The sequence below is a fragment of the Pseudomonas sp. Emmai genome, assembly GCF_055179735.1.
In genome coordinates, this window is the sequence record NZ_CM143685.1 from 3,409,115 (window position 1) to 3,466,785 (window position 57,671).

Here is a 57,671-nt window from a genome sequence, read left to right on the forward strand (position 1 = left end):
CGGCCTGGATGTCTTCCGGGCTGACGAAGTCGCGACCGGCCAGCCACGCGTGAGCGCGGGCGCAACGGTCGAGGGCGATGGAACCGCGCGGGCTGGCGCCATAGGCGATCCACTCGGCCATCTCCGGGTCGAACTTGGCCGGGGTGCGGGTCGCCATGACCAGTTGCACCAGGTATTCCTCCACGGCATCGGCCATGTACAACCCGAGGATTTCCTTGCGCGCGGCGAAGATCGCCTGCTGGCTGACCCGGCGCTCGGGCTTGGTTTCGCCGTTGAGCGCTTCGCCACGGGCCTGTTGCAGGATGCGCCGTTCGACGGCGGCGTCCGGGAAACCGATTTTCACGTGCATCAGGAACCGGTCGAGTTGGGCTTCGGGCAGCGGATAGGTGCCTTCCTGCTCGATCGGGTTTTGCGTGGCCATCACCAGGAACAGCGGCGACAACTCATAAGTGCTGCGCCCGACGCTGACCTGACGCTCGGCCATGGCTTCGAGCAGGGCCGATTGCACCTTGGCCGGGGCGCGGTTGATTTCGTCCGCCAGCACCAGGTTGTGGAAGATCGGGCCTTGCTGGAACACGAAACTGCCGGTTTCCGGGCGATAGATCTCGGTGCCGGTGATGTCGGCGGGCAACAGGTCGGGGGTGAACTGGATGCGATGGAACTGCGCTTCGATGCCTTCGGCGAGCTCTTTGATGGCCTTGGTCTTGGCCAGCCCCGGAGCGCCCTCGACCAGCATGTGGCCGTCGGCGAGCAAGGCGATGAGCAAGCGCTCGATGAGTTTTTCCTGGCCGAGAATCTGCGTTGAAAGAAAGGTTCGCAGCGCAAGCAGCGCTTCACGATGTTCCATCGATGACTGTTCCTGGAAAGGGTGACCGAAGACGTTCGAATAACGCCAGGGCTGGGGGCGTTACTTTAATGCATCGCGGGGGGTGGCGACTAACGGCATTTTGCGCAAAGTACGGGAAATGGTGATCGTTCCCACGCAGAGCGTAGGAACGATCATCCGTGCTGGACCTGTAGGAGCGAGGCTTGCCCGCGAAGGGGCCGGCACAGGCGCCGAAAATCACAGCTCGCTTATATAGGTGCCAGTCCCCTTGAGAATGTTCTGCAAGGTTTCTTCCACTTCCGCCAGGTCACCGGCATCGGTGCTGTGGGTGATTTCCAGCGAATCGTCGCCATTGAGCGCATCTGCGTCCCCGGCCGCGATTTCAATCAGCAGGCGGGTAGGGCTGAGGGTGACTTTCACCCCGTCCAGGGTCGATGGCTCGTCGCCGAGGCTGATGTCCAGCGCGTCCTCGTCCGGGTAGCGGGTCATCAGGAACATGTCGCCCTGGTCGCTGTGGCAGCAGAGCATGGCCATGTTGTCTTCTTCGTCATCGCACGGGTTGACGATCAAGAGGGCGGTGGTCATTTGCATGGGGAATTCCTGGCTCGGGGAGCATGGTGAAGACGAACAAAGCGCGATTCTGCCAGCCGCCGGGAATTTCTGCTCGTCTGAGTGTCAGAAGATGTGTCGTGAACATCCGGGGTGTTGCTGGTCATTTCGGGTACGGATGTGCCGCAAAACCGGGCTTTAACCCCCCGTTTTTCCGTGCGGCTGCTAGTGTTGTTCGATGCACAAGGCGCAAGCTGCGTGCCGATGACCGAATATGTCGCAGCACCGCAAGCAGGCACGTTGTCGCACTCGTTAAGCTGCGCATCGAATGGATACCCGTAAAGGCATTGTGCAATTCATCGTACAGTCGCTTTTGCCGATACCCATTCTTGGAAGGTGAATGTGACCTGAGTGTCTCGTCCAGCTTCACCCACCTGTCTCCCTGTTTCCTCTGCCCGAGAATCAGGAACAGGGTGACGGATCGCCCCGAAAGGGGTTTTGCACGCGACGCTTCCATCAATAACAAGCCCAAGCGGAGTACCACAGATGGCGTTCTTCACCGCAGCCAGCAAAGCCGACTTCCAGCACCAACTGCAAGCGGCACTGGCGCAGCACATCAGTGAACAGGCACTGCCACAAGTGGCGCTGTTTGCTGAACAATTTTTCGGCATCATTTCCCTCGACGAGCTGACCCAGCGTCGGTTGTCCGACCTCGCCGGCTGCACCCTTTCTGCATGGCGCCTGCTTGAGCGCTTTGATCACGCGCAACCACAGGTTCGCGTCTACAACCCCGATTACGAACGCCACGGCTGGCAGTCGACCCACACCGCGGTCGAAGTGCTGCACCACGACCTGCCATTCCTCGTGGACTCGGTGCGTACCGAGCTGAACCGTCGCGGCTATAGCATCCACACCTTGCAAACCACTGTGCTGAGCGTGCGTCGCGGCAGCAAGGGCGAGCTGCTGGAAATCCTGCCGAAGGGCACCCAGGGCGAAGGCATCCTGCAAGAATCGCTGATGTACTTGGAAATCGACCGTTGCGCCAACGCGGCCGAACTGAATGTCCTGAGCAAGGAACTGGAACAGGTTCTCGGCGAAGTCCGCGTTGCGGTCGCCGATTTCGAGCCGATGAAAGTCAAGGTCCAGGAAATCCTCACGGGCCTGGACAACAGCCAGTTCAAGGTTGATCCAGAAGAAAAAGCCGAAATCAAAAGCTTCCTGGAATGGCTGGTGGGCAACCACTTCACCTTCCTGGGCTACGAAGAATTCGTGGTCAGCGACCAGGCCGACGGCGGTCACATCGAGTACGACGAGCAGTCCTTCCTCGGCCTGACCAAACTGCTGCGCACCGGCCTGACCTACGAAGACCTGCGCATCGAAGATTACGCGGTGAACTACCTGCGCGAACCGACCCTGCTGTCGTTCGCCAAGGCTGCACACCCAAGCCGTGTGCACCGTCCGGCATACCCGGACTACGTGTCGATCCGTGAAATCGATGCCGACGGCAAAGTCATCAAGGAATGCCGCTTCATGGGCCTCTACACCTCCTCGGTGTATGGCGAGAGCGTGCGGGTCATCCCGTACATCCGCCGCAAGGTCGAAGAAATCGAACGCCGCTCCGGCTTCCAGGCCAAGGCTCACCTGGGCAAGGAACTGGCGCAGGTGGTCGAAGTGCTGCCCCGCGACGATCTGTTCCAGACTCCGGTGGACGAGCTGTTCAGCACCGTGATGTCGATCGTGCAGATTCAGGAACGCAACAAGATCCGCGTGTTCCTGCGCAAAGACCCGTACGGCCGCTTCTGCTACTGCCTGGCCTATGTGCCGCGTGACATCTACTCCACCGAAGTGCGCCAGAAGATCCAGCAAGTGCTGATGGATCGCCTGAAAGCCTCGGATTGCGAGTTCTGGACCTTCTTCTCCGAGTCCGTACTGGCTCGCGTACAGCTGATTCTGCGGGTTGATCCGAAGAATCGCCTGGATATCGACCCGGTCCTGCTGGAAAAAGAAGTGGTCCAGGCCTGCCGCAGCTGGCAGGACGACTACGCCAGCCTGGTCGTGGAAAACTTCGGCGAAGCCCACGGCACCAACGTGCTGGCCGACTTCCCGAAAGGCTTCCCGGCCGGTTACCGCGAGCGTTTCGCCGCGCATTCGGCCGTGGTCGACATGCAGCACCTGCTGAGCCTGACCGAGAAAAACCCGCTGGTCATGAGCTTCTATCAGCCGCTGGGCCAGGTCTCCGGTCAACGCGAGCTGCATTGCAAGCTGTACCACGCCGATACGCCGCTGGCGCTGTCCGACGTGTTGCCGATCCTGGAAAACCTCGGCCTGCGCGTGCTGGGCGAGTTCCCGTATCGCTTGCGTCACAACAGCGGCCGCGAGTTCTGGATTCACGATTTCGCCTTCACCGCCGCTGACGGCCTGGAACTCGACATCCAGCAACTCAACGACACGCTGCAGGACGCCTTCGTCCACATCGTGCGTGGCGATGCCGAGAACGATGCGTTCAACCGCCTGGTGCTGACCGCCGGCCTGCCATGGCGCGACGTGGCACTGCTGCGTGCCTACGCCCGCTACATGAAGCAGATTCGTCTGGGCTTCGACCTGGGCTACATCGCCAGCACCCTGAACAACCACACCGACATCGCTCGCGAGTTGACCCGGTTGTTCAAGACCCGTTTCTACCTGGCGCGCAAGCTGACCAGCGACGACCTGGAAGACAAGCAGCAACGTCTGGAACAGGCCATCGTCACCGCACTGGACGACGTCCAGGTGCTGAACGAAGACCGCATCCTGCGTCGCTACCTGGACCTGATCAAGGCCACGCTGCGCACCAACTTCTACCAGACCGATGCGCAGGGCCATAACAAGTCCTACTTCAGCTTCAAGTTCAACCCGCACCAGATCCCAGAGCTGCCGAAGCCAGTACCGAAGTTCGAAATCTTCGTCTATTCGCCGCGCGTCGAAGGCGTGCACCTGCGTTTCGGCAACGTCGCTCGTGGCGGTCTGCGCTGGTCCGACCGTGAAGAAGACTACCGCACCGAAGTGCTGGGCCTGGTAAAAGCCCAGCAAGTGAAGAACTCGGTCATCGTGCCGGTTGGCGCCAAGGGCGGCTTCTTGCCGCGTCGCCTGCCATTGGGCGGCGGTCGGGACGAAATCGCGGCCGAGGGCATCGCCTGCTACCGCATCTTCATCTCGGGCCTGTTGGACATCACCGACAACCTGAAAGACGGCGCGCTGGTGCCGCCGGCCAACGTCGTGCGTCATGACGACGATGACCCGTACCTGGTGGTGGCAGCGGACAAGGGCACTGCAACCTTCTCCGACATCGCCAACGGCATCGCCATCGACTACGGCTTCTGGCTGGGTGACGCGTTCGCTTCCGGTGGTTCTGCCGGTTACGACCACAAGAAAATGGGCATCACTGCCAAAGGCGCGTGGGTCGGCGTACAACGCCACTTCCGCGAGCGCGGCATCAATGTCCAGGAAGACAGCATCACGGTAGTCGGCGTCGGCGACATGGCCGGTGACGTGTTCGGTAACGGTTTGTTGATGTCCGACAAGCTGCAACTGGTCGCCGCCTTCAACCACCTGCACATCTTCATCGATCCTAATCCGCAACCGGCCAACAGCTTCGTCGAGCGTCAGCGCTTGTTCGACCTGCCGCGTTCGGCCTGGACCGATTACGACACCAGCATCATGTCCGAAGGCGGCGGGATCTTCTCCCGCAGCGCGAAAAGCATCGCGATTTCCCCGCAGATGAAAGAGCGCTTTGACATTCAGGCTGACAAGCTGACCCCAACCGAACTGCTGAATGCCTTGCTCAAGGCGCCGGTAGACCTGTTGTGGAACGGCGGTATCGGCACCTACGTCAAGGCCAGCAGCGAAAGCCACGCCGATGTCGGCGACAAGGCCAACGATGCACTGCGCGTGAACGGCAACGAACTGCGCTGCAAAGTCGTGGGCGAGGGCGGTAACCTCGGGATGACCCAGCTGGGTCGTGTCGAATTCGGCCTCAATGGCGGCGGCTCCAACACCGACTTCATCGACAACGCCGGTGGCGTGGACTGCTCCGACCACGAAGTGAACATCAAGATCCTGCTGAACGAAGTGGTTCAGGCCGGTGACATGACCGACAAGCAACGCAATCAGTTGCTGGCGAGCATGACCGACGAAGTCGGCAACCTGGTGCTGGGCAACAACTACAAGCAGACCCAGGCCCTGTCCCTGGCGGCCCGCCGTGCCTACGTGCGGATTGCCGAATACAAGCGTCTGATGAACGATCTGGAAGGCCGCGGCAAGCTGGATCGCGCCATCGAGTTCCTGCCGACGGAAGAAGCCATCAACGAGCGCGTTGCGGCAGGCCATGGCCTGACCCGTGCCGAGCTGTCGGTGCTGATTTCCTACAGCAAGATCGACCTCAAAGAAGCACTGCTCAACTCGCAAGTGCCGGACGACGATTACCTGACCCGCGACATGGAAACCGCTTTCCCGCCGAGCCTGGTGAGCAAGTTCTCCGAAGCCATGCGCCGTCACCGTCTGAAGCGCGAAATCGTCAGCACCCAGATCGCCAACGATCTGGTGAACCACATGGGCATCACCTTCGTTCAACGACTCAAAGAGTCGACCGGCATGAGCCCGGCGAACGTGGCCGGTGCCTACGTGATCGTGCGTGACATCTTCCATCTCCCGCACTGGTTCCGTCAGATTGAAGCCCTGGACTACCAGGTTTCCGCCGACGTGCAATTGGAGCTGATGGACGAGCTGATGCGTCTGGGTCGCCGCGCTACACGCTGGTTCCTGCGTGCCCGCCGCAACGAGCAGAACGCTGCCCGTGACGTTGCGCACTTCGGTCCGCACCTGAAGGAGCTGGGTCTCAAGCTCGACGAGCTGCTGAGTGGCGAAATCCACGAAAACTGGCAGACCCGTTACGAGGCGTATGTCGAAGCCGGAGTGCCGGAGTTGCTCGCGCGTATGGTGGCTGGCACTTCGCACCTGTACACCTTGCTGCCGATCATTGAAGCGGCCGACGTGACCGGCCAGAACGCAGCAGACGTCGCGAAGGCTTACTTCGCCGTCGGCAGCGCGCTGGACATCACCTGGTACCTGCAACAGATCAGCGCGCTGCCGGTTGAAAACAACTGGCAAGCCCTGGCCCGTGAAGCGTTCCGCGATGATGTGGACTGGCAGCAACGTGCGATCACCATCTCCGTCCTGCAACAGGGCGACGGCACCCAGGACGTGGAAACACGTCTGGCGCTGTGGATGGAAGAGCACGAAGGCATGATCGAACGCTGGCGCGCCATGCTGGTGGAAATCCGTGCCGCCAGCGGCACGGACTACGCCATGTACGCGGTGGCCAACCGTGAGTTGCTCGACCTGGCGTTGAGCGGTCAGGCGGTAGTGCCTGTCGTTGCTGCACTGGAGCTGGAACCGGCGGCCTGATTCAGTCAGTCGCCGAATAAAAAACCCCGTATCGAGAGATACGGGGTTTTTTTTTTAGCTTCGCGATCACTCAAGCCAGATAGCGAAGTATGGCCGGGGTCACGTTTTCGGGTGGCGACGTCAGACCGGAAATCACGATTCGGTCTTTACGATCAATGGCGAGGGCCTGGGCTAATTGACCCTCTGCGCTAACCCATCCTTCATTCGTGCTGAACGTGAGGTCGGGTGAACCATCTGGCATGAATCGTCCGGTAGCGATGTAGGGTGTGCTGTCAGGGCCTTCAAGCGAGCCGCCGGTAGCGACGATCCGTCCTGCGTGATCAATCGTCCCCGCATGCCAGTTGAATTGTCTGTTTGCATCGGTCGGCACCAGCACTGGGTTGCCATGATTGAAACCCGGATCGACATGGCCTTTTGCATTGAGGCAGACAATCAGTCCCTTGGCTGGAGTGGCAAGCTTCTGGCCAATCCCGACCGCCTTATCCTCGTCCTTCATGGCGAGGGCAACGACATTCGTTTCCAATGGCAAGTCGTCCAGCACAAAAAAACCGTCACGTCCGAAACTCTTGTCGAGTTCCCCATCGATGAAGTAGCGGGCAAACATTGCGAATATTTCGCCATCCACTTCGGCGGTTCCCCCCAATACAACGGTATTTGCGCTGGCTTGAACGATGCGCGTGGTAGTGGATGAGTACTTAGGGTGCCTTGCAGGTCGGTAGTGTCTGCCGTTGTCGAAGCTGTCGTCAGGACGACCGTTCTCCAGTAATCGAATGAGCCAGCCTTGGAAGACCAACAGCATTTTCCCGTCGGCCAGGATCACGGGGGTTTGGGATGAACCATTAGTGGCGAACGGGTCGGCCCCGGACAGGCCGGAGGAACCCTCGGCGGCGTTGGGAACCGGGATGACCGATTTTCCGTACTGACCGAATTCTGTGACGTAATGGCCTGAAGCATTGAAGAGGGCGAGGGCGGGCAGTCTTTGGGGACCGGGTGGGTCGTAAACGCCGGTCAGCAGTATTGTCCCGTTATTAAGAATCGAAACGCCGGTACTTAGGGACAATCCATCTCCCTCTGCGAACACATCGTGAATCACGCCGTTATTGCCGAATTGTCTATCTACGGTGCCGTCCTCCAACAGGCGGCCCAATAGGAAACGCGGGGGGGAGGAGCTGGTGAACAGCACCCTGGAGTCGAGGTCGGTGACTAAACCCGAAATTCTCGACACTGAGGTGGAGGTGTCCGGAATGTGAATCACGACTCTCCCGGCCTCTCCGAAGGAGGGGTCAAGGCGCGCAGCCGATGTTGAATCTGTATGTGCAGTGCTCATGGGCAAACCCTCGGGTTTTTCGGAAGGTATTGGCCATTGCTCGGGTCAATACCCTGAGCTGCGATTACGCGCGAGAGGCGCGGAGCGTGTCTACTGTCAGACTTGACAGTGGACAGTCCCGGCTATTTGTGGCTGATGAACCTTGCGCTTGCCTGGAGGGTTTTGGGGTGATTGGGCGGACCTCTTCGCGGGCAAGCCTCGCTCCTACGGGGGTTAGTGTTGTTCGCAAATAACGGGTTCAACCCAATCCTGTAGGAGCGAGGCTTGCCCGCGAAGAGGCCATTATCTTCAATACAACTTCTGACCCGTTTGACTATCAATCATCGATACATTAGTTGTCGATCTGGTCAATAAATTACTGAGCGACTGGTCAAACTTCTGCAACGCCCGAACTTGCACATCCTGTTGCTGGTTAATATCCGCGACAATCTCTTCGCTGCGTTTAAAGTCCGCCCATACAGGACGCAATGACTTGGCATCATGCCCCTGTGCGGTGCCAATGTAGTTGAACTTCGCATCATAAAAATCCGCACTGACTTCGGCCTTGATATCCGAACTGCGGGAGGTCATCAGTTGGCTGTGGGTATCGACAATGGCCACCACATCCGGCCGGGCGGCCTTGAGGCTTTGCATGTCCGGATAGACCGTCACCGAACCGAACTGGCGCTGTAACAACGCTTTGACCCCCTCCACGGCAAAGTCCGGGTTGGACGTGGCCACGTAGGCGTCGTGTATCGACTGCACCAGCAGGCTCTGGCCAAAACCGGTGCCGGCGTTGGCCTGGTAGTGGCGCAGATAGTCGCGGTTGGCCTGGGTACTTGGGCTGTAGAGGATGCCCAGAGACACATTGCTGCCATTGGCGATATGGGTGGCGCTGGAGCGACCGACCGGCGCGCTGAGCAGCGTGTCCAGCGACGAAACCGCTTTGGGCGCGGTGGGCACCGAGCAACCGGCTAACAGTGCGGCAACAGTCAATGTACTGATAAGCACACGTTTCATGGTGTATCTCCAGTGAAACAACGGAAGTTGAGTGACCGGTAATACCGGCGATGAACTCAGACTAAACCTGTCTTCACTGAATGAAACCGTCCATGAATACACTTATTGACTGATCCATAGTTTTGTTTGCTGTAAACGGTTTGATCTAATTGCCCGGGGTAATAAAAAGGCCCGAATCAACGATTCGGGCCTGTTTATTTATGGCTGATGCAACAGCGATCAGTTTTCCAAGGGGATCAACACTTTCTCATCCGGCGACAACACCATGAACACCAGCAACTTCGCCGGTTTGGTCGCACTGGCATTTTTCGAGATCAAATGCTCGGAACCCGCCGGCTCGTACCAGAACTGGCCCGTCTTGTAGGTGATCGCTTTCTGGCCCTTGACCTGGGAAATGACCTGGCCTTGCAGCACATAAGCCATGGCCGTGCCTTCATGTTTATGGGCGATGGACGATTGGCCGGGTTTGTAGTCGACCTCGATCATCATGGCCTTTTTGCCGGGCACGTTTTGCAGCAGTTCATCTTGCAGCACCGTGACCTTTTCCGACGGGTCGTGGGCGAAGGCCGAGGCGGAAACGGTCAGGGCCAGGGCGGCCAGTACATGCAGAGCTTTCATGGTTGATCACCTGGGGGTGGTTAGTCGTCAGGGATCACAGTAAGCCGCGGGGCGGGGTAACAAAACGGCCAATTTTCGGGAAGGTGAGGGGGCCAATCCTCCCCTGACTGATCGTTCCCATGCTCCGCGTGGGAATACCGCATCGGGCGCTCCGCGTTCGGCTTTGGATGTGACGCGCAGCGTCCCGGGATGCATTCCCACGCAGAGCGTGGGAACGATCATCATCAGGCAGAGGTGTTGTTTTTAAACAATCGGGAAGCTATTGAAATCCACGGCATTCGCCAATCGGCTATCGATCAAACCGATAAAGCCCTGCACTTCGGGGCAGTTGAAATGCGATTGCATGGCCGCTTCCGATTGCCAGCGTGCGCTGACCGTCCAGCGGTTGTCGTCCTCAGGGCAGCGGTCGACCATATAGGAATCGCAACCTGGAAGTTCGCGCAGGGTGTCGACAATCTTTTGCAGTTGCTTGCCCAGTTCTTCCGAGCGGCCCGCAGCCGCCTGCACCTGTACGGTATTGATCACTTCGTTGGACATTGCTCACACTCCTGAATCAGGCCGGACGAATCCTGCTCATTGAGGGATAACGCCCCTGCACAATAGTCCTGCACCGTGGGACCGCCAATAGCCAATCGCCGGATAAACCCACAGACCATTCCTCACGCCACCTGCTGCAAAATGTCGCGCAGACGGTCCAGCGCGGTGTCGATGTCCAGGGTTTCGATCGCACCAAAGCCCATGAGCAGCCCGGCCTGCGGTGCTCGCTGATAGAAAAAGCCCTCAATGGAATACAGACCGATTTCAACCTTTCGGGCCAATTCGATGATCAGCGCAAGGTCGATCGGCACCTTGCACAGCACCACCATGTGAAACCCGGCAACGGTCGGCACGGCCTCGAACCACGGTGAAAGATCGCCCGCCATGCGCGCCAGAATCCGCTCGCGGCGCCCGGCGTAGATGGTGTGGCAGCGCCGGATGTGCTTGAGCAGGCAACCCTCGGCGATGAACTTGGCCAGCGCCCATTGCGGCAACGTCGAGGTGTGTAGGTCGGTCAATTGCTTGGCGCGGATCACCGCTTCGAGAATCGCTGGCGGCAGGATCGTGTAGCCCAGCCGCAGCTCCGGCAGCAGGGTCTTGGAAAAGGTGCCGACGTAAGCAACGATCCCGCGCTCGTCCATGCTTTGCAGCGAATCGGTGGGCCGGCCTTCGTAGCGGAATTCACTGTCGTAATCGTCCTCGATAATGATCGCGCCCAGCGCGTAAGCCCGCTCCAGCAGAGCTTCCCGCCGTGCCTGGCTCATGGGCATGCCCAGCGGGAACTGATGGGACGGCGTGACGTAAATCAGCCGCGTGCCATCGGGAATCAGCTCGACCTGAATCCCCTCGGCGTCCACCGGCACGCCGACCACCGTGGCGCCGTGGCTGCCGAACAACAGGCGCGCCGGCGGATAACCCGGATCTTCCATCGCCACCAGGCTGCCGGCCTGGATCAGCACCCGGGCAATCAGGTCCAGGGCTTGCTGGGCGCCGTTGCACACCACCACGTCTTCGTCCTGGCAATTGACCCCGCGTGAAAAGGCGATGTGCCGGGCAATCGCATTCCTCAGCGCCGGCAGGCCTTCGGGCAGGCTGTAAAAGCCTTTGGCCCCGGCCATCTGCCGCAACGCGTGGGAGGTGCAGCGTCGCCAGTCGTCCTGGGGAAACTGGCCCTTGCTGGTGGCGCCGCCGATAAAGTCGTAACGCAGCGAACCTTCGAGCGTGGGGTGACGCAGAAACACCGGCAAATTGCGCCAGGACTCGATGACCTCGCTGCTGGCCAGTTCCGAATGGCTCTGCTTGCGCTGGATTTTTGCCGGCCGCGCGTTGACGTAAGTGCCTTTGCCGGTCACGCCGGTGAGGAAGTTTTCGTAGGTCAGTTGCGAGTAAGTGTCGGAAATGGTCTTGCGCGAAATCCCCAACTGCTCGGCCAGCAAACGGCTGGGCGGCAACTGCGTGCCGGCGGCCAGGCGCCCGGTTTCGATGGCACTGCGCAGTTGTTGATACAACTGGCCTGCCAGGTCCTTGCGGCCGTTGATGACAACGTGAAGTTCCATACCGGCGGGGCTCCTGGGGCGGTGGGGCGACTGTGGGTCGCGCCAGATTACCCTTATTGCGCCGCCGGATAGAAGTTGCGCAGGCGAAAAGCGCCGGATTGGTCTGCTGCCGGGTGGTCCATGGCTTTTTCGTTGAATTGGAGCTGTAACGCTGCTGCATCAGCGCCTAACGTGGGAATACCCAATTTCGCGCCAAGAGGTCCCGCCATGAACCCCCGCCTGGACTACTACAGCGCGTCGCCCAAAGCGATGAAAGCGATGATTGCCATGGAGGCGCTGACCGGCAACCTGAGCATCGAAGCCGGCTTGCTGCACCTGATCAAAATCCGCGCTTCGCAACTCAACGGCTGCGCGTTCTGTACCGACATGCACTCGGTGGATGCCCGGCGTCTGGGCGAGACGGATCGACGCCTGTATTCGATCGTGGTCTGGCGCGACAGCAACTTCTTCAACCCTCGGGAGCGCGCGGCGTTTGCCTGGACGGAGGCGGTGACGCTGCTTGCTGAAAGTCACGTGCCGGACGATGTCTATGCGTTGGCGCGGGAGCAGTTCAGCGAAGGCGAACTGGTGGATCTGACCCTCGCCGTGACCACCATCAATAGCTGGAATCGGCTGGCCGTAAGCTTCCGCCAAACCCCCAGCGACTGATCAAGCGAAACCTGGGCTAGGGAGCTTTTGTGGCGAGGGGGCTTGCCCCCGTTGGGTCGCGAAGCGGCCCCCTGCATTTTTCCAGTGAAACGGTGCAAGCAGGTTTTGCGACTGCTTCGCAGCCGAACGGGGCAAGCCCCCTCGCCACAAAAGCGCTATAAAGCCACTTGGCCACAGGGTGGTGTTACCTGCCAATCATCAGCGGCGAACCCGCACCAGTCGCCGCCGGCCGCTGCGGTTTCACCGACGTCCCAAACGTATTGCCCATCCGCGTACCGGTCGCCGCCGGCGTCGCCAACCCCACCTGATTCGGCGGCCGCTTGCTCACTGGGTCATTTATCGCTTCCTGATTCTTGCGCGCCGCCGCCGCGCCCTCGGGGTTGTTACCCATCTGCCGGCTCAGGCAGCCATAGTCCGGCGCCTTATAGCCGCCGACGCTGACCTCGACACAGCCCAGCGGTTCTTGAGCCTGGGCGACGCTGATGCCGCCCATCAGCAGCATGCCCGCCGCGATCATCAATCGGTGTTTCATCACTGGCCTCCTGGCCGGCCCGGCCGGGCCGCTGTGGGTTTGAGTCTAGTGCAAAGCCCTTGGCCGCTGCGTGATGGTTTTTTTGCACCGGCCGTCACACCAGAGTCATATACAGCCCTCAGGATGACGGTTTTCAGGGGTACGTCAGCCGTGCAGCGAGGCAGCGCCAGGAAGGGCGTCGGGGGTCGGAATTGAGGGCTCGGGGCCTGTTGCGCGGCGTTGTGTGCCTGTGGCTGTTGATCTGGCTGCTGCCCGCGCGGGCCGATGGCGAACAGCCTCAGGCCTGGAACACCTACGATATTTCGGCCCAGGAACTGAGTCGCGCGCTCGAAGCGTTCAGCCGCAGCAGCGGCATGGCGGTGCTGGTCGATCGCCAACTGACTCGCGGACGGCGCTCGATTGGCGTCCAGGGACGGCTGACCGCCACGCAAGCCTTGAACACCTTGCTCGTCGGCACTGGATTGATGGCGCGTTACACCCGCGCGGACGCGTTCACGTTGCAGATCGCGCAAGTGGCGCCCGTGCCGTTGCCACCCGGCGCGACGGGCACCGGGAGTCAGGTGGGCAGCAGTTACGCGCTGGCGATTCAATCGGCCATCGAACGCCGCTTGTGCGCGTCGCCCTTGACGCGACCCGGTGGTTACCGGGCGTTGCTGCAAGTGTGGATCGGCCGCGATGGCGCGGTACAACACAGTCGTCTGGTCACTTCCAGCGGCGATAGCCAGCGCGATGCGGCGCTGGTGGACAGCGTGCAACACCTCAGGATCGAACGGTCGCCGCCCAGCTCATTGCGCCAACCAGTGACCCTGCTTCTCGTACCGGACTCATCAGGAAAACGCATGGAATGCACACAGCAGGAAGGAGCCTTCGGGGCATGAAAGACAGCGGACACAGTTCGATGGTCAGGCTGTTCCTGACGTCCTACGACGATTTCAAGGTGCGCCTGCGCCGCCGTCTCGGCTCCGAGGACCTGGCCAACGACGTGCTGCACGAAACCTATCTGCGGGTCGACCGCATGGAAGCGCCGCCGAACATCGTCCAGCCCAATGCCTACCTCTATCGCATGGCCCTGAACATTGCCGCCGACCGGCGTCAGGCCGACGCGCGTTTGCTCACGGGCACTGAGGTGGAAGAACTGTTGCAGATGTCCGACGACGCCCAGGACCCGGCGCGGGTGGTGGGCGGGCAGAAAGAGATCCAGACCTTGCTCAAGGCCCTCTACGAACTGCCCGCGCGGCGTCGCCAAATCTTTATCGCCGCGCGCCTGGAAGAGGCGCCGCACCTGGAAATCTCCCAGCGCTTCGGCATTTCCACGCGCATGGTCGAAAAGGAAATCAAGGCGGCCCTGGGACACTGCGCCGCCCGTTTGGAAAGAAAAGTGATTCAGCGGTTCGGTCCCGGGGCAGGAAAACCGTCTTGAAAGAAGAGAACGAACTAATCCGTGAGTATCCCCGCGCTTGAACATCTTTCGTTTCCCATCGCCCGAGCCTGCACCCGAGGATCGCTTGCACAGCGAAGCCCGGGACTGGCTGATCCTGCTGACCTCCGGCCAAGCCACCGCCGCCGACGCCCGGGCCTTGCGCCAGTGGTGTGCGCAGAGCGCCGAACATGCCCTGGCGTTTGAACGGACCAAGGCGTTGTGGCATGGCTTGAAACCGGCGGCCGAGGCCTTGCAGACGCCGCGGCATTTCGGCCGTCGGGCGTTTCTTGGCGGTGCGGTAGCGGCGTCGGCGGCGTTTTTGCTGGTGCGCTACAGCGTGCCGGGCGGCTTCTCGGGGATCGGCGCGGACTACATCACGCAAGTCGGTGAGCAACGGCGATTTGATCTGGGCGACGGCGTCAGCCTGGAACTCAACACCCAGACCCGCGTCAGCCGCCGGACGATGGCCGACGGCGCACAAGGCATCGAGCTGTTGAGCGGCGAAGTCGAAGTGCTGGCGCGCCAGACCACACCCCTGAAAGTCCAGGCCGGAGCAGGGTGGTTGAGCGCCAGCCAGGCGCGTTTCAACCTGCGCAACACCGACCAGAGCGTGTGCGTGACCTGCCTCGACGGCGCCTTGCTGGTGGACGTGCAAGGCCAGCGCATTCACCTTGAATCCGGCCAGCAACTGACCTACAGCGCCCAACAAGTCAGCCCCCCGAAAACCGTCGACACCTCGGCAGTGATCGCCTGGCGTCAGCAAGTACTGGTGTTCAACGACGCGACGCTGAGCCAGGTGATTGACGAGATCAATCGCTATCGACCGGGGATGTTGCTGCTGCTCAACGCTGAACTGGGCAAACGCAAGGTCCAGGCGCGGTTCAGCCTGGACCAGTTGGCCGGGGTGGCGTTGTTGATTCGCGATGCCTATGGCGCGACCTGTACCGAGTTGCCGGGTGGAGTTGTCGTTCTCAGTTGAGTGTTGTGTCAGCCAACATCCATGCTGACCGTGAAACCGTATTCGCGAGCAAGCTTTGCTCCTACAGGGATTTGCGGTGAATACAGCTGTTGTGTTGATGATCGTTCCCGCGCTCCGCGTGGGAATGCCTCAAGGGACGCTCTGCGTTCCGATCAGCAGCAACTCCCCGCCCGAATACCCCCCAACTCTGTAGGAGCGAAGCTTGCTCGCGAAAGCGTCGTGTCAGCCAACATCCATGCTGACCGTGAAACCGCCATCGCGAGCAAGCTTTGCTCCTACAGGGATCTGCGGTGAATACAGCTGTTGTGTTGATGATCGTTCCCACGCTCCGCGTCACTAGTGTCCGGTAAAAAACGAAGGGGGAGCGTGCTCCCCCTGCTGTTGGCGGCTGTCAGTCATAATCGGAGTTTTCAGACTCGATTTTGACCCACTCATGTTCACCAGTACCCGTTTAGCCCATTTACTCAGTGCAATTCCGCGTCAGTTCTTCCGGCAATCTGCCGAAAGGCACCAGGCTGATCGCTACGTCAAACGCTGCACGTCCTGGCAATTGCTGGTAACGCTAATCAGCGGCCATGTAACCCAAGCCTTGAGCCTGCGGTCCTTGGCGACCTTCTCCGAAACTCTAGGCCCGCACAGCTACCATCTCAAAGCCGGCCCCATCGCTCGTTCGACCCTGTCAGACGCTTTGAACAAGCGCGACTACCGGCCATTCCAGGATCTTTGCGAGTTGTTGTTGCGCGGCATCAGCCGCCAGCAGCGTAAAGAAGTCGGTGCCATGGTCAGTCTGATTGATTCGACTTCAATCACCCTGCGCGGTCCTCACTTCGATGATTGGACGGCGGCGACGAAAACCCAAATTACCCAGGGCCTCAAAGTGCATGTGGGGTTGGATTTGGCGCAACTGGCCCCGGTGTACGTCAACATCACGCCGGCCAACGTCAACGACGTGAGCGACGCATTAAAAATGCCGATCGAGGCCGGTATGACGTATGTGTTCGACAAGGGTTACTGCGATTACAACTGGTGGCACCAGTTGCAAACCAAGGGGGCTTTTTTCGTCACTCGTTTGAAGAAAAACGCCAATACCAAAGTGCTGCGCGAGCACTCGCCCGCAACCGAGCAAAGCTCGGTCATGACCGACGAAGTCGTCCAATTTGGCAAAAAACGCTTGGCCGGAAAACGTCTGAATGACTACCGCGATACACCGCTAAGACGCGTCGTGGTTGAGCGCAAGAGCCATGCCACACCGTTAACGCTGGTGACCAACGACTTCACCAGAACAGCGGAGGAAATCGCCGCCCTGTACAAAGATCGCTGGAAGATCGAGCTGTTTTTCAAGTGGATCAAACAACATCTGAAACTCAAACGTTTCTATGCCTTTTCTGAAAACGCAGTGCGCCTGCAAATTTACAGCGCCTTGATCAGTTACTTGCTACTGCAAATTTTCCATCGGCGCTCGGGATTTACCGGTTCACTGTTCGAGTTCACAGTTCGCATAGCCCATGTCCTGCATGAGCGGCCCGCTGTCCCAGAGTTAAGAGATAGACGAAGGCAGGAGCGAGAAAAGCTGAAGGCTGCCCAAGGCAGCCTTCAGCTATGAAACGTGTTTACCGGACACTAGTGACGCGGAGCGTGGGAATGCCTCAAGGGACGCTCCGCGTTCCGATCAGCATCAACTCCCCGACCGAATACCCCCCAACTCTGTAGGAGCGAAGCTTGCTCGCGAAAGCGTCGTGTCAGCCACCCTCCAAGTTGAATGTGAAACCGTATTCGCGAGCAAGCTTTGCTCCTACAGGGACGTGCGCAGTTCAACGGCGACATGAAGCTTTCATGACAAAAGTTCGGTAGCACATCGCCAGTCCGGTCATGCCTATGTGACGCGCTTGAGGGGGCCTTCGGGCCACTTTTTTAAGCCGAGGCGGGACGCCGGGAGTGAGGCAATGGGGACTATGGAACGCTACTCGAAAGTGGGCATGCAAGAGCTTGATCAACGCTTGTCGAAGATCGTCGAAGCCGCGCGCAAGAAGCCGGTTTCGGTGTATCGCTACGGCGCGCCGTGGGTCTGGATCGTGTCGCAGGATGACTGGCAGGGCGCGCTGAAAGAGGTGTCGAGCTACATTCCGCCGGGCCATTCCCTGGTGCTGCTGCGTCCACAAATCGATGACCTGCTCGATGACCATCGCGACGTGCTGGCCGGCCTCAACGCCGAGCCCGGCATGCTCATCGCCCCGCAAACGGTCATGCACATCCTGCTGTTGCAGCTGCTGTATTCGGTGCCCAGCGAGCAGCAACTCTACGAGCAGCTCAATTACAACCTGCTGTTCCGCTGGTTCGTTGGCCTGGACCTGAATCAAAAGGTCTGGAGCTTCAACGTCCTGAGCCGCGACATCGCCACCCTGCTGAACAACCCGCGGGCGGTGCAATTGATCCAGAAAATCATTGGCGAAGTGTTCTGCGGTGCCTTGCTGCAAATGCCCGAGTTCTCCTTGAACTTCGCGCTGCTGCACACCTGGCTGGGCAAACACGCCGCGACATCGACAGCAAGCAATTGAGTGGGCTAAACGCCGGGCAAACGGCGACGGTCATTTCGAATTCAGGGGGTGGTGTGGAGCATCTTTTCAAGACGCGGCTGGCGCTGTGGGGCTGGCTGTTGGTGGCGGGCGCCCAATCGGCCATGGCCGAGGACGCCGTGCCGGCCAAATTGGTCGATGTGAACGAGTACTTCGTGCGCGGCAACACCGTGCTCGATGCCCGGGCCATTGAAGAAGCGGTGTACCCGTTTCTCGGCCCGCAGAAAGCCCTGACCGATATCGAAGGTGCCCGCGACGCGTTGCAGAAGGCTTATCAGGCGCGCGGCTATCAGTCGGTGTTCGTCGAGTTGCCGGAGCAGAAAGTCGAGGACGGCATCGTCTACCTGCAAGTCAGCGAAACCAAGGTCGGCCGCGTGCGCGTGGTCGGCGCCAAGCACTATTCGCCAGTGGATATCCGCGAAGACGTCCCGGCGCTGAAGGAAGGCGAGGTGCCGGACTTCAGCAAGGTCCAGGGCGAACTGGCGCAACTGAACAAGACCCCGGGTCGCCAGGTGATGCCGCTGGTGCGCGAAGGCCAGCGCCCGGGGACCATGGACGTGGATTTGCAGGTCGAGGACCAGAACCCGTGGCAGGCCAGCATCGGCCTGAACAACGACTACAGCGCCGACACCGAGAAACTGCGCACCGTCACCAGCCTGGGCTACAACAACCTCTGGCAACTGGGGCACAGCATTTCGCTGACGTTCTTCACCGCGCCGCAAGACACGGACAACGCCAAGGTCTGGTCCGGTTCCTACACCGCGCCGTTGAACGAGCGCTGGAGCGTGCAGTTCTCCGGTTATCAGTCCGACAGCAACGTCGCCACCATCGGCGGCAGCAACGTATTGGGCAAAGGGCATTCCTATGGCGTGTCGGCGATCTACACGTTGCCGTCCAGCGGCAACTGGTCCAACTCGCTGTCCGCCGGTGTCGATTTCAAGGACTTCGACGAGCAACTGACCCTCGGCGGCGAAAGCGACAAGGTGCCGCTCAAGTACGCACCGTTCACCTTCGCCTACAACGGCTTTCGCTACACCCAGAACAGCCAGTTGGGCTTGGGCCTGAGCCTGGTGGCCGGCACCCGCAGCCTGTTTGGCTACGGCAGTTCCGACGAAGATTTCGACTACAAACGCTACCGCGCCAGCCCCAGTTTCGCCGTGCTCAAGGGCGACACGAATTTCACCTACACCTTCGCCAGCGACTGGCAAACCGCGAGCAAAGCCGCGTTCCAGTTGGCGTCCGGGCCATTAGTTTCCAACGAGCAATTCTCCGCCGGCGGCGCGACTTCTGTGCGTGGCTATCTGGCCGCCGAGCGCACCGCTGACGACGGCGTGTTGCTGAGTCAGGAGCTGCGCACGCCGTCCCTGGCCAAGTACCTGGGCTCTTACGTTCAGGAGTGGCGTTTCTACGCCTTTGCCGAAGGCGCCCAGTTATCCCTGCGTGACGAGTTGCCCGATCAGGACGCCGATTACGCCCTGGCCAGCGTCGGCCTGGGCACCCGCGCGAGCTTGAGCAAATGGCTGTCCGGCAGCCTGGATTGGGGCTATCCGCTGCTCGAAGGGCCGAACACGCAAAAACACGATTCGCGCCTGCATTTCAACCTTCAGGCCACATTCTAAAAGGAGCATTTTCATGCAGCGCTTATTCATCGCTTTCCTGATCTGCCTGGGCTTCGTGCTCCCGGCCACCGCCCAGGCCTGGTGGCAGGACGACTGGCATTACCGCAAGCAGATTGCCGTGGACACCACGCCGCAAGGCGCGGCGATCAACGAAACCCTGGGCCGCACGGCGCTGCTGGTGCGCCTGCACACCGGCAATTTCACTTTTGACGGGGTCAAGGAGGACGGCTCGGACCTGCGCTTCGTCGCCGCCGATGACAAGACCGTGCTCAACCACCAGATCGAAAGCTTCGACCCGCTGATGGGCATGGCGCTGATCTGGGTCGATGTGCCGAAAGTCGAGGGCGGGCAGCGCCAGGACATCTGGATGTACTACGGCAACCAGAAAGCCCCGGCCACCGGCAACGGCCAACTGACGTTCGACCCGAATTACACCGCGCTCTACCACTTCGACGGCGCCAACGGCTTGCCAGCCAGGGACACCACGGCCTACGGCAACACGGCGCAGAGCGCCACCGGCGCGAGCATCGACGGCGTGATCGGCCGCGCCTTGCAGTTCAGCGGCCAACCGCTGCTGCTGCCGGGCAGTCCATCGCTGCAACACAACGCCGGCAGCGCGTTCACCTTCAGTGCCTGGTTGAGACTGGATCAGGCCAATGGCGAGCAACTGGTTCTCGCCCGACGTGAAGGCGCCAACAGCCTGCTGCTGGGGTTGAACCAGGGCATGCCGTTTGTAGAAGTCGACGGTCAACGTGCGGTATCAACGCAACCGCTGAATCCCGGCCAATGGCAGCACCTGGCACTGAGCGCTGAAGGCAGCAAAATCGCGCTGTACGTCAACGGTCGCGAAACCGCGAGCCTCCCGGTGGCGATGCCGGCGTTCAACTCGGTCATGGCCATCGGCGCCGACCTGTCTGCCAGCGCCTACTTGCCGTTCGCTGGCGCGATGGATGAACTGCGCTTGTCCAAGGTCGCCCGTCCAGCCGCACTGCTGCTGGCCGACGCCAACTCTCAAGGCGCCGAATCGAAACTGGTGGCCTACGGCGTCGATGAAGAACAGTCCGGGTACGGCTTCGGCAGCCTCGGTTTCCTGCTTAACGCCGTGCCGCTGGACGCTTGGGTAATCATCGCCGTGCTGGTGCTGATGATGTTCCAGTCGTGGGTGATCATGATCCGCAAGAACCGCATGGTCAGCCGCGTCAGCGCCGCCAACGAAGGCTTTCGCGAGCAGTTCGCCAAGGTCGGCACACGCCTGGAAATGTTCGCCGACGACCAGGAACTCGCTCAGCGCTTGCAGCATTCCTCGCTGTGGCGTTTGTACCTGGTCGCCGTGAAAGAAATCCGCACCCGCCGCGAGCAGGGCGCCGATACCTCGTCGGTGTCCGCCGCAACCATCGAAGCGATCCGCTGCTCCATGGACGGCGTGCGCACCCGCGAGAACCAGGCCCTCAGCTCGAAACTCTCGACCCTGTCCAATGCGATTGCCGGCGGCCCTTACATCGGCCTGCTCGGCACCGTGCTGGGGATCATGGTGGTGTTCCTCGGCACGGCGATGGCCGGTGACGTGAATATCAACGCCATCGCCCCCGGCATGGCCGCCGCGTTGCTCGCCACGGCCATGGGCCTGTTCGTCGCGATCCCGGCGCTGTTCGGCTACAACCGCCTGATCACCCGCAACAAGGAAGTCAGCGCCGACATGCGCGTGTTCGTCGATGAGTTCATCACCCGCCTGGCGGAGATGCACGGCGAGAGCCAGTTCAGTGAAGCGGCCCATCGCCGTGGCAACCACACCAACGCGTCCGTCCCGGCCTGAGGAGCAAAAAAATGGCTTCCGTAAATGCCTCCCACGACGACGAAGACGATGCAGCGGTGGACACGATCAACATCACGCCGCTGGTGGACGTGCTGATGGTGGTGCTAGTGATGTTCATCCTCACCGCCACCGCCCAGGTCTCGGGTATCCAGATCAACCTGCCCAAGGCCAGCGCCTCGGTGTCGTTGTCCGAAGCCAAGACCAAGGCGATATCGGTCAACGATGGCGGCCAGGTGTTTCTCGATGCCTACCCGGTGACGTTGGCTGAGCTGGAAGATCGCCTGCGCATCGAGAAGGCTCAGAGCCCGGACTTCCCGGTGATCGTGCGCGGCGACGCCCAGGTGCAGTACCAGAAAGTCATCGAGGTGCTGGACCTGTTGCGGCGTCTGGAACTGTCCCAGGTCGGTCTCGTCACCGGCAAACCGAGCCAGGGCTGACCATGACCGCACAACAGTCCTTCAAACCGTTGCCGGTGAAGCCGTCGGCCGTGCGTTTCATCAAGTGGGGCGCCGGGCTGCTGCTCGGCGCCGTCGCGGCGTGGTTCCTGTGGCAGTGGGCCAACGACATGAGCGGCATCCGCCGGGAAGCGCCGAAGGTGCCGACGATCATTCCGTTGCCGCCACCGCCACCTCCGCCACCGGAAAAACCCCCAGAGCCGCAGACGCCGGTCGAAGAAAAAATGGTCGAGCCCGAACCGACACCCGAGCCCGAAGAGGTCAAGCCGGAAGAAGAGGCGCCGCCATCCCCGGCGGATGATTTGGCCAACCCGATGCAAATGGACGGCGATGCGCAGTCCGGCAACGACGGTTTCAACATCGGCGCGGGCAAGGGCGGCGGCATGGCCGGGGCCGGTGGCGGACGCGTGGGCAATGGCACCTACAGCCAGTTTCTGGCCTTCACCTTCCAGCGCTTGCTGCGGGAGACCCCGGACCTGCGCAACCTGGCGTTTTCGCTGCAGGCCGATGTGTGGCTGAGCAGCGTCGGCGAAATCACCCGGGTCGAGCTGGTCAAGTCCAGCGGCAAACCCGAGATCGACACCCAAGTACTCGCGGCCCTGCGCAACGCGCCGCACCTGAGCGAACGGCCACCGGCCTCCATGACTTTACCTGTGCGCCTGTCCCTGCAAGGGCGGCGTCCGGGTTAACCCCCTTACTTGAAAGTTTGCAAAAAGGAGTTGTGTGCAGATGATTTCCAACGTGAATCGATTGTCCCTGGCGGTCGGCATGGTCATTGCGACCCTGGTCGGGCACGCGGCGGCAGCCCCTGCGCCCTCGGAAAACGCCACGATCAATCTGATCCGCTTGCTGGTGGAGCAGGGCATTTTGAAGCAGGACAAGGCCGACGCGCTGATCGCCCAGGCCCAGAATGAAGCGGCCCAGGCCCGGCAGGCGGCAAGTACGCCGGCGGTGGTGGCGGCCGGTCCCGTCGCGGCGCCAGGGGATGTGCGGGTGCAATACGTACCGGCCGCCGTGCGGGATCAGATCCGCGACCAGGTCAAGGCCGAGGTCATGGCCACCGCCAAGCAGGAAAACTGGGCTCAGCCCAACACCTTCCCGGACTGGGTCTCGCGCATCAGCTTCGACGGCGACATTCGCCTGCGGGACGAATCGCGTTACTACTCCGGCACCAACAGCAACGAAATCGTCGACTTCGCCAAGCTCAACAACAACGGTCCGTATGACGTGAACCCCAACAGCAGCAGCAACCTGCCGCCGTTGCTCAACACCCGCGAAGACCGCGAGAACCTGTTCCGCCTGCGCGCACGGCTGGGCATGAAAGCGGTGCTGGCGCCGGACTGGACCGCCGGCATCCGCATCGCCACCGGCTCGGACAACAACCCGGTGTCGACCACGCAAACCCTGGGCGGCGGCTTCGGCAAGAAAGACATCTGGCTCGATCAGGGTTACCTGACCTGGCAGGCGACGCAGGACGTGACGTTGACCGGCGGACGCATCGCCAACCCGTTTTTCTCCACCGACATGCTGTATTCCAACGACCTGAACTTCGACGGCATTGCGGCGATTTTCGACCACAAGCTCAGCCGCGACTGGGGCGTGTTCGGCACCGTCGGCGCGTTCCCGGTGGAGTACACCAACGACACCAGCAGCAGTAATGGCCTGGACAAGGAAGACAGCGACAACAAGTGGCTGTACGGCGCGCAGATCGGCGCCAAGTGGGCGATCAACAGCGACAACCGGCTCAAGGGCGCCCTGGCTTATTACCGCTTCGACGACATCGAAGGCCAACGCTCCAGCCCGTGCGAACCCTGGGCCGGTGCGCCGGGTTGCGACACCGACGGCAGCCGCTCGGCCTTCATGCAGAAGGGCAACAGCGTGTTCCTGCTGCGCGACATCACCCCGAACCCGCTCAACCCGGTCGCCACGCTACAGCCGCAATTCGTCGGCCTGGCCTCGGAATTCAACCTGCTGGACCTGAACCTGGTGTGGGACGCCGACCTGCCACAGGACTTCAAGTTGCGCAGCCAGGGCAACTACATCCACAACCTCGGCTACGACGAAGGCGAGATGCGCAAGCGTTCGGCCGGGCAGATCGTCAACAACCTCGACAGCAGCGGCAACATCGAAAGCGGCGCCGATGCGTGGCTGGTGCAATTCACCCTCGGCAGCGCGTTGGAGTTGAAGAAGCAGGGCGACTGGAATTTCTTTGCCGGCTACAAATACATCGAACCGGACGCCTTGCCCGACGGCTTCAACGATTCTTCGTTTCACCTGGGCGGGACCAACGCCAAGGGCTACTTCCTCGGTGGCAACTATGGCCTGGCCAAGAACGTCTACGCCACCGGTCGCTGGTTGAGTTCCGAAGCGGTGTACGGCGCGCCGTTCGATATCGATGTCTTGCAGCTTGAAATCAACACGCGCTTCTAGGGCGCCGGGAGAGCTTCATGAAATCACTATTTGCGCTGCTGACCCTGGGGTTGCTGATCGCCCAGGGCGCGAGCGCCGAAGGCATGGAAGAGCGCTTGCGCACTCAGTTGCGCAGCACCACCCAGCAACTGCAAACCCTGCAGAGCCAACAGGCCCAGGCCAGCGCCGCGCAACTGGCGGCCCAGGGCGAGGCGAAAGCGGCCCAGGCGCAGATCAAGCAACTGACCGCCGAACTGGCCAAGGCCAAAGGTCTCGCCGAACAACTGGCCGGCCAGCAAAGCAGCCTGCAAAGCCAGGCCCAGGCGCAAGTGGCGGCCAGCAGCGAGCAGACCGGCAAGTTCAAGAAAGCGTATGAGGAGTTGCTGGTGATGGCCCGGGCTAAAGAGGCAGAACGGTCCAAGCTCCAGACGCAATTGGCTGAACGTGACACACAAGTGCAGCAATGTTCAGTCAAGAATCAGCAGATGTACGGCGTGGCCAAGGAGATGCTTGCGGCCTACGAAAAAATCGACGTCGCCGAGGTGATGAAGATTCGCCAACCGTTCGCCGGCAGCGCCCGGGTCAAGTTCGAAGAACTGGCCCAGGGCTTCGGCGACGAACTCTACAAGACGCAATACGACGCGCCTCAAGCGGCGCTCGCTCACTAAACCCAAGGATGAACCACATGACTCAATTGATCAGCCACGTCTCGCCACAATCCCTGACTGACGTGCTGCAAGCCGCCGGTTACCGGGTCAACCAGACCGAACAGAACGGCATCGTGCAACTGCTCAGCGCCAGCCAGGGCATCGGCTACGCCGTGCGGTTCGGCAACGTGGCGCCGGAGGCGGGCAACTACGTCGATTTCACCTTCAGCTGCGCCTTGCGCGTGCAGGGTGAGTTGCCGGCCGGGTTGGCGGAACTGTGGAACGCGTCGCGCCGCTTTGCCCGGTTGTCGGTGCAGGGCGAGTTCCTGGTGATGGAAATGGACGTGGTGGTGGCCGCCGGTGTCAGCGCCGATCACCTGAAGGGCAACCTGGAATTGTGGGATCGCCTGTTGCAGGAATTTATCGTTTACCTGCGTGAATACCGCCAGAACGCTGCGCAATTGCAGGCCCAGGCTGAAACCACCGAGACCCCGGCGCAAGAGGTTCCAGCCCTGTGAAAAAACGAACGGCAGTGGTCGGCGTCGGTGCGCTGACTGTGCTGGTGGTGGCTGTTGCGTTGGGGCTGCGACCGGGGAATGACCCGGTGGCGGCTCCTCAGCCGGCACCATCGGTGAGTGGGGAGGGGGCCGCCGTGGCGCGGCTGGGCAATCAACGGGTCAGCCCCGATGAGTTGAAGGCATTGCTCGCCACCGTGGCGCCTGAGGTTCGCGAGCAACTGCGCGGTAATCGCGGGGCATTGGAAAGCTGGATTCGCTCGCGGTTGGCGGAAAAAGCGGTGCTCGAACAGGCCGACGCCCAGGGCTGGCGGCAGCGCCCGGAGGTGGAACAACAGACGCGCGCGGCCACCGAGCAGATTGTCTTTCGTGACTATTTGCAGTCGGTCAGCCAGGTGCCGGCGGATTACCCGAGTGCCGCCGAGTTGCAGCAGGCGTACGAGGCGGGCAAGTCGGAGTGGGTGATGCCGGTGATGTACCGGGTCAGCCAGATTTTCCTGGCGGTGAATGATCCGCAGAACCTTGAAAGCGTGCGCAAACAGGCGCTGGACCTGAGCAAAAAAGCCCAGGCCGCACCGGGGGAATTTGCGGCGTTGGCGGGGCCGGGCGGCGTCAGTGATACCGGGCTGCAACCCTTGCAGCAATTGGTGCCCGAGGTGCGCGGCGCGGTGTCGCGACTCAAGGTCGGCGCCGTGTCCGACCCGGTGCAAAGTGCGGCGGGTTTCCATGTGATCAAACTCACCGAACAACAACCGGCCCGCGTTGCGACCTTGGACGAACTGCGTGAGCGTTTGACCCAGGCCCTGCGCGCCCAGCGTCAGGAACAGATCGCCAAGGCCTACCTGGAAGGCATGCTCAACACCGCGACGCTGAGCATCGACGGCGCGGTGCTGAACACAGTGCTGGAGGAGAAGCTTTAGATACGCGGTGCTGGCCGGGCCGCCATCGCGGGCAAGCCTTGCTCCTACAGGAATCGCGTATAGAGAAAGGGTGAACAACACCAATCCAATGTAGGAGCAAGGCTTGCCCGCGAAGAGGCCATCACATTCAGTAGAGATGCTGGCCGGACCGACGCCTTCGCGGGCAAGCCTCGCTCCTACAGGGTTCGTGGAGGGTCACAGAAAGGGTGAACACACCGATCCAATGTAGGAGCGAGGCTTGCCCGCGAAGAGGCCATCACATTCAGTAGAGATGCTGGCCGGACCGACGCCTTCGCGGGCAAGCCTCGCTCCTACAGGGATCGTGGAGGGACACAGAAAGGGTGAACACACCAATCCAATGTAGGAGCGAGGCTTGCCCGCGAAGAGGCCATCACATTCAGTAGAGATGCTGGCCGGACCGACGCCTTCGCGGGCAAGCCTCGCTCCTACAGGGTTCGTGGAGGGTCACAGAAAGGGTGAACACACCGATCCAATGTAGGAGCGAGGCTTGCCCGCGAAGAGGCCATCACATTCAGTAGAGATGCTGGCCGGACCGACGCCTTCGCGGGCAAGCCTCGCTCCTACAGGGATCGTGGAGGGACACAGAAAGGGTGAACACACCAATCCAATGTAGGAGCGAGGCTTGCCCGCGAAGAGGCCATCACATTCAGTAGAGATGCTGGCCGGACCGACGCCTTCGCGGGCAAGCCTCGCTCCTACAGGGATCGAGGAGGGACACAGAAAGGGTGAACACACCAATCCAATGTAGGAGCGAGGCTTGCCCGCGAAGAGGCCATCACATTCAGTAGAGATGCTGGCCGGACCGACGCTTTCGCGGGCAAGCCTCGCTCCTACAGGGATCGAGGAGGGACACAGAAAGGGTGAACACACCGCTCCTACAGGGTTCGTGGAGGGTCACAGAAAGGGTGAACACACCGATCCAATGTAGGAGCGAGGCTTGCCCGCGAAGAGGCCATCACATTCGGTGGAGATGTTGGCTGAACCGACGCCTTCGCGGGCAAGCCTCGCTCCTACAGGGTTCGTGGAGGGTCACAGAAAGGGTGAACACACCAATCCAATGTAGGAGCGAGGCTTGCCCGCGAAGAGGCCATCACATTCGGTGGAGATGTTGGCTGAACCGACGCCTTCGCGGGCAAGCCTCGCTCCTACAGGGTTCGTGGAGGGTCACAGAAAGGGTGAACACACCAATCCAATGTAGGAGCGAGGCTTGCCCGCGAAGAGGCCATCACATTCGGTGGAGATGTTGGCTGAACCGACGCTTTCGCGGGCAAGCCTCGCTCCTACAGGGTTCGTGGAGGGTCACAGAAAGGGTGAACACACCAATCCAATGTAGGAGCAAGGCTTGCCCGCGAAGAGGCCATCACATTCAGTAGAGATGCTGGCCGGACCGACGCTTTCGCGGGCAAGCCTCGCTCCTACAGTGGAAACGCAATCACACAAAGATCGACAGGGAGTCATCGATGTCATTCACAGAAACCGCAGCACGCCAGGGCGCTAACGATTACCGCGCGCCGACGCATCAAACTGAATCCTGGCTGGCACTGGCCGCCGGGATCGAGGATGAGGTGGCGCAATACTTCATGGTCAGTGCCCGGTGCGGCTGTTTCATGCAGGCGGCGCGCAGCCTCAATGTGCGGGCGACCCTGCTGCGCAAACAACTGGCGCAACTGGAGGAGCGCTTGCAGCGGTCACTGTTCAGCTTCCAGGGCAGTGCCCTGACCCTCAGCCGCGAAGGCCAGCAGTTGCACGCACAATTGGCCGCGCTGGCGCACGAACGCAAGTTACCAGTGGTCGAACAGCGCTCCATCCGCCTCGCCGTAGCCGAGTCGCTGCTGCATGACATCCTCGGCCGCGACCTGGTGTCGCTGCTGCGTCGCAACGCCAGCATCCGCCTGGAAATCATCTCCCTGGACAGCGAACTCGCCCTGCAAACCATCAGCGCCGATGTGGTGCTGTGGCTGGCCGCCGGGGTGTCGCCGGAACCGGGGCCGACGTTCGTGACCCATGAGCCGCAGCACCTCGCCCAACTGACCTACCTGCCGCACATCGCCAAGCGTTATTCCCGGGTCACGGCCCGGCCGGCCAGCGTCGATGACCTGGCGGACTTCATGTTGGTGCAACGTCAGCACGATCTGCAGATCGACAGCTTCCGGCCCTGGAACGAGCTGGTGGAACAACGCCTGGCCGGGGTGGTGAAGTTGCAATCCTACGAGCTGATGCTGGACATGATCCGCTGCAGCGCCTGCATCGGCCTGCTGCCCGGTTACATGAGCCGCTACGATCGCAGCCTCGTCGCGTTGCCGGGGTTGTTCAGCGAGCCGATGCAACATCAGGTGTGGCTGGCGGTGAATGCCGAGTCCGCGCACGTGACCGAAGTGCAGATGCTGGCGCAACTGATCCGCAACACCTTCGCCGAGCGGCGGGAGTGGTTTGAGACGTAAATCCATCCCGTCGCGCATCGACCCGTAGGAGCAAGGCTTGCCCGCGATGGCGTCCGTGAGATCGCTATCGCGGGCAAGCCTTGCTCCTACAGGGGGCATGTCAATCCAGCGGCCCCATCACCTGCCGATATTTCTCCACCCCTTGCGGTGTCTTGCGGGTCAGGCTGATCTCCAGGCCCATGGGGTTTTCCTTGCGATTGCCGCTCAACTTGCGCCAACCCTTGTCCATTTCCCAGATGCGCAACGTGGCGTCGCTGACGTCATTCAGCACCGCCACCCCATCCGTCGGTGCAGGCAACGGGTATTGGCTGCGCGCCGGGGCAATCGCCCGGTACAGCACGTCGCCCTTGAGCCACCAGCGCACCCGTTGCACCTCACCGTTGCCATCGGCGGACGCGCGAATCACATCCAGGCGAAAGCCTTTGCCTTCAGAGCTGCGCACGGTCAGCACGGGCGGGGCGTTGACCGGTTCATCTTCGTTGCCCGGCCGCACCGGTTCCGCCAGCTCGATGCCGGCGCGCAATGCGACGTCCCGCTCCATCTGGTTCAGCGCCCGCAGCAGCACCTGCGTCTGCTCGGTGCTGGCCTGCAAGTGCGCATCGGCGCGGGTCACGCTGTCGAGCCCGCGCCAGGCAATCAGGCTGACCACCGCCATCAGCATGATCGCGACCATCACTTCGATCAGGGTAAAACCTTGTTGGGCTTTCATTGCACGCTCACCTGGCCGGTGGCGCTGCGTTGCACGGCGATGCTGTTGAGGCCATCAGACAAGGTCAGTTGCAACGGCGGGTTGATCCACTCGGCGTTCAGCACGATTTTTTGCCGCACCTGCATTCCTGGCGTCTCCCAAGGCCGGGGCTTTAGCTGCGGATCATTGCTGAAGTGATCAAACCCCTGGCCGCTGTCATTGCGCCGACTGAAGCGAAAACCCCTGGCATCCGCGCGCCAGGTAATCGGCCGCCCATCGGCCCGGGCTTCGGCCTGGGCCACTTGCAGCAACTGCGCCACGCGCGCGGCATCCTTGCGCAACAGGTGCAGCGGGTCGGACTTGATGCTCAGACTGATCGCCGCGCTGGCGATGCCGATGATCACCAGCACCACCATCAACTCGATCAGGGTAAAGCCGTGTTGTTTGAAGCCATCCATCCGCTGCGCGCTCCTTTGCGTCGATTTTCATCGTGCACGGTGAAGATGATGAGTGTGTGAAATAAAAACGTGAACATTGCGCTGTAGGCTCGGGGCAGGGACTAAAAGGAGATTCAGCCCATGTCATTCACCGAACGGTTCAGCGCGCCGCAACTGGTTCAATCGATCGCCTTGCTCGCTGCGTTGGCTGGCGTCGTCACCTGGTCATCGTTGCTGCTGACCTCCGCCGAGTCGCGGACCCCGGACATCGCCCCGCAACAGCTCGCGGCCCGCAGCGATAACCCGGCGTTGCAGTGGTTTTCCAACCAGCCGGCAGCGGTCGAAATCAAGGTCAGCGGCGTGATGGCCGGCCGTCGCGGGGCGGTGGCGATCCTGACCCTCAATGGCGGGGCACCGCGCAGTTTTCTGGTCGGGGAAAGCCTCAGTCATGGGGTCAAAGTCGTCGCCATCGAAGGGGATGCGGTGGTGATCGAGCGGGGCGCAGAGAAAAACCGCATAGAACTCAGCAAATTGCCCGATTCGCCGTTTTTGCCGGATTTGCTGAAGCGATAGATCATTTCCCCCCTGGCCGGCTCAACAAGGTATCGAGCCGCGCCAACGGCGGCGCTTCGCGGCTGCGATCGAACACCTGCAACCCGACCTGCAACAACCGCCCATTCTGCGCACTGCCGATAACCTGTTCGCAGCGCAGCAACAATCGCCCTTGATCACACTCAACCGCCCGCATTCCCGAAGGCAAGCGCCCCTCAAGGCGTAGCTCGGCGAGGCGACTCTGCGCCGCCAGCAAGGCAATCGAGCGGTCGCGCAGCAGGCCGTTGCTCTGGGTCATCAGCCCGGCCACGCGCACGGCGGCGGACATCGCCACGGCAATGATCGCCAGGGCCACCAGCACTTCGATCAGGGTAAAACCGGCTTGTCGGGGAGGGCGGCGCATCGGGCACTCGGGCAGATGGGAGAGCGTCGAGGCTAAGCCCCCGGGCTTGACCGCTTGACGACCAAAGCTCCCGAGGATTTTCAACGTCACTGACATATCTTCTTGCAACACTGCGCGTCGAATCGAATCAAGCCAGGGAATGACGAGATGGATATCGCGCACTGCAAAGCCTCCAGAACCAGCCGCCGTCGACATCATGGGCAGGGCGGTTTCACCCTGATCGAGATCATGGTCGTGGTGGTCATCCTCGGGATTCTCGCCGCCATGGTGGTGCCCAAGGTTCTGGACCGTCCGGATCAGGCTCGGGCCACCGCCGCCAAACAGGACATTGGCGGCTTGATGCAGGCGCTCAAGCTGTATCGCCTCGATCATGGCACTTACCCGAACATGACCCAGGGCCTGAAGGTGCTGGTGGAGCGTCCGGCGGACGCGAAAAACAGCAATTGGCGCTCGTACCTGGAACGCCTGCCGAATGACCCGTGGGGCCGGCCTTACAACTACTTGAATCCGGGCGCCAACGGTGAAGTCGACATCTTTTCCCTCGGCGCCGACGGCCAGCCTGATGGCGACGGCGTGAATGCCGATATCGGCTCCTGGCAGCTGTAAGGCCGGTCATGAAAGCCTATTCGCTGACAGCAGCGAAGCAGCGCGGCATGGCGATCATCAGCGCCTTGCTGATCGCGGCGGTGGTGGCGGTGATCGCCGGGGGCATGCTGACGCGCCAGACCGTGTTCACCCGCAGCCTGGAAGCCGAGCAGGCGCGGGTCCAGGGCGCCTGGGTGCTCAATGGCGGGATCGAAATCAGCCGCCAGTTGCTGCGGGACGCGCGCCAGCGTGATCCGCTGACCCGACGGGATCAGCCCTGGGCCCAACCGATCATCACGCGCTTGGCGACCCGCACCTTCGACGGCCACCTGGAAGACGAGCAAGGCAAGTTCAACCTGCGCAACCTGATCGCCAACGAACGGATCGATGACGAGCAACTGCGCAACTTCCAGCGTTTGTGCGAACTGATCGGGGTCAACTCGACCTTGAGCCAGCGCATCAGCCAACGGGTCATCGCGGCGTATCCGCGCTTACTCAATCCCGGATTGGCCGACAAAGCCCCGGCCAGCAGCGGCCTCAACAGCGGTCGCAGCACTTCACCGACTGCCGTGCGCAAACCCGAAGCGGCCAAGCGCCCGATGTTGCGCAGCGTCGAGGATTTGCGCGGTGTCGAGGGCGTTACCGAGACGCTGCTGGCCAAGATCAGCCCCTTTATCACCATTCTGCCGGCCAACACCTGGCTCAACGGCAACACCGCCAGCGCCCAGGTGTTGGCGGCGTATGTGCCGGGGCTGTCGATCGAACGGGCCCAGGCCCTGGTCGCCGAGCGCGATGGCGGGCAGTGGTTTATCAATCGCGGAGACTTCGTCAATCGCCTGCGCATGCCTGAACTGGAGTTGACGACGATCAAGGTCGGCATCACCAGCGACTGGTTCCGGCTGCGTGGCCAGGCGCGCAGCGACCGTCAGCGGGTCAGCCTCGACGCGTTGTTGCGCCGAACCGAAGACCGTTTGCCCCAGGTGATCTGGTCGCGGGTGGGCGTATGAGCCAGTTGCGCGTTGCCTTGCCGCCCTTGGCGCAATTGACCCTCGACAGCGTCGTGACCTTCACCCGGACGGATCGCCAGGGTCAGGTCACGGCCGAGGGGCAGAGCACGTTGCTGCAATTGGGCGGCAACAGTAAAACCCCGGCCATCGCGTTTTTCCTGCATCCCCGGGACAGCCTGCTGGCGAGTATCGAGCTGCCGCTGCTGCCTCCGGCGAAAACCGCGGCGGCGGTGCAGTGCGCGGCGCAGTCGCTGATCCTTGGTGCCTGCGAGCAGATGCACATCGCCCACAGCCCGCGTGATGCCCAGGGCCGGGTGCATATCGCCTGGTTGTCGCGGCAATGGTTGAACGAATTCGGCCAGTTGCTGCGCCTGGCGCGCTTGACCCTGCGCGGGGTGTACCCGGCCGCCTATGGGTTGCCGGTCAACAGCGCGGGGCTCTACGAAGAGCATTTGCTGGTGCGCCATAGCCTGGAGCATGCCGTGGTGCATCCGCATTTCGACGAAGCCCTGAGCGATCTGTTGCTGGAAGCCAGCAGCGGTTTGCAGTGGCTTGGGGGCGCAGCACCGGAAGGAATGGCCAACCGTTTGCCCGAGACGCAACGCTGGACCGGCCCGTTGCCCGGTTGGGGCCTGCACGGCGGTGTGCAGCAACGCAGCACCAGTCAAGCGGGTTGGGGCAGGGCGGCGGCGTTTTGCGCGGTGGCGCTGGCGGTCTGGGTTCTGGGTCTGAACCTGTACGCCGCCCGTGAAGCGGCGCAGGGGCAACAGCTGAAGGCGCAGATGACGCAGCGGGTGAAACAGGCGTTTCCCGAGTTGCCGGTGATTCTCAACCCGCTGCAACAGGCTCGCCAGCAACTGACCGCGCGCCAGGCCAATGCGGCGACCGACGCCACCCAGCGTTTCGCCAGCCTGGTCCTGCAAGCGGGCAGCGGCATGCCGTTCATGACCGGCAGCGTACAAAGCCTGGTGTTCGAAAACGGCGAGCTGCAACTGACGCTGCTGGAGGATGCGCGGCGCAACACGTCCGACAAGACCTGGCAAACCGCACTGACCCAGGCTGGCATTGCGGTCAACGCGACTGATCAGGGTTGGACGTTGAGTCCGGCCACCGAATCAACCGCCAGTGAAGATGACACCCGCACTGGAGCCGACGATGAATAAGCAATCGCTGAGGCTGTTCCGTGCTCGTTCACAGGTGTTTTGGCAAGCCCTGGCCCTGCGGGAAAAACGCATGGTCGCGGGCACGGCGCTGGTACTCGGCGGCCTGTTGACCTGGCTGCTGCTGATCCAGCCGCCGCTGAAAAAAATCGAGGCCTGGCAGGTCGAGACCCCCAAGCTGCGCTCGCAGAACGAAGCGCTGGAGCAGTTGCTGCGCGAAGTCGCCACGGCGCCGGCCGGGCAGAGCCTGGAACAGTCTCTGCACCAGGCGCTCGATGCCGGGGGCCTGGCCGGGCGCTACCAGTTGCAGGCACTGGACGCGGGCTGGCAGTTGACGTTCGAAGACGCCCCGGCCGATGCGGTGATCGGTTGGCTGGTGGGCAACCCGAGGCAGTTTTCTCTTGAAGTGGTCGAGGCTCGTTTGCAGCGTTCAGGCGAGGCCACGACCGATGACACGGCAGGCACTCTGTCGGGAACCGTTCGCATGGATCAGGCGCTGGGCGCTAAGGAAGCTTCATGAAGTGGTCAGGTTCCAACTATGTACGCAAGTCGGCCCGCAGCGCCGCGCCGTTTCTGTTGCTGGCGTTGGGAGCGTGCAGCAATACCGGACCGAATCCGCCGCCCTTGCTGGTGGACAGTGAGCTCGGCCGACCCCTGGCCAACACCCAGCGCAGCGGTGATGCGCTGGTGGATCGGCAGCGGGCCCAGACGCAGATCGAACAGCAACCGCGCCCGCAGCACAAAATCTCCAATCCTGGCCGCAGCGGCGCGGCCAGTCGCGGGAGTACGCTGCCGGGCAATCCGCTGGGGGATCAGCCGGTCACCCTGAACTTCGTCGAGGCCGACATTCAAGCCGTGGTGCGGGCATTGTCCCGTTCCACCGGGCAGCAGTTTCTGGTCGACCCTCGGGTCAAGGGCAACCTGACCCTCGTGTCCGAAGGCCAGGTCCCGGCCCGTCAGGCCTATGACATGCTGCTGGCGGCCTTGCGCATGCAGGGCTTCAGCGTGGTCGATGTCGGCGGCGTCGCCCAGGTGGTGCCGGAGGCCGATGCCAAATTACTCGGCGGGCCGATCTACAGAGCCGACAAACCGGCCGGCAACGGCATGCTCACCCGCACCTTTCGCCTGCAATATGAAAACGCGGTGAACCTGATCCCGGTGCTGCGCCCGATCGTCTCGCCGAACAACCCGATCAACGCCTACCCCGGCAACAACACCATCGTGATCACCGACTACGCCGAGAACCTGACGCGGGTGGCGCAGATCATCGAAGGCATCGACACCCCGAGCGCCATCGACACCGATGTGGTGCAGATCCAGAACGGCATCGCGGTGGACATCGCCGGCATGGTCTCGGAACTGCTGGAACAACCGGGCAACGACCCGACCCAGAAAATCTCGGTGATCGGCGACCCGCGCTCCAACGCGATCATCATTCGCGCCGGCAGCCCGGAGCGCACGGAGCTGGCGCGCAACCTGATCTACAAACTCGACAACGCCCAAAGCAACCCGAGCAACCTGCACGTGGTGTACCTGCGCAATGCCCAGGCGGCGAAACTGGCCCAGGCCCTGCGCGGTTTGCTCACCGGGGAAAGCGACAGCGGCGGCAGCGACTCCGCGCGTTCGGTGCTCAGTGCCATGGGCGGCGGCAATGCCAGTGGTGGGCAGAACGGCCAGAGCCAGGGCAACACCAGCCAGACCTCGACCTCCGGCACCAGCACCAGCGGGGGCAACGGTTACGCCCAGGGCGCCAGCAGTTCGGGCACTCAAAGCGGTGCTCAGCAGGCCGACCAGAGTGTCGCTTTCAGTGCTGGCGGCGTGACCATCCAGGCGGACGCGACCACCAACACCTTGCTGATTTCCGCGCCGGACCCGCTGTACCGCAACCTGCGGGAAGTCATCGACATGCTCGACCAGCGCCGCGCCCAAGTGGTGATCGAAAGCCTGATCGTCGAAGTCGGCGAAGACGATGCCAATGAATTTGGCGTGCAGTGGCAGACCGGCAACCTGGCCGGCAACGGGGTGATTGGTGGGGCGAACCTGGGGGGCAGCGGCTTCAAGGCCGGCGGCAAGACCAGCGTCGACGTGTTGCCCGCGGGCTTGAGCGTCGGCTTCCTCAATGGCACCGTCGACATCCCCGGCATCGGCAAGGTCATGGACTTGAAAGTGCTGGCCCATGCGCTCAAGAGCAAGGGCGGCACCAATGTGCTGTCGACGCCGAACCTGCTGACCCTGGACAACGAAGCGGCGAGCATTTTCGTCGGCCAGACCATTCCGTTTGTCAGCGGCAGTTACGTGACCGGTGGCGGCGGCACCAGCAACAACCCGTTCCAGACCGTGACCCGGGAAGAGGTCGGCTTGAAGCTCAACGTGCGCCCGCAAATTTCCGAGGGCGGCACGGTCAAGCTCGATATCTATCAGGAAGTCAGCAGCATCGACGAGCGCGCCTCCAACAGCGTGACCGCCGCGGGCATCGTCACTAACAAACGGGCGATCGACACCAGCATCCTGCTCGATGACGGGCAGATCATGGTCCTCGGCGGCTTGCTGCAAGACGGTTACAGCCAGAGCAATGACGCGGTGCCGTGGCTGTCGAGCATCCCGGGGCTGGGCGCGCTGTTTCGCAACGAACGCCGGGCGACCACCAAGACCAACCTGATGGTGTTCCTGCGCCCGTACATCATTCGCGACAGCGGCGCCGGGCGCGCCATCACCCTCAACCGCTACGACTTCATGCGCCGCGCCCAGGGCGGGCTGCAACCGGAACGCAGCTGGGCGATGCCGGACATGCAAGCGCCGCAATTACCAGCGGCGGCCCAAGGCGTGCCGGCGGTGAGTACACAACCAAGGGCGACGATTCGGGCGGTGCCGACTGGCGCAGGGACAGTGCAATGATCCCCGTGGTGAAGGGACTTTATGTGGCGAGGGGGCTTGCCCCCGTTCGGCTGCGCAGCAGCCGCAATACCCATGCCTGCGGTGTATCAGGAGAAATGGGGGGGCGGGATTTGGGGCCGCTTCGCAGCCCAACGGGGGCAAGCCCCCTCGCCACAAGGATAGAGGGGCATTCACCATGAGTGCCTTGCCTTACGCCTGGGCCAAGGCCCAACGCATCCTGCTGCGCAATGCCGACGACGGCGCGGTGTTGACGGTGTGCCCTTCGACGCCAGGCTGGTCGATCAGCGAAGTGCATCGGCAGTTCGGCCCGGCGCGGTTGGAGCGGGTGCGCGATGAAGAGCTCGACGGCTTGCTCGCCAGTGCCTACGCCGACACCGGCAGCGCGGCGGCGGTGGTCGGGGCGGCGGAGAATGAGGTCGATCTGGATCGGCTGATGCAGGACATCCCGGAAATTACCGACCTGCTGGACACCCAGGACGGCGCGCCGGTGATCCGCATGATCAACGCCTTGCTCACCCAGGCGGCGCGGGACGAGGCCAGCGACATTCACATCGAGCCCTATGAAAGCCATTCGGTGGTGCGCTACCGGGTCGACGGCACCCTGCGCGACGTGGTGTCGCCGCGCAAGGCGTTGCACGGGGCGCTGGTGTCGCGGATCAAGATCATGGCGCAACTCGACATCGCCGAAAAACGCCTGCCCCAGGACGGCCGTATCGCCTTGCGCGTGGCCGGGCGGCCGATTGATATTCGCGTGTCGACGGTGCCCACCGGTCACGGCGAGCGCGTGGTGATGCGCCTGCTCGACAAACAGGCCGGGCGCCTGCAACTGGAAACCCTCGGCATGGACCCGAAGGTACTGGCCAAACTCGACACCTTGATTCGCCAGCCCCACGGCATCGTGCTGGTGACCGGCCCCACGGGCAGTGGCAAAACCACCAGTCTCTATGCGGCGCTGGCACGGCTGGATGCCAGCACCAGCAACATCCTCACTGTCGAAGACCCGGTGGAATACGACTTGCCGGGCATCAGCCAGATCCAGGTCAACGCCAAGATCGACATGACCTTCGCCCTGGCCTTGCGCGCCATCCTGCGCCAGGACCCGGACATCATCATGATCGGTGAAATCCGCGACCTCGAAACCGCGCAAATCGCTGTGCAGGCCTCGCTCACGGGGCACCTGGTGCTGGCGACGTTGCACACCAACGACGCGGTGTCGGCGGTCAACCGTTTGATCGACATGGGGGTCGAGCCGTTTCTGCTGGCGTCGTCGATGCTTGGGGTGTTGGCACAACGTTTGGTCCGGCGCCTGTGCAATCAATGCAAACAGGAAGACCCCGCCACCCCGGGCACCTGGCGACCGGTCGGTTGCGCAGCCTGCAACCACACCGGCTACAGCGGCCGTACCGGCATTCATGAGTTGTTCTGCATCGACGACGACATCCGCACGCTGATCCACCAGGGCGCGGGTGAACAGGCGCTGCGGGCGGCGGCCCGTGAGGCGGGCATGTTCAGCATGCGCGAAGACGGCGAACGCTGGGTGAGCAGCGGCGCCACCGCGCCGGAAGAAATCCTTCGTGTCACACGGGACGCCTGATGAATCGCTACCGTTTTGAAGCCGCCGACGCCACGGGCAAGATCGAGGTCGGGCACCTGGAAGCCGACAGCCAGAGCGCGGCGTTCGGTGTGTTGCGCAGTCGCGGCCTGACCGCGTTGCTGGTGCAAATCGAAAACAACACGCCGGCCGGGTCGGGCGGTGGAATGTTCAGCGCCAAGCTCTCGGACAACGACCTGGCCTGGGCCACCCGGCAACTGGCAAGCCTGCTCGGCGCCAGCCTGCCGCTGGAGGCGGCGTTGAGCGCCACGGTGGAGCAAGCGGAAAAAACACACATCGCCCAGACCCTGAGCGCGGTGCGTGCCGATGTGCGCAGCGGCATGCGCCTGGCCGAGGCATTGGCCGCGCGGCCCCGGGACTTTCCGGAAATCTACCGCGCATTGATTGCGGCGGGGGAGGAGTCCGGCGACCTGGCCCAGGTCATGGAACGGTTGGCCGACTACATCGAAGAACGCAACAACCTGCGGGGCAAGATCCTCACCGCATTCATCTACCCGGGGGTGGTCGGGCTGGTGTCGATCGCCATCGTGATCTTCCTCCTCAGCTACGTGGTGCCGCAGGTGGTCAGCGCGTTTTCCCAGGCTCGTCAGGACCTGCCGGGGCTGACCCTGGCGATGCTCAATGCCAGTGACTTTATTCGGGGTTGGGGCTGGTTGTGTTTCAGCGTCATGGCCGGTGGCTTCTGGGGCTGGCGCTTGTATTTGCGCAACCCGCAGGCGCGGTTGAACTGGCACAGCCGCATCCTGCGCTTGCCATTGTTCGGGCGTTTTGTGTTGGGGTTGAACACCGCGCGGTTCGCCTCGACCCTGGCGATTCTCGGCGGTGCCGGGGTGCCATTGTTGCGGGCGCTGGAAGCGGCGCGCCAGACCCTGTCCAACGATCGCCTGAGCCTGAGTGTCAACGATGCCACGGCCAAGGTTCGCGAAGGGGTCAACCTGGCGGCGGCGTTGCGCGTCGAGAAAGTCTTCCCGCCGGTGCTGATCCACCTGATCGCCAGCGGCGAGAAAACCGGCTCGCTGCCACCGATGCTCGAACGCGCCGCGCAAACCCTGTCCCGGGACATCGAGCGCCGGGCCATGGGCATGACCGCGTTGCTCGAACCCTTGATGATCGTGGTCATGGGCGCGGTGGTGCTGGTGATCGTGATGGCGGTGTTGTTGCCGATCATCGAGATCAACCAACTGGTGCAGTAACGCGCTCGATGAGCACGGCTGTACAAGACAACCCGCGCTTCACTCCCTAGATTCACCCTTTGCCTGCCTGCTTTGAAATAGGCCTGTTGCGCACGGCGCAATGCTGTGTTGCGCCGCGGCCCGATTTCGCCATGGGCGAGCGTTGCGTAACGTGCTCGCCAGGCCGTATCGCACAAGCACACGACGCAAGGGGAAGACGATGGAGCGCAAGACGCTTTATGGCGCAGGACTGTTGGTGGTGGTCGCCGGGCTGGTGTTTTGTGGCGTGATGATGTGGCGGCCCGCCATTGCCCCGCTGACGCAACCCGCCGTCAGCGACAAGCTCAGTGCCAGCCGAGGCGCTCGGGTGGTGGAGCAGGGCGATTGTGCCGTCTGCCACACGCGCCCCGGCGGCGCGTACATGGCTGGCGGGTTGCCGCTGGTAACGCCGTTCGGCACGTTGTACACCACCAACATCACCCCGGATCGTGACACCGGCATTGGCCTGTGGTCCGAATCCGCTTTCACCCGGGCGATGCGCAAAGGCATTGCCCGGGATGGGCATTTTCTCTACCCGGCATTCCCCTACGTGCACTACCGCAAGATGACCGATCAAGACATCGCCGATGCCTATGCCTTTCTCATGAGCGTCGATCCGGTGCACGCGGTGGCGCCGGACAATCACATGATGTTCCCGATGAATTTCCGGCCCCTGGTGTCGTTCTGGAATCTGCTGTTCCTGCACGGCGACCCGCCCCGGGATGATCCGGCGCAATCACCTGCATGGAACCGTGGACGTTACCTGGTGGACGGCGCCGGGCATTGCTCCTCCTGCCATTCGCCGCTCAATTTGATAGGTGGCGAGAAGGGCAGCGAGCTGCTCAACGGCGGCCTCGTCGATGGCTGGCATGCACCGCCCCTCAAAGGCATGGCGACGGCCGCGAACCCCTGGAACCAGACACAACTGGTCGCCTACCTGCGTGGCGAGGTCGCCAGCGAACATGGTGGTGCGGCGGGGCCGATGCTGCCGGTGAGTTTGAGCCTGGCGCAAGTCCCGGTCGACGACGTCAAGGCCATCGCCGATTACCTGTTGAGTGTGCAACGCACTGCCGAGGCGCCGCAGCCGTGCCAAACCCTGAAGCCAGAAGCGCCACAGGCCAGTGCAGGCGCCGCAATCTTTGCCGGCGCCTGTGCCAGTTGCCACGGTGCCGGCGCACCGATGCGCGCGGTCGATGGCCGGCCCGGCCTGGCGATGACCTCGGCGTTGCAGGCGGACGATCCGCGCAACCTGATCAAGACCGTGCTCGAAGGCATTCCCTTGTCCACGGGCACTACCAGCCATTACATGCCCGCATTCGCCGACAGCCTGGACGATGCTCATCTGGTGGCCCTCGCGCAGTACTTGCGCGGGCAAAGCTGTGCGAACCGGCCTTGGGCCGATCTGGGCAAAACCGTCACCACCATTCGCAGCGAAGGCCAACCGAAATGATTACCTTGAACGTCAACGGTGCCGATCATCATCTGGACATCGACCCGGACATGCCGCTGCTCTACGCGCTGCGCAATCATCTGCAACTCAATGGCGCCAAATATGGCTGCGGCCTCGGGCAGTGCGGCGCCTGCACGGTGATGCTCGGTGATAAACCGGTGTTCTCGTGTCTGGTGCCAGCGATTGTCGCGACGGGGAAACCGGTGCGCACGGTCGAAAGCCTGGGCAGTGCCGATGAACCCGGCCCGCTGCAAAAAGCCTTTATCGATCAGCAAGCGGCACAGTGCGGTTACTGCATCGCCGGGATGATCATGCGCGCCCAGGCTTTGCTGGAAGTAAACCCCACACCGGACGAGCAGCAGATTCGCGAGCACATGGCGCCCAACCTGTGCCGTTGCGGCACCCATGTGCGGATTCTCGCGGCGATCAAAGCCGTCGTCGCCAGTGAGGTGAAACCATGAAAAACCCGGCGGATGCTTTTGATCCGAGTCGCCGTTCCTTCCTCATCAACGGGGCGCTGGTGGTGGGTTTTGCCCTGGTGCCGGGGGCTCGCCACGCCTTTGCCGACACCGAGGTCGATACCCTGGGCACCACCGTGCTGGCGCCGGATCTGCCGGGCAGCCTCAGGACCAATCCGTATCTGGATGCCTGGATTCGTATCGATGCCCAGGACGGCATCACGGTCTACACCGGCAAGGTCGAACTGGGTACCGGGGTCAAGACCGCGCTGTTGCAGATTGCGGCCGAACGGCTGGAGGTTGTGCCGGCGTCGATTCGCTTTCTCACCGCGGACACGGCGCTGACGCCGAACGAAGGGTATACGGCGGGCAGCCACTCGATCTTCGACAGTGGCACGGCGCTGTTCAACGCGGCGGCTCAGGTGCGTCAATTGCTGCTGGAGTCGGCGGCGCGACAGTGGCAGCAGGAGGTGAGCACCCTGCGCACCCGCGATGCCGTGATCCACGGTGCTGGCGGGCAGTCGATGAGCTATGTGCAGGCCGTTGCGGGCGTGCAATTACACCGTTACGCGGTGGCCAATTCGCCGCTCAAGGCTGCGGATCAGTTCACCCAGATCGGCCATTCGCTGCCGCGTCTCGATATTCCGGGCAAGGTCAGCGGCGGTGCCAGTTACGTGCAGGACATGCGCCTGCCCGGCATGTTGCACGCACGGGTGATTCGCCCGCCGCGTCGGGTCAGCCAGTTACTGGACATCGATCAGGGCGCCATCGAGCAGATGCCGGGAGTGGTGAAACTGCTGCGCAATGGCAGCTACCTCGCAGTGGTCGCCCAGGATGAATGGCAGGCGATCAAGGCCATGCGTTCCGGCTACGCCAGTGCACGCTGGACCGAGGGCAATCCGCTGCCGGACTCGCAACACATCCACGAGTTGCTGACCCAGTTGCCGTCACGGCGTTATCCGGTGAGCAACAAAGGCGCGGTCACTCAGGCGTCCGGGCCGGTGTACAAGGCGCGGGTGACCAAGCAATACCTGATGCACGGCTCTATTGGTCCGTCCTGTGCGGTGGCGCTGTTCGAAGCCGGCGGGTTGACGGTCTGGACTCACACTCAGGGCGTTTACCCGTTGCGCGCCGGTATTGCGCAACTGCTGGGCCTGGCCCCGGAAAAGGTTCGCTGCATCCATGTCGAGGGCGCCGGTTGCTACGGGCATAACGGCGCCGACGATGCCGCTGCCGACGCCGCGTTGATCGCCATGGCCGTGCCGGGTAAACCGGTGCGGGTGCAATGGATGCGCGAGCAGGAAAACCTCTGGGAACCCTACAGCTCGGCGATGCTGACCGAACTTGAAGCCGGGCTGGACGCCAGCGGCAAGTTGCAGAACTGGAGCTACGAACTCTGGACCACGCCCCACAACGAACGCATCGTCAACGCCGGGCGACTACTGCCGGCGTGGCTGTTGGCCAAACCCTTTGCCCCGGCACCCTCGGTGCCCATCGCCCAACCGGAAGGCGATGGCGATCGCAACGCAGTGCCGCTCTACGACATTCCCAACAGCCAGATCAACATGAACTTCCTGCTGCAGATGCCCTTCAGAACATCGGCCATGCGCTCCCTGGGCGCGCACATCAATGTGTTTGCCATCGAAGCGGCGATGGATGAACTGGCGGCGCGATCGGGGCAGGATCCGCTGCAATTTCGCTTGCAGCATTTGACCGATCCCCGGGCCCAGGCTGTGATCAAGCGAGTGGCACAGGCATTCGCCTGGCCCCACAAGGCACCCGGGCCGGGGAGTGGCATCGGCTTCGCCTTCGCCCGCTACAAGAACATCATGGGTTACTGCGCCATTGCCGTGCAGTTGCACGTGCAGCGCCAGACCGGTGAAGTGGTGATCGACCGGGTGGTGACAGCGGTGGATGTGGGGCAAATCGTCAGCCCGGATGGCCTGCGCAATCAGGTCGAAGGCGGGATCATCCAGTCGGCCAGTTGGACCCTGTATGAGCAGGTGGAATACGATCCGCAAGGTGTGCGCAGCTACGACTGGAGCGGTTACCCGATCATCCGTTTCCCGGCGCTGCCGCGTCAGGTCGATGTGCATTTGCTCGATCAGCCGGGTGAGGCCTTTCTCGGGGCCGCGGAAATTGTGCAAGGACCGATGGCGGCGGCGCTCGGCAACGCCATGGCCGACGCCACGGGCCAGCGTTTGCTGCACTTGCCTTTGGCCCGCAAGGGTTGGCACGAAGTACTGCGCGCATAACCCCCCTGCAAGAGGGTTGCGGTGAACCCATTAAGGAATGTCATGGACAAGCTGCTCGCAATGAAGATGTTCGTCCAGGCCGTAGACGCCAGGGGCTTCTCGTCCGCCGCCCGACAACTGGGCCTGGCGACGTCGTCCGTGACGCGGATGGTGGATGGGCTGGAGGCAGAATTGGGCACGGTGTTGCTTAACCGCTCCACCCGCCAAGTGACCTTGACCGACGCGGGCAGCGCTTACTATCGCAACGCGCGGGATATCTTGAACGCCGTGGCCGATGCTGACGCGGCGATCTCGGACCGGGGTGAGGAGCCCGCCGGACAATTGCGCATCTCAGTGCCGGTGGCTTTCGGCCGATGCCTGATCGCGCCGCACATCGCCACGCTGCTGGAGCGCTACCCGAAACTGGTGCTGGAGATGATCCTGTCGGATGAAATCGTCGACCTGCTGGGGGAGCGCATCGACCTGTCGATCCGCCTGGGCTCGGCAGCACCGATGGACGCGCTGATCAGCCGTCCCGTGGGGGCCTTTCGGCGTCGGGTGGTGGCCAGTGTCGGTTACCTTGATGCCGCCGGCTTTCCCGACCAGCCCATGGACCTCTTGCGCCATAAATGCCTGTGCTTCAGTTATGGCCTGCAACCACAGTACTGGACCTTTTTGGAGGCGGGGCAGGAGGTTCGCGTCCCGGTGGAAGGCCCGTTCAAGAGCAACAATGCCGAGGTCTTGCGCGAAGTGGTGCTGGGTGGCGGCGGGGTGGCGCTGTTGCCGGACTGGCTGGTTGACGAGGACATTCGTTGCGGGCGTCTGACGTCCCTGTTCGATGAGTTCGTGGTCAATCCCAATAGCGCCAGTTCGGCCATTTGCGCGCTGTACCTGCCCAATCACCGGGGCTCGAAACGGATCAACGCGTTTATTGATTTCCTCATCGAGTTGCTGCGGCGCGAGGGTGAATGACCCTGCGTTGCGTTTTGCGCAACGGGACATTGCGCGGGCGGTGGATTCTCTGAAAAGCCCAGGGTGACTACCTTGGGCGCCACAGACCTTCCACCCCAGAGACCGCCATGAACCCCAAGACCTCCCAGCGCGCCCACTTGTTTAGCCCACTCAAACTCGGCCAACTGAGCCTCGACCACCGCGTCGCCATGGCGCCCCTGACCCGTTCCCGGGCCGGCCAGCCCGGCAATGTACCGACGCCGATGAACGTCGAGTATTACCGTCAACGGGCCAGCGCCGCGTTGATCATCAGCGAGGCGACGCAAATTTCCCAGCAAGGCCAGGGCTATGCCTGGACGCCGGGTATCCACACCGACGCGCAGATCCGTGGCTGGAAAGCGGTCAGCGATGCGGTCCACGGCGAAGGCGGGCGCATGTTCCTGCAGCTGTGGCATGTGGGGCGAGTGTCGCACCCGGTGTTTCAGCCTGACGGTGGCCTGCCTGTGGCGCCGACCGCGCAACCGGTCCCCGGCAAGACCTTCATCCTCAATGAGCGGGGCGAAGGGGTCTGGGGCGATGTGCCGGTGCCGCAGGAGCTGGATGTTGCGGGTATCGAAGCGATCATCGCCGATTACCGCCAGGCTGCGCGCAATGCCTTGCTGGCGGGCATGGACGGCGTGGAAATCCATGCGGGCAATGGCTACCTGCTCGATCAGTTCATCAACAGCGCCAGCAACCAGCGCAGTGACGGCTATGGCGGCAGTATCGAAAACCGCGCGCGGCTGTTGCTTGAAGTCGTGGCGGCGGTGATCGAGGAAGTCGGGGCCGACCGCGTGGCGGTGCGCCTCACGCCGATGGGCCGCTTCATGGGCATGGGCGACGACACCCCGGAGCAGACCTTTGGCTACATCGTGTCCCGGCTCAATGAGTGGAACCTGGCGTACCTGCACCTGGTAGAACCGATGATGGTTGGTACCGTGCTGGATGAAGACACTGACCCACGCTGGGACGCGATCATCAAGCAACTGCGCCGGACGTTCAGCGGCGTGCTGATGCTGGCGGGCGGTTACAACGGCGACACCGCCGAGCAGGCCATCGCCGAGGGTCGCGCCGACCTGATTGCGTTCGGTCGCCCGTTCATTGCCAACCCGGATCTGCCGGCGCGTCTGCGGGACCGCACCGAGCTCAACCCGGCGGACGGTGCGAGCTTCTTTGGCGGTGATGCCAAGGGCTACATCGACTATCCCGCATTGGCGTAACCCGCGGGCAAAAATTGTTTCCACACTTTTATCAGCACCCGAGCGCTGGCTGAGCCATCCTCGGGTTCGCTGTTCTGTCATACGAAACCGTCCATCAACGACTGACCGTGGGCTCCAGCCGAGCTGACGGAACCCGGTCGAAAACCATCGCTGAAACGCCCGCCATTCCCTGCGCAAACACCCGAGAAATTCTGCAAAAAATCCACGCCCGGCACCCGAGGTTTTTTCCTCTATCTGTCACTGGAAGCTGCGAACTTCTAACCCATGGCCTCACCCCGGACGACCTTCAGAGCAAGGCGAAGATTTGAGCGCCATGGCGTCATTAACGAGCACATCACACCCACGTATGAACACGACGAAAGGAGCTTCTTCATGTTTAAGCGCACTATGATCGCAGCCTCGTTGGCTGTTGCCGCACTGGCTTCTGCCCAATCCATGGCCGCTGTTGTCGGTGGCGGTGCAACCCTGCCGGAAAACCTCTACAACGGCACCTCGACCCTGCCACGCCTGCTGCCGACTGACTTCAGCTACACCGGTGTCGGCAGTGGCGCCGGCAAGACCGCTTTCCTGACCAACGCCCCGGCTTCGATCAACCAGCCTGCCGGCACCCCGGTGGATTTCGCCGGTAGCGACTCGGTGCTCAGCGCCACTGAACTGACCAACTACAACAACGCCAATGGCGCCGCGTTCGGCAAGCTGATCCAGGTGCCGTCCGTGGGCACTTCGGTGACCATTCCATACAAACGTACCGGCGTGACGTCCCTGCAATTGACCGGCGCTCAGTTGTGCAACGTGTTCTCCGGCACCACCACGACCTGGGGCCAGTTGCTGGGCACGGCTGACACCACCGCGATCAAAGTGATCTACCGTTCCGGTTCCAGCGGTACCACTGAACTGTTGTCGCGCTTCCTCAACGATTCGTGCCCGACCAAGTTCGGCGTCAGCGGCACGTTCATCACCGCCAACATCGGTGCCGAGCCTGCCAACTGGCAAGCCGTGGCCACCAGTGCTGACGTCGTAGCCGCTGTAAACGCCAACGATGGCGCAATCGGTTATGTCAGCCCTGACTATGTCAACGCCAACAGCGCTGCCGTGGTCGCTCGCGTCAGCAAGCTGCCACTGGCTGCCGGCGTTGCCGCACCACTGCCGAACGCAACCAACACCCGCACCGCTTTGGGCACGGCACTCGCGCCGTCCACCAAGGCCGATCGCGCCAACCCGTTGAAGTGGGTACCTACTTTCGGTAGCGCTGCCACTGATACCGCTGTTCCAACCACGGGCTACCCAATCGTGGGCTACACCAACTTGCTCGTTGGCCAGTGCTACGCCACTGCCGCCGATGCCACTGCTGTGCGCAATTTCCTCAATGACCTGTACACCGGCACCAAGGCCTCTGTGATTGCCCAGCACTCCTTCGTCAGCCTGCCAACCGCGTTCGCTGCCGAAGTCAAGAAAACCTTCCTGGACGACACCTACGCCGAAGGCCTGAACATCGCCAACGTCAGCGTCTGCAACGGTGTTGGTCGTCCATAACCCAAGCGCCTGAAGTGACGTCGCCAAGGATCGGCGATGGCAATAACAATCGGCAGCGGCCTGTACGGCGCTGCCGATTTTTGCGTGGTGTGGCCCTGCCTTATCCCACCTATGTGAACTTTGCATGACAAGCGTTCGGTCCTGAGCCGCGCCAACTGCCTTATCCCATATCAGCAACGCCCGCCGTTGCAGCAGCCTGTTTCGAGAATTGCAAAAGGAAGAGTAGTGATGCCTCGCGGTAAAACCACGCCTGATCTGAATGTCCCTGTGCGCTCGATGGAGCACCCGCTGTTGCGCTTGAAACCCTTGGCCCAGGCCATTGCGTTGCTGATGATCGCCGGCAGTGCCGACGCGGCCACGGCGTTCAGTTCCAGTTGGTTCGCCGCCAAGGGCGCTGCCCAGGCCAGTGGTGCTGCACGGCCCGGTGGCCTGGTGCCCGGCGGGCCGCCACCGCTGGCGCAACAGCAACGGGTCAATCAGCAGCTGAAGCGCTCGATCGACAACTTGAACAACACCGTGGCCGCGATTGCCGCGCAACAAGCGGCACAGGCAGCCGGGCGTCAATTTGCCCTGGGTCAGCCGCAGAGTGTGCCCAACGGCCTGGGCGAGGGTGGCCTGAAGGTCGACGAGAATCCGCTGACCCGTGGCTGGACCAACGCCACCGGGCCGCGACAGACTCAGGCCGACGGCAAGACCACCGTGCGCATCGAGCAGACCGCCGACAAGGCGATCCTCAACTGGGAAACCTTCAACGTCGGGCGCGATACCACCGTCGAATTCGGCCAACAGGCGAACTGGGCGGTGCTCAACCGGGTCAACGACCCGAACGCCCGCGCCAGTGTGATAGCCGGTCAGATCAATGCACCGGGCACGGTGATGCTGGTCAACCGCAACGGCATCGTGTTCAGCGGCAGCAGCCAGGTCAACGTGCGCAATCTGGTGGCCGCCGCCGCGACCATCAGCGATGACCAGTTCAGCAAAAATGGCCTGTACGTGGACACCAACGGCACCCAGCCAACCTTTCGCGATGCGTTCGGCAAGGTCGAGGTGCAGCGCGGCGCCGTGCTGCAAACCCTGCCGGCCGGTTCGTCGACGGATTCCGGTGGTTACGCCCTGTTGCTCGGCGGCGAAGTGCACAACGATGGCGCCCTCGTTACCGCAAAAGGCCAAACGACCCTGGCGGCGGGCGACAGTTTTTACATTCGCCGTGGCACGGGCACCGCAGGCAACCAGCAATCGACCACGCGCGGTAATGAAGTGGCCACCAGCCTCAAGACCGGTAGCCTGGCCGGTACGGTGATCAACAGCGGGATCATCCAGGCGGCGACCGGTGACATCACCCTCACCGGGCATCAGATCCGGCAAAACGGCGTGCTGCTGGCCAGCACCTCGGCGGACACTCGCGGCACTGTTCATTTGCTCAATGCTGCCAGCGACATCACCGGCAGCGTGACCCTGGGTCAGGGCAGTGTCAGCACCATTTTGCTGGAGCAAGGTTCCTCGGCGCTGGACAGCCAGCGTCAAGCGGCGCTCGACAACCTCAACGGTCTACTGCCGAACAACGCCACCGGGCGTTTCGACAACCTGAGCAAAATTGCCGACCGCACCGACCAGTCGCGTGTAGAGATCGTCAGCGGTGGCACCGTGGACTTCCAGGGCGGTTCGATGGTGCTGGCCAACGGCGGTCAGGTCGCGGTCAGCGCCGGTCAGCGCAGCCTGGTCCGCGATGGCGCGATCATCGATGTGTCCGGTGGTATCGGCGTCAAAGTGGCGATGGAATCCAACAGCATCAAGGTCAACATTCAGGGCAACGAACAGCGCGATGCGTCAGGCAATCGCGAGGGTGGGGCGCTCAATAGCACCGATGTCTGGGTCGACGTGCGCGACCTGGTGCATGTGGCGGCCGGGGTCAATGGCTACGCCAACGACCGCTGGTACACCGCCGGCGGCTTGCTGGAAGTCGGCGGCTACCTCGGCACCCGCGGTCACGACATCGGTGAGTGGATGGCCCAGGGCGGGACCCTGGCGTTTACCGGCAACGACCTGGTGACGCAAAAAGGCTCGCTGATTAACGTGTCGGGCGGCACCTTCGATGTGCAGAGCGGTTACATCAAGCAGAGCTGGCTACGCGGTGCCAACGGGCGTTTGCATGAGGTGTCCAAGGCTCCCGGAGATCTGCTCTACACCGGCGTCTACAAAGGGTTTGAGGACCACAGTGAGCGCTGGGGCCAGACCGATTATTACTACAATCCGCTGATTGCTCCGCGCCAGCGTTACGAAAGCGGCTACACCGTGGGCCGCGATGCCGGGCAACTGATCGTCGCGACGAAAAGCGCCGTGCTCGATGGCGAACTGCTGGGCAAGACCTTTCAGGGCGACCACCAGTCCCAGGCGCCGGTGGCCGGGCTCGACGGTTATCAGCAATCCCAGAACAGTACCGCCCGTGGCGCACAATTGATCATCGGCAGCTATGTGCCGCGTTACCTGAAAACCGCCGGCACCCTGAACTATCAATTGGGCGCGGTGCTGGACAAGGTCACCCTCGGCGACGAACAAGGCCCGGACAGTCAGGCCATCGGTCTCAACGATGGGGTAGCCGAGGGCCGTAAAGGCAGCCTGTCGCTGAACAGCAACGTGCTCAATGACTTCGAGCTGGGCGCGATAAAAGTCGCCGCCAAGGACCGGATTGTGGTCGACGGCGCCGTGCAAGTGACCCCCGGTGGCGACATTACCCTGTACGGCCCGCGCATTGACGTCAACGCCGACCTGACCGCGCACAGTGGCAGCATTCGCGTAGGTAACGTGCTGACGCAACTGAGCGACAGTGTGATCCAGGACACCTTGCTCGCTGCACCCGCCGGCGGCCGTGCGTCCGTGGTGGTGGCCAAGGGCGTCACGCTGGATGCCAGCGGCGTGTGGCGTAATCAATCTCAGAGCGCTGTGGAAAGCGAAGGGGTGGCCTGGCGCTCGGGCGGTCTGGTGTCATTGCGCAGCAGTGATGACTTGACCCTGGAGCAGGGCAGTCGGATTGATGTGTCGTCGGGCGCGACCTTGCTCAGCAATAACACATTGCTCGGTGGTCGCGGCGGCGACATTACCCTGGCGGCGAATGCGACCGCCGCGAGCGCGCTGGACAACGCCGACGCCATTGGGCAATTGCTGCTCGGCGCGGAACTGGCGGGCTATGGCGTCGACGGTGCCGGCCTCCTGGACATCCTGACCAGCAAGGTGCAAATCGGCCACCCGGCCGGTTCGGTGGAGGATGGCACCCTGGTGCTGGCGGCGGACTTCTTCAACAAGGGTTTCGCCCAGTACAAGGTGACCGGCAGCCAGGGCATGACGGTGCTGGCGGGTGCCGAGGTCGGTGTGAGTCGCCCGGTGTATCACCTGCGTCCGGATGCGCAAGGCACCGGCGGTTCCTCGGTGGCGCAGTTTCTGCAAGTCTGGACGCCGGCGTTGTATCAGGAAGATCCGGTCAAGGGCGTGTTGACCCAACGCGGTGGTGCAGGCTTGAGTTTGAACGCCGGTACGCTGCTGTCGCCCCTGGCTGACCGGCCCAACGTCGGCCTGATGGTGGAAGAGGGCGCGGTACTGAGCGTCGATCCGGGCCAGGCGATCAACCTCGCCAGTATCGGCCAGTTGACTGTCAACGGTCAGCTCAAGGCTTGGGGCGGCTCGGTAAGCCTGAGCCAGATTAACCCGGTCATCATTGATGCGGGTCTGGACGAGGCAGCGCACCAGCGTTCGATCCGCGTGGGCAGCAGCGGCCTGATCGACGTGTCGGCGCGGGCAGTCACGGCGACCGATTCCCAGGGCCGACGTTACGGCCGCGTGGGGGCGGGCGGCAGCATTGTCATCGGCAGTGAAATCAACGCCGACGGGGGCAGCGCCAAGGCGCCGGATTTGTTCGTGGTGCTGGAACAGGGCTCACGATTGTTGGCCAACGGTGCGCAGGCGCAACTGGATATTCGAGGCCAGGGACCACAGTCAATCGCGGGTGCCGGGGGCAAGATCGCCTTGAGCTCCAACAACGGCCTGATCATCGACGGCCAGCTCAGCGCGGTGGCGGGTGGTGCCGGCGTGGCGGGCGGTAGTCTGTCGGTGGCGCTGGAAACCGGGTTGTACCTCAATAAAACGATCGACAACGGCGTACGCGCTCCACGGGAACTGATCCTGTCCCAAGGGCCTGGTGCTGCCGCCGATCCATCGGCGCCGTTACCCTATGGGCAGGGGCGTCTGGACGTGCAGCGCGTTGTCGATGGCGGTTTCGACAACCTGTCGCTGTTGAGTAACGGCATCCTTTCGTTTGACGGCGATGTGAACCTCAACCTCAAACAAAGCTTGAGTCTGTATGCCGGCTCGTTGGCGCTGGCAGAAAATGCCGCCAGCAACAGTCGCGTGTCGTTGGACGCGCCGTACTTGCGCCTGGCGGGGGCAGCGGCCATCGGTACGGACGTCGCCACTCGTCCGACCGTGAAAGGTGGATTGTCTACCCGCGAGAGTCAGGCGCAGTTGCTGTTAAGTGCTGACCTGCTGGAGGTGCGCGATGAGGTGACGTTCGGCGCCCATGGTGAGCTGAAGCAAAACTCGGGGCCAAGTGTCCTGGTGGATCGTCGCGGCTTCGCGCAAACCACCTTGCGCAGCGCCGGGGACTTGCGCTTCCTCGGTGCCTCGGCACTCAACGCCGGGGGTGTGACCGTGCTGCAAAGCAACGCCGACCTCAACTTGCTGGCCGCGCAGCTTTACCCGGTCACTGGTGCCAGGGCAAAAGCCCAGACCACCAACCGATCGACCCTGACCATCGGCCGGACCACCGACACGGCACCCGCCGTGCCGTATTCGGCATTTGGCCAGTTAAGTTTCGACGGCGGCGACATTCAACAAGGCGGGGTGGTCAGGGCGCCGTTCGGTCTGCTGACCCTGGGGGCCGAGACCAACGTACTGCAATCCTTGTCGTTCCTGCCCGGCAGCCTCACTTCAGTCAGCGGCAATGGCTTGTTGATGCCGTATGGCGGCACGATCGACGGCCTGACCTACCAATACAACGGCAAAACCGTCGAGTTGACCGGGGTGGGTGGCAGCGCTGGGAACAGCATATTGACCATGGGCATTTCAGTGAAAAGCCCACAGGTCGATGTGCAGGAGGGGGCGGTGCTGGATCTGTCCGGTGGCGGTGAATTGACGGGCGCCGGGTTCATTTCCGGCCGGGGCGGTTCCACGGATGCCCGTTACAACCCGTTGGTGCAAAACGGCGCTGATGGCCGCTTTACGTTGCCGGGGCTGTCGAGCAACCCGGTGTACGCCATCGTGCCGGGTAATGCGTCGGCCTATGCGCCGCTGGCGGGTGAGCGCGGGGTGCGCGACCCGTTCATCGGCCAGCGCATCACCCTCGATGCCGGGGTGCCGGGGTTGCCGGCCGGTACCTACACCTTGATGCCAGCCAGTTATGCGCTGTTACCCGGCGCGTTCCGTGTCGAACTCAATGGTCTGGCCAGCGCCGGTACCTTGAGCAAGAGCCTGGCCATGCGTAACGGTTCGTGGGCCACCTCGGGCCGCTTGTCGATCGCCAATACCGGGATTGTCGATCCGTTATCCGGCCAGGTGATTGTCACCTCGGGCGATGTGCTGCGTCGTTACTCGCAGTACAACGAAACGGGCTACGCCGCGTTTGCCAAGGCCGATGCCGCGCTCAAGGGGGTGCCACGGCCAACGATCGAGGCTGACGGCAAGACCTTGTTGCTCAGCTATGACGCCGCCAACGCTGGCCCTGCGCAGACCTTGAGTTTCAAGGGGCGCGCCGACTTTACGCCGGGCAAGGATGGGTTGGGAGGTAGCGTCGCAATCATCAGCGGTGGCAGCGGTTCGCTTGAAGTGTTGGCGGCGGGGCAAGCGGCAACGCAGGACTTCACCGGGGTTTCGATCTACGACAGTGAATTGAATGCGCTCAAGGCGCCGCGACTGGCCATCGGTGCGGTGCCGGGTGTGAGATACGGCCAGGGTGGCAATCTGGTGACGTTCGATGCCAAGTTGCAGAATGTTTACCTGCGACAAGGGGCGACTTTAAAAGCAGGGGAAGTGTTCCTGGTGGCGAACACTAAAACCGGTGACGGCATTGTCATCGAGCAGGGCGCGGGCATTAACACCTTGGGGCAGGGCAAGGCTGCGTACGATTCACGCAGTGGTTTCATTTATGACCCCGGTACTAATGGCCTGTTGGCGGTGTCGAACGGCTGGCTTGACATGCTCCCGCCCACCGCGGCACCGGGTTCCTTTACGGGCCCCAGTCCGGTCCGGATCGGCCTGTGTACGTCACTGGCCTGCACCGGCACCACGCAGTTGTATTCCGAGGGTTCGATCACCGTTGCCACCGACAACACCTTCAGCCTGGATGACTCGGTGCGCTTCGGTACGCGCAACCTGATCCTGGCGGTGGGCGGGGTCAACATCGGTTCGGCCCAGGCGTTGGCCGCCGCGCAACAACGCAACGCCTTGCCCCAGGGCCTGACGCTGAATCAGCAAGTGCTCGACCGGTTGTTGCTGGGTGACACCAGCAAAGGTGCGCCGGCCCTGGAAAACCTGGTGCTCAATGCCCGGGATTCGGTGAATTTCTACGACAGCGTCGACCTCAGTACCCTCGACCAGAACGGCCAGTCGCGCTTGCAGCGCCTGGTGCTCGGCACCCCGGCCATCTACGGTTATGGCGCGGCGGGTGACCGGGCGACGATTCGTACCGGCACCCTGGTATGGAACGGCACCACGACGTCGCCAGCAGCCCCGATTGCCAATGGCGCGGGTACCGGCAGCGGTCTGCTGGATATCCTGGTCGATACCCTGGAGTTCGGTTACGGGCCGAGTAGCCAGGCTAACAATGACGACGGCCAGCGTCTGACCCTGGGTTTCAATCAGGTCAATCTCACCGCGACCCAGCGCATCACCGCCAACCATACCGGTGGCTTGCGCGTCTATCAGAAACAGGGTGATTACGTCACGGGCAGCGGTTTCACCTACAGCGGCGGCGACCTGCGGGTCAGCACGCCGTTGTGGACGGGTGAAGCCGGTTCGGTCAACCGCATCAAGGCCGGGGGCGCGATTAGCGTTTCGGGCATTGCTGGCCTGAATGCCGGGGTCGTCGACGCGTCGGCACTGGGGGCGGAACTGGCGCTTGAAGGCCAGAATCTGTACATCGACAGCACCCTGCGACTGCCCAGCGGCAAGCTGACCCTGGACAGCCGCGGCGACTTGACCCTGGGTGATGCGGCGCGGCTTGATCTGGCTGGCCGCGAGCTGACTTTTAATGATGTCGTGCGCTACAGCTGGGGCGGTGACGTCCTCCTCAAGAGCCAGGCCGGTAATATCCGCCAGGCCGCTGGGTCGGTCATTGACCTGAGCGCGCGTAACAATTACGCGGGCATCTTGAGCGCCTATGCCCTGAATGACGCGGCAGGTCTGGTGGACTTGCAAGGGCAGATCCTCGGCAGCGCCAGCGGTGACTACAACGCCGGCGGCACACGGGTGCCATACGCGGCGGGCGGGGTGGATATCCGTGCGCAGAGCGTTGGTGATTTCGCCACGCTCAACCAGCGCTTGAATCGCGACCAGGTATTCGGCTCACGCAGCTTCCAGATCAAGCGTGGCGATCTGGTGATCGGTAATGAACTCAAGGCTAACGAAATCAACGTGTCGGTGGACAACGGTAGCCTGACGGTGCTCGGCTCGATCGACGCCAGCGGCCGGCAGGTGGGCAGCATCCGTCTGGCGGGCAAAACCGGGCTGACCCTGGCCGGTAGCGCGGTGCTGGACGCCCATGGCACGCAATTGCGGGTCGACAGCTACGGCAAAATCATCGACTCGCCGAACCGCGCCATCGTCGAGCTGACCGCCCAGGACGGTCCGCTGGTATTGGCCAGCGGTGCACGAATCGACTTGCGTCACGGCACCGATGCCGCCCTCGGCAATGGGCCGGGTCAACATGACGGTCGGATGCGCGGCACCCTCGAACTCAACGCTCGACGCATGGGGGCAGCGACTGCGGGCGACATCGACATCGACGCCCGAGGTCCATTGACCGTTCAAGGTGCGCGTTCGATTGTGCTCAATGCGGTGCAACGTTACAGCGATGCCCCGCTGGGCGTGGGTGTGGGGGCTGACGGCAAACCGTATCAGGTGATCGACCAGACTTATCTCAATGCAAAGCACACTGAGAGCACGACCTTCATCGACGCGGCGCTGGCCAACCCGGCGTTGCTCAACGGCAAGCTCGCCGGGCTGAACAACGCCACCTACGCAGATGCCTTCCACCTGCGTCCCGGTGTGCAGATTGTCAGTGCGACAGCGGATGGCGACATGGTGATTTCCGGTGATGTCGACCTGTCCGGTTACCGCTATGCCAGCCTCAATCCGCACAGCCAGCAAACTGGGGTTTATGGTTCCGGCGAACCGGGCAGCCTGGTGATTCGCGCCGGGGGCAATCTTGATGTGTTTGGCAGCGTCACCGATGGCTTCATGCCGCCTGATCCGACGGTTGCTGCCGAGCGCACAGACGGTAACGGCTGGCTGTTAATCCCCGGCAAACAGCCTTTCGGTGGTGACCTGGTGGTACCGCTCAGCGGCGTCGAACTGGCCGATGGCACCCAGTACCCGGCAGGCAGCGTGCTCAACTATGACCTGCCGTTCAAGGCCATGACCCTAACGGCTGGCACCCTGTTGCCCAACGCTTTGGTGTTGGAGACTCCGCTGAACCTGGCGGCCGGCACCTTGCTCAGCGCCGCCGTGCGCGACAGTAATGGCAACGTGTTGTACGCCGCCGGGACGTTACTCAAAGATGCCGTGACCTTGCCGGCCGACACACGGCTGGATGCCGGCAGCCGCTTCACGGTGGCCGTTGCGGTGAAGTCCGGGGTCTGGCCCAAAGGCGTGGCGTTGCCGGACACCGGTTTGGTGCAATCAGGCGCCAATACCTTGCCCATCGGTGGCTTGATTCCCGCCGAAACCAACGTCAAGTTGGCCGAGGGCACCGACCTGATCGAGTTGCGCCCCGGCGTCAACGGGCAACAGGGCCGCAACTGGGCGGTGGCGACGATGCTGCCGGACGGTTCGTTGTCGTGGTCGATGCGCCTGGTGGCCGGGGCCGATACCGACGCCGCGGACACTCGCATCACACAGGTGAACGGCAGCGAAGGGCATTTGCGCCTGGCCGACGCACACTACATGGCCAAGCGAGTGACCACCGGTGGCCACACCGGCACCGGCATGGTCTGGAGCGATGACAACGGCTATGCCGACCCGGGCACGCCCGTTTCCGAGGAAGACCTGTACCTGTGCGACGCCGTTCCCGGCTGGTGTGTACCCGCACCTCCGAAAATGGTCTGGGTGTGGGCACCGGACAATCCGTATGCGGAGCCGGGCACACCGGTCGGCGATCAGGACCTCGCTTTCTGCACCGACATTCCAGACTGGTGCGTCCAGGTGCCGGTGCCTGAGGAGCCTGCGCGCACTGTCGCCACCCCGAGCACGCAGCTATTCAGCGTATTGCGCACCGGTACCGGTGATCTGGACCTGCTGAGCGCCGGCGACTTCAACATGCAATCGCTGTTCGGCGTGTACACGGCGGGCACCCCATCGGCCACGCTGGCCAGCGGCGCGAGTGACCCGTATCAGCAGGCCCGTGGTCGCGGGGCCGATGGCACGGTGCTGGGCGTCGATGCCAACGCTTATGAACCCTTGACCCAAGGCGCGGCGTATCAAGCCTGGTATCCGGAGCAGGGCGGTAACCTGCGGTTGAACGCGGGGGGGCAATTGCAAGGCGATACGCTGGGGCACATGAACGGAGGTCGAGACACGCTGCGCCCACAGCTGGCATCGGCGGCGGTCGGCAACTGGTTGTGGCGCCAGGGCATGGGCAATGGTTCGGACATCCCGACGGCCTGGTGGATCAACTTTGGCACCTTTGTCGCGCAATCCAGTGGTGATCCGGCACTGGCAGGCTTTACCGGCATCGGTACGCTGGGCGGCGGTAACCTCGACATCAGCGCCGCGGGTGACGCCGGTCTACTGGGCTACAGTGGTACGACAATCGCTTCCGAAGTGCAGCGCAGCCAGGGCATTACGCTGGCCGTGGGCAGCACCGGCCGAGTTAGCGATGATGGCAGCCTGGTCTTGACCGGCGGTGGTGACATGCAGGTGCGCATTGGTGGTCGACTTAATTCGTCGGCGTCGGCGCTTGCCGCCGCCAACGGTTCGACCGCCGACCTGAAGGGCACGCTGGTCAACCTGCGGGGCGCAGTGCAATTGCAGGCCGGCGCGGTAGGGGCACTGCAACTGAAATATGGCAGTGGCAGTGCGGTTCAAAACTCCAAAGAATCCAGGGCCTATGACGCCTACACCGCAACCT

Annotated in this window: 43 protein-coding genes (2 of these 43 running past the window's edge); 31 read left to right on the forward strand and 12 right to left on the reverse strand. The window is 62.5% G+C overall.

Annotated elements, in window-relative coordinates; genetic code table 11:
- Positions 1-847, reverse strand: partial view of an AAA family ATPase gene (locus ACY4LX_RS15730; protein ID WP_003218556.1) — the 5' portion only. Its footprint begins 113 nt before the window's first position; 847 of the gene's 960 nt are visible here — the first part of the coding sequence; its start codon is at positions 845-847; its stop codon lies off the left edge, out of view.
- 216 nt (positions 848-1,063) lie between these two features.
- Entirely contained in the window at positions 1,064-1,417 is a 354-nt protein-coding gene (locus ACY4LX_RS15735; RefSeq protein WP_463260480.1) for a hypothetical protein, read from the reverse strand.
- A 504-nt stretch (positions 1,418-1,921) separates the two neighbouring features.
- On the opposite strand from ACY4LX_RS15735, the gene ACY4LX_RS15740 reads away from it, so the two are divergent.
- Positions 1,922-6,817 carry an NAD-glutamate dehydrogenase gene (locus ACY4LX_RS15740; RefSeq protein WP_463260481.1) on the forward strand — a complete coding sequence of 1,632 codons (4,896 nt, stop codon included), beginning with the start codon at positions 1,922-1,924 and terminating at the stop codon, positions 6,815-6,817.
- A 70-nt stretch (positions 6,818-6,887) separates the two neighbouring features.
- On the opposite strand, the gene ACY4LX_RS15745 is transcribed toward ACY4LX_RS15740, so the two are convergent.
- From ACY4LX_RS15745 to ACY4LX_RS15770, 6 genes are all read right to left on the reverse strand, one after another.
- Positions 6,888-8,144 carry a hypothetical protein gene (locus ACY4LX_RS15745; protein ID WP_463260482.1) on the reverse strand — a complete coding sequence of 419 codons (1,257 nt, stop codon included), beginning with the start codon at positions 8,142-8,144 and terminating at the stop codon, positions 6,888-6,890.
- A gap of 288 nt (positions 8,145-8,432) precedes the next feature.
- On the reverse strand, positions 8,433-9,143 hold the full coding sequence (locus tag ACY4LX_RS15750; protein ID WP_463260483.1) for an ATPase: 711 nt from the start codon (positions 9,141-9,143) through the stop codon (positions 8,433-8,435).
- Between the two features lie 219 nt (positions 9,144-9,362).
- Positions 9,363-9,761: a cupin domain-containing protein gene (locus tag ACY4LX_RS15755; protein ID WP_149658251.1), complete on the reverse strand. Its 399-nt coding sequence runs from the start codon at positions 9,759-9,761 to the stop codon at positions 9,363-9,365.
- Positions 9,762-10,004: 243 nt separating this feature from the next.
- Positions 10,005-10,298: an antibiotic biosynthesis monooxygenase family protein gene (locus ACY4LX_RS15760; RefSeq protein WP_149658250.1), complete on the reverse strand. Its 294-nt coding sequence runs from the start codon at positions 10,296-10,298 to the stop codon at positions 10,005-10,007.
- Positions 10,299-10,420: 122 nt separating this feature from the next.
- Positions 10,421-11,854 carry a MocR-like pyridoxine biosynthesis transcription factor PdxR gene (gene pdxR / locus ACY4LX_RS15765; RefSeq protein WP_149658249.1) on the reverse strand — a complete coding sequence of 478 codons (1,434 nt, stop codon included), beginning with the start codon at positions 11,852-11,854 and terminating at the stop codon, positions 10,421-10,423.
- Positions 11,855-11,907: 53 nt separating this feature from the next.
- Complete coding sequence (locus tag ACY4LX_RS15770) at positions 11,908-12,063, reverse strand: hypothetical protein (protein ID WP_178129059.1); 156 nt, start codon at positions 12,061-12,063, stop codon at positions 11,908-11,910.
- Here ACY4LX_RS15770 and ACY4LX_RS15775 point away from each other — a divergent pair.
- On the forward strand, positions 12,062-12,502 hold the full coding sequence (locus ACY4LX_RS15775) for a carboxymuconolactone decarboxylase family protein (protein WP_149658248.1): 441 nt from the start codon (positions 12,062-12,064) through the stop codon (positions 12,500-12,502). The two genes, ACY4LX_RS15770 and ACY4LX_RS15775, sit on opposite strands and share 2 nt — an antisense overlap.
- Before the next feature lie 184 nt (positions 12,503-12,686).
- Here the strand turns inward: ACY4LX_RS15775 and ACY4LX_RS15780 are convergent, their stop codons facing one another.
- The gene (locus ACY4LX_RS15780) at positions 12,687-13,004 is read right to left on the reverse strand and encodes a hypothetical protein (protein WP_256672254.1); all 318 of its coding nucleotides are present in this window, start codon (positions 13,002-13,004) and stop codon (positions 12,687-12,689) included.
- Positions 13,005-13,225: 221 nt separating this feature from the next.
- Here ACY4LX_RS15780 and ACY4LX_RS15785 point away from each other — a divergent pair, with 221 nt between their 5' ends.
- From ACY4LX_RS15785 to ACY4LX_RS15850, 14 genes are all read left to right on the forward strand, one after another.
- A complete protein-coding gene (locus ACY4LX_RS15785) occupies positions 13,226-13,912 on the forward strand; it encodes a secretin and TonB N-terminal domain-containing protein (RefSeq protein ID WP_372242332.1) in 687 nt (228 codons plus the stop codon).
- A complete protein-coding gene (locus ACY4LX_RS15790; protein WP_149658246.1) occupies positions 13,909-14,454 on the forward strand; it encodes an RNA polymerase sigma factor in 546 nt (181 codons plus the stop codon). Before ACY4LX_RS15785 ends, ACY4LX_RS15790 begins: the two co-directional genes overlap by 4 nt.
- Before the next feature lie 37 nt (positions 14,455-14,491).
- Positions 14,492-15,433, forward strand: coding sequence for a FecR family protein (locus tag ACY4LX_RS15795; protein ID WP_463260484.1), 942 nt, complete (start codon positions 14,492-14,494; stop codon positions 15,431-15,433).
- Positions 15,434-15,866: 433 nt separating this feature from the next.
- A complete protein-coding gene (locus tag ACY4LX_RS15800; RefSeq protein WP_463260485.1) occupies positions 15,867-17,036 on the forward strand; it encodes an IS4 family transposase in 1,170 nt (389 codons plus the stop codon).
- Positions 17,037-17,376: 340 nt separating this feature from the next.
- Positions 17,377-17,988, forward strand: a complete 612-nt coding sequence (locus tag ACY4LX_RS15805) for a transposase (RefSeq protein ID WP_149658244.1) — start codon at positions 17,377-17,379, stop codon at positions 17,986-17,988.
- Between the two features lie 53 nt (positions 17,989-18,041).
- A complete protein-coding gene (locus tag ACY4LX_RS15810; RefSeq protein WP_463260486.1) occupies positions 18,042-19,625 on the forward strand; it encodes a ShlB/FhaC/HecB family hemolysin secretion/activation protein in 1,584 nt (527 codons plus the stop codon).
- Between the two features lie 13 nt (positions 19,626-19,638).
- The gene (locus ACY4LX_RS15815) at positions 19,639-21,438 is read left to right on the forward strand and encodes a DUF2341 domain-containing protein (protein WP_463260487.1); all 1,800 of its coding nucleotides are present in this window, start codon (positions 19,639-19,641) and stop codon (positions 21,436-21,438) included.
- 11 nt (positions 21,439-21,449) lie between these two features.
- Complete coding sequence (locus ACY4LX_RS15820; protein WP_149658241.1) at positions 21,450-21,875, forward strand: ExbD/TolR family protein; 426 nt, start codon at positions 21,450-21,452, stop codon at positions 21,873-21,875.
- A gap of 2 nt (positions 21,876-21,877) precedes the next feature.
- A complete protein-coding gene (locus ACY4LX_RS15825) occupies positions 21,878-22,582 on the forward strand; it encodes an energy transducer TonB family protein (protein ID WP_463260488.1) in 705 nt (234 codons plus the stop codon).
- Positions 22,583-22,622: 40 nt separating this feature from the next.
- Positions 22,623-24,323 (forward strand): putative porin, encoded by a 1,701-nt coding sequence (locus ACY4LX_RS15830; protein ID WP_463260489.1) that lies wholly within the window; start codon positions 22,623-22,625, stop codon positions 24,321-24,323.
- A gap of 17 nt (positions 24,324-24,340) precedes the next feature.
- Positions 24,341-24,970, forward strand: coding sequence for a DNA repair protein (locus ACY4LX_RS15835; protein ID WP_149658238.1), 630 nt, complete (start codon positions 24,341-24,343; stop codon positions 24,968-24,970).
- A 17-nt stretch (positions 24,971-24,987) separates the two neighbouring features.
- Positions 24,988-25,467, forward strand: a complete 480-nt coding sequence (locus ACY4LX_RS15840; RefSeq protein ID WP_463260490.1) for a YbjN domain-containing protein — start codon at positions 24,988-24,990, stop codon at positions 25,465-25,467.
- Positions 25,464-26,384 carry a peptidylprolyl isomerase gene (locus ACY4LX_RS15845; protein WP_463260491.1) on the forward strand — a complete coding sequence of 307 codons (921 nt, stop codon included), beginning with the start codon at positions 25,464-25,466 and terminating at the stop codon, positions 26,382-26,384. Before ACY4LX_RS15840 ends, ACY4LX_RS15845 begins: the two co-directional genes overlap by 4 nt.
- 1,481 nt (positions 26,385-27,865) lie before the next feature.
- On the forward strand, positions 27,866-28,846 hold the full coding sequence (locus ACY4LX_RS15850) for a LysR family transcriptional regulator (RefSeq protein ID WP_149658235.1): 981 nt from the start codon (positions 27,866-27,868) through the stop codon (positions 28,844-28,846).
- A gap of 100 nt (positions 28,847-28,946) precedes the next feature.
- Here ACY4LX_RS15850 and ACY4LX_RS15855 read toward each other — a convergent pair whose 3' ends face one another.
- On the reverse strand, positions 28,947-29,555 hold the full coding sequence (locus ACY4LX_RS15855) for a prepilin-type N-terminal cleavage/methylation domain-containing protein (protein WP_463260492.1): 609 nt from the start codon (positions 29,553-29,555) through the stop codon (positions 28,947-28,949).
- Positions 29,552-29,992 (reverse strand): prepilin-type N-terminal cleavage/methylation domain-containing protein, encoded by a 441-nt coding sequence (locus ACY4LX_RS15860; protein WP_463260493.1) that lies wholly within the window; start codon positions 29,990-29,992, stop codon positions 29,552-29,554. The genes ACY4LX_RS15855 and ACY4LX_RS15860 overlap by 4 nt, the downstream gene beginning before the upstream one ends.
- Before the next feature lie 120 nt (positions 29,993-30,112).
- On the opposite strand from ACY4LX_RS15860, the gene ACY4LX_RS15865 reads away from it, so the two are divergent.
- A complete protein-coding gene (locus ACY4LX_RS15865; RefSeq protein ID WP_463260494.1) occupies positions 30,113-30,544 on the forward strand; it encodes a type II secretion system protein N in 432 nt (143 codons plus the stop codon).
- 1 nt (position 30,545) lies between these two features.
- Here ACY4LX_RS15865 and gspI read toward each other — a convergent pair whose 3' ends face one another.
- A complete protein-coding gene (gene gspI, locus ACY4LX_RS15870) occupies positions 30,546-30,926 on the reverse strand; it encodes a type II secretion system minor pseudopilin GspI (RefSeq protein ID WP_149658231.1) in 381 nt (126 codons plus the stop codon).
- Positions 30,927-31,073: 147 nt separating this feature from the next.
- Here gspI and gspG point away from each other — a divergent pair, with 147 nt between their 5' ends.
- From gspG to ACY4LX_RS15940, 14 genes are all read left to right on the forward strand, one after another.
- On the forward strand, positions 31,074-31,532 hold the full coding sequence (gene gspG / locus ACY4LX_RS15875; RefSeq protein WP_149658230.1) for a type II secretion system major pseudopilin GspG: 459 nt from the start codon (positions 31,074-31,076) through the stop codon (positions 31,530-31,532).
- A gap of 8 nt (positions 31,533-31,540) precedes the next feature.
- The gene (gene gspK / locus ACY4LX_RS15880) at positions 31,541-32,518 is read left to right on the forward strand and encodes a type II secretion system minor pseudopilin GspK (RefSeq protein WP_463260495.1); all 978 of its coding nucleotides are present in this window, start codon (positions 31,541-31,543) and stop codon (positions 32,516-32,518) included.
- A complete protein-coding gene (gene gspL, locus ACY4LX_RS15885) occupies positions 32,515-33,681 on the forward strand; it encodes a type II secretion system protein GspL (protein WP_463260496.1) in 1,167 nt (388 codons plus the stop codon). Before gspK ends, gspL begins: the two co-directional genes overlap by 4 nt.
- Complete coding sequence (gene gspM, locus ACY4LX_RS15890; RefSeq protein ID WP_463260497.1) at positions 33,674-34,198, forward strand: type II secretion system protein GspM; 525 nt, start codon at positions 33,674-33,676, stop codon at positions 34,196-34,198. The genes gspL and gspM overlap by 8 nt, the downstream gene beginning before the upstream one ends.
- Positions 34,195-36,573, forward strand: coding sequence for a type II secretion system secretin GspD (gspD, locus tag ACY4LX_RS15895; RefSeq protein WP_463260498.1), 2,379 nt, complete (start codon positions 34,195-34,197; stop codon positions 36,571-36,573). The genes gspM and gspD overlap by 4 nt, the downstream gene beginning before the upstream one ends.
- 175 nt (positions 36,574-36,748) lie before the next feature.
- Positions 36,749-38,167: a type II secretion system ATPase GspE gene (gspE, locus tag ACY4LX_RS15900; protein WP_463260499.1), complete on the forward strand. Its 1,419-nt coding sequence runs from the start codon at positions 36,749-36,751 to the stop codon at positions 38,165-38,167.
- Positions 38,167-39,378 carry a type II secretion system inner membrane protein GspF gene (gene gspF, locus ACY4LX_RS15905; RefSeq protein WP_463260500.1) on the forward strand — a complete coding sequence of 404 codons (1,212 nt, stop codon included), beginning with the start codon at positions 38,167-38,169 and terminating at the stop codon, positions 39,376-39,378. Before gspE ends, gspF begins: the two co-directional genes overlap by 1 nt.
- Before the next feature lie 199 nt (positions 39,379-39,577).
- On the forward strand, positions 39,578-40,846 hold the full coding sequence (locus tag ACY4LX_RS15910; RefSeq protein WP_463260501.1) for a c-type cytochrome: 1,269 nt from the start codon (positions 39,578-39,580) through the stop codon (positions 40,844-40,846).
- Positions 40,843-41,307 (forward strand): (2Fe-2S)-binding protein, encoded by a 465-nt coding sequence (locus tag ACY4LX_RS15915; protein WP_149658222.1) that lies wholly within the window; start codon positions 40,843-40,845, stop codon positions 41,305-41,307. Before ACY4LX_RS15910 ends, ACY4LX_RS15915 begins: the two co-directional genes overlap by 4 nt.
- Positions 41,304-43,559, forward strand: coding sequence for a xanthine dehydrogenase family protein molybdopterin-binding subunit (locus tag ACY4LX_RS15920; protein ID WP_463260502.1), 2,256 nt, complete (start codon positions 41,304-41,306; stop codon positions 43,557-43,559). Before ACY4LX_RS15915 ends, ACY4LX_RS15920 begins: the two co-directional genes overlap by 4 nt.
- A 42-nt stretch (positions 43,560-43,601) precedes the next feature.
- Entirely contained in the window at positions 43,602-44,510 is a 909-nt protein-coding gene (locus tag ACY4LX_RS15925; RefSeq protein ID WP_149658220.1) for a LysR family transcriptional regulator, read from the forward strand.
- A gap of 107 nt (positions 44,511-44,617) precedes the next feature.
- Positions 44,618-45,748 carry an alkene reductase gene (locus tag ACY4LX_RS15930; protein ID WP_463260503.1) on the forward strand — a complete coding sequence of 377 codons (1,131 nt, stop codon included), beginning with the start codon at positions 44,618-44,620 and terminating at the stop codon, positions 45,746-45,748.
- A 372-nt stretch (positions 45,749-46,120) separates the two neighbouring features.
- Complete coding sequence (locus ACY4LX_RS15935; RefSeq protein ID WP_463260504.1) at positions 46,121-47,281, forward strand: substrate-binding domain-containing protein; 1,161 nt, start codon at positions 46,121-46,123, stop codon at positions 47,279-47,281.
- A 228-nt stretch (positions 47,282-47,509) separates the two neighbouring features.
- Positions 47,510-57,671, forward strand: partial view of a filamentous haemagglutinin family protein gene (locus tag ACY4LX_RS15940; protein WP_463260505.1) — the 5' portion only. It continues 2,303 nt past the right edge of the window; only the first 10,162 of its 12,465 coding nucleotides appear in the window; its start codon is at positions 47,510-47,512; its stop codon lies off the right edge, out of view.

Bases quoted from the DNA above. Each gene is read 5' to 3' on its own strand.
- ACY4LX_RS15735 (WP_463260480.1), bottom strand. From the start codon at position 1,417: ATGCAAATGACCACCGCCCTCTTGATCGTCAACCCGTGCGATGACGAA.
- ACY4LX_RS15740 (WP_463260481.1), top strand. From the start codon at position 1,922: ATGGCGTTCTTCACCGCAGCCAGCAAAGCCGACTTCCAGCACCAACTG.
- ACY4LX_RS15745 (WP_463260482.1), bottom strand. From the start codon at position 8,144: ATGAGCACTGCACATACAGATTCAACATCGGCTGCGCGCCTTGACCCC.
- ACY4LX_RS15750 (WP_463260483.1), bottom strand. From the start codon at position 9,143: ATGAAACGTGTGCTTATCAGTACATTGACTGTTGCCGCACTGTTAGCC.
- ACY4LX_RS15755 (WP_149658251.1), bottom strand. From the start codon at position 9,761: ATGAAAGCTCTGCATGTACTGGCCGCCCTGGCCCTGACCGTTTCCGCC.
- ACY4LX_RS15760 (WP_149658250.1), bottom strand. From the start codon at position 10,298: ATGTCCAACGAAGTGATCAATACCGTACAGGTGCAGGCGGCTGCGGGC.
- pdxR (WP_149658249.1), bottom strand. From the start codon at position 11,854: ATGGAACTTCACGTTGTCATCAACGGCCGCAAGGACCTGGCAGGCCAG.
- ACY4LX_RS15775 (WP_149658248.1), top strand. From the start codon at position 12,062: ATGAACCCCCGCCTGGACTACTACAGCGCGTCGCCCAAAGCGATGAAA.
- ACY4LX_RS15770 (WP_178129059.1), bottom strand. From the start codon at position 12,063: ATGGCGGGACCTCTTGGCGCGAAATTGGGTATTCCCACGTTAGGCGCT.
- ACY4LX_RS15780 (WP_256672254.1), bottom strand. From the start codon at position 13,004: ATGCTGCTGATGGGCGGCATCAGCGTCGCCCAGGCTCAAGAACCGCTG.
- ACY4LX_RS15790 (WP_149658246.1), top strand. From the start codon at position 13,909: ATGAAAGACAGCGGACACAGTTCGATGGTCAGGCTGTTCCTGACGTCC.
- ACY4LX_RS15800 (WP_463260485.1), top strand. From the start codon at position 15,867: ATGTTCACCAGTACCCGTTTAGCCCATTTACTCAGTGCAATTCCGCGT.
- ACY4LX_RS15805 (WP_149658244.1), top strand. From the start codon at position 17,377: ATGGGGACTATGGAACGCTACTCGAAAGTGGGCATGCAAGAGCTTGAT.
- ACY4LX_RS15815 (WP_463260487.1), top strand. From the start codon at position 19,639: ATGCAGCGCTTATTCATCGCTTTCCTGATCTGCCTGGGCTTCGTGCTC.
- ACY4LX_RS15820 (WP_149658241.1), top strand. From the start codon at position 21,450: ATGGCTTCCGTAAATGCCTCCCACGACGACGAAGACGATGCAGCGGTG.
- ACY4LX_RS15825 (WP_463260488.1), top strand. From the start codon at position 21,878: ATGACCGCACAACAGTCCTTCAAACCGTTGCCGGTGAAGCCGTCGGCC.
- ACY4LX_RS15830 (WP_463260489.1), top strand. From the start codon at position 22,623: ATGATTTCCAACGTGAATCGATTGTCCCTGGCGGTCGGCATGGTCATT.
- ACY4LX_RS15835 (WP_149658238.1), top strand. From the start codon at position 24,341: ATGAAATCACTATTTGCGCTGCTGACCCTGGGGTTGCTGATCGCCCAG.
- ACY4LX_RS15840 (WP_463260490.1), top strand. From the start codon at position 24,988: ATGACTCAATTGATCAGCCACGTCTCGCCACAATCCCTGACTGACGTG.
- ACY4LX_RS15850 (WP_149658235.1), top strand. From the start codon at position 27,866: ATGTCATTCACAGAAACCGCAGCACGCCAGGGCGCTAACGATTACCGC.
- ACY4LX_RS15855 (WP_463260492.1), bottom strand. From the start codon at position 29,555: ATGAAAGCCCAACAAGGTTTTACCCTGATCGAAGTGATGGTCGCGATC.
- ACY4LX_RS15860 (WP_463260493.1), bottom strand. From the start codon at position 29,992: ATGGATGGCTTCAAACAACACGGCTTTACCCTGATCGAGTTGATGGTG.
- ACY4LX_RS15865 (WP_463260494.1), top strand. From the start codon at position 30,113: ATGTCATTCACCGAACGGTTCAGCGCGCCGCAACTGGTTCAATCGATC.
- gspI (WP_149658231.1), bottom strand. From the start codon at position 30,926: ATGCGCCGCCCTCCCCGACAAGCCGGTTTTACCCTGATCGAAGTGCTG.
- gspG (WP_149658230.1), top strand. From the start codon at position 31,074: ATGGATATCGCGCACTGCAAAGCCTCCAGAACCAGCCGCCGTCGACAT.
- gspK (WP_463260495.1), top strand. From the start codon at position 31,541: ATGAAAGCCTATTCGCTGACAGCAGCGAAGCAGCGCGGCATGGCGATC.
- gspL (WP_463260496.1), top strand. From the start codon at position 32,515: ATGAGCCAGTTGCGCGTTGCCTTGCCGCCCTTGGCGCAATTGACCCTC.
- gspM (WP_463260497.1), top strand. From the start codon at position 33,674: ATGAATAAGCAATCGCTGAGGCTGTTCCGTGCTCGTTCACAGGTGTTT.
- gspD (WP_463260498.1), top strand. From the start codon at position 34,195: ATGAAGTGGTCAGGTTCCAACTATGTACGCAAGTCGGCCCGCAGCGCC.
- gspE (WP_463260499.1), top strand. From the start codon at position 36,749: ATGAGTGCCTTGCCTTACGCCTGGGCCAAGGCCCAACGCATCCTGCTG.
- gspF (WP_463260500.1), top strand. From the start codon at position 38,167: ATGAATCGCTACCGTTTTGAAGCCGCCGACGCCACGGGCAAGATCGAG.
- ACY4LX_RS15910 (WP_463260501.1), top strand. From the start codon at position 39,578: ATGGAGCGCAAGACGCTTTATGGCGCAGGACTGTTGGTGGTGGTCGCC.
- ACY4LX_RS15915 (WP_149658222.1), top strand. From the start codon at position 40,843: ATGATTACCTTGAACGTCAACGGTGCCGATCATCATCTGGACATCGAC.
- ACY4LX_RS15920 (WP_463260502.1), top strand. From the start codon at position 41,304: ATGAAAAACCCGGCGGATGCTTTTGATCCGAGTCGCCGTTCCTTCCTC.
- ACY4LX_RS15925 (WP_149658220.1), top strand. From the start codon at position 43,602: ATGGACAAGCTGCTCGCAATGAAGATGTTCGTCCAGGCCGTAGACGCC.
- ACY4LX_RS15930 (WP_463260503.1), top strand. From the start codon at position 44,618: ATGAACCCCAAGACCTCCCAGCGCGCCCACTTGTTTAGCCCACTCAAA.
- ACY4LX_RS15935 (WP_463260504.1), top strand. From the start codon at position 46,121: ATGTTTAAGCGCACTATGATCGCAGCCTCGTTGGCTGTTGCCGCACTG.